Annotated in this window: 55 protein-coding genes (2 of these 55 running past the window's edge); 10 read left to right on the forward strand and 45 right to left on the reverse strand. The window is 71.8% G+C overall.

The window, feature by feature from the left end; all coding sequences use genetic code 11:
• From frr to rpsB, 4 genes are all read right to left on the reverse strand, one after another.
• Window positions 1–284: the 5' portion of a ribosome recycling factor gene (frr, locus tag ACLJPL_RS11195; RefSeq protein WP_018509617.1), read on the reverse strand. Its footprint begins 274 nt before the window's first position; the window shows 284 of its 558 coding nt (coding positions 1–284); it begins with the start codon at window positions 282–284; the stop codon falls past the left edge of the window.
• Between the two features lie 116 nt (window positions 285–400).
• Window positions 401–1,177 carry a UMP kinase gene (gene pyrH, locus ACLJPL_RS11200; RefSeq protein WP_411080629.1) on the reverse strand — a complete coding sequence of 259 codons (777 nt, stop codon included), beginning with the start codon at window positions 1,175–1,177 and terminating at the stop codon, window positions 401–403.
• A gap of 159 nt (window positions 1,178–1,336) precedes the next feature.
• Window positions 1,337–2,173, reverse strand: coding sequence for a translation elongation factor Ts (tsf, locus tag ACLJPL_RS11205; protein WP_411080630.1), 837 nt, complete (start codon window positions 2,171–2,173; stop codon window positions 1,337–1,339).
• A 99-nt stretch (window positions 2,174–2,272) separates the two neighbouring features.
• The gene (gene rpsB / locus ACLJPL_RS11210) at window positions 2,273–3,181 is read right to left on the reverse strand and encodes a 30S ribosomal protein S2 (protein ID WP_411080631.1); all 909 of its coding nucleotides are present in this window, start codon (window positions 3,179–3,181) and stop codon (window positions 2,273–2,275) included.
• 276 nt (window positions 3,182–3,457) lie between these two features.
• Between rpsB and ACLJPL_RS11215 the strand changes: the two genes are divergently transcribed.
• Window positions 3,458–4,441 carry a murein hydrolase activator EnvC family protein gene (locus tag ACLJPL_RS11215; protein ID WP_411080632.1) on the forward strand — a complete coding sequence of 328 codons (984 nt, stop codon included), beginning with the start codon at window positions 3,458–3,460 and terminating at the stop codon, window positions 4,439–4,441.
• On the opposite strand, the gene ACLJPL_RS11220 is transcribed toward ACLJPL_RS11215, so the two are convergent.
• The 17 genes from ACLJPL_RS11220 to ACLJPL_RS11300 form a co-directional block, all read right to left on the reverse strand.
• A complete protein-coding gene (locus tag ACLJPL_RS11220; RefSeq protein ID WP_411080973.1) occupies window positions 4,392–4,949 on the reverse strand; it encodes a TetR/AcrR family transcriptional regulator in 558 nt (185 codons plus the stop codon). The genes ACLJPL_RS11215 and ACLJPL_RS11220 overlap by 50 nt on opposite strands.
• Before the next feature lie 96 nt (window positions 4,950–5,045).
• Entirely contained in the window at window positions 5,046–5,882 is an 837-nt protein-coding gene (whiG, locus tag ACLJPL_RS11225; RefSeq protein WP_109163368.1) for an RNA polymerase sigma factor WhiG, read from the reverse strand.
• 254 nt (window positions 5,883–6,136) lie between these two features.
• Complete coding sequence (gene dprA / locus ACLJPL_RS11230) at window positions 6,137–7,249, reverse strand: DNA-processing protein DprA (RefSeq protein ID WP_411080974.1); 1,113 nt, start codon at window positions 7,247–7,249, stop codon at window positions 6,137–6,139.
• A gap of 98 nt (window positions 7,250–7,347) precedes the next feature.
• On the reverse strand, window positions 7,348–8,970 hold the full coding sequence (locus ACLJPL_RS11235) for a YifB family Mg chelatase-like AAA ATPase (protein WP_411080633.1): 1,623 nt from the start codon (window positions 8,968–8,970) through the stop codon (window positions 7,348–7,350).
• Window positions 8,970–9,329, reverse strand: coding sequence for a YraN family protein (locus tag ACLJPL_RS11240; protein ID WP_411080634.1), 360 nt, complete (start codon window positions 9,327–9,329; stop codon window positions 8,970–8,972). The genes ACLJPL_RS11235 and ACLJPL_RS11240 overlap by 1 nt, the downstream gene beginning before the upstream one ends.
• A 163-nt stretch (window positions 9,330–9,492) precedes the next feature.
• Window positions 9,493–9,801, reverse strand: a complete 309-nt coding sequence (locus ACLJPL_RS11245; RefSeq protein WP_003965949.1) for a DUF2469 domain-containing protein — start codon at window positions 9,799–9,801, stop codon at window positions 9,493–9,495.
• A 64-nt stretch (window positions 9,802–9,865) separates the two neighbouring features.
• Window positions 9,866–10,354 carry an NUDIX hydrolase gene (locus tag ACLJPL_RS11250; protein WP_411080635.1) on the reverse strand — a complete coding sequence of 163 codons (489 nt, stop codon included), beginning with the start codon at window positions 10,352–10,354 and terminating at the stop codon, window positions 9,866–9,868.
• Complete coding sequence (lepB, locus tag ACLJPL_RS11255; RefSeq protein ID WP_411080636.1) at window positions 10,351–11,109, reverse strand: signal peptidase I; 759 nt, start codon at window positions 11,107–11,109, stop codon at window positions 10,351–10,353. The genes ACLJPL_RS11250 and lepB (ACLJPL_RS11255) overlap by 4 nt, the downstream gene beginning before the upstream one ends.
• A 50-nt stretch (window positions 11,110–11,159) precedes the next feature.
• The gene (gene lepB, locus ACLJPL_RS11260; RefSeq protein WP_411080975.1) at window positions 11,160–12,098 is read right to left on the reverse strand and encodes a signal peptidase I; all 939 of its coding nucleotides are present in this window, start codon (window positions 12,096–12,098) and stop codon (window positions 11,160–11,162) included.
• On the reverse strand, window positions 11,980–13,077 hold the full coding sequence (lepB, locus tag ACLJPL_RS11265; RefSeq protein WP_411080637.1) for a signal peptidase I: 1,098 nt from the start codon (window positions 13,075–13,077) through the stop codon (window positions 11,980–11,982). The genes lepB (ACLJPL_RS11260) and lepB (ACLJPL_RS11265) overlap by 119 nt, the downstream gene beginning before the upstream one ends.
• The gene (gene lepB / locus ACLJPL_RS11270; RefSeq protein WP_411080638.1) at window positions 13,070–13,843 is read right to left on the reverse strand and encodes a signal peptidase I; all 774 of its coding nucleotides are present in this window, start codon (window positions 13,841–13,843) and stop codon (window positions 13,070–13,072) included. Before lepB (ACLJPL_RS11270) ends, lepB (ACLJPL_RS11265) begins: the two co-directional genes overlap by 8 nt.
• Before the next feature lie 71 nt (window positions 13,844–13,914).
• Window positions 13,915–14,265, reverse strand: a complete 351-nt coding sequence (gene rplS / locus ACLJPL_RS11275; RefSeq protein WP_411080639.1) for a 50S ribosomal protein L19 — start codon at window positions 14,263–14,265, stop codon at window positions 13,915–13,917.
• A 129-nt stretch (window positions 14,266–14,394) separates the two neighbouring features.
• Complete coding sequence (gene trmD / locus ACLJPL_RS11280; protein ID WP_411080640.1) at window positions 14,395–15,216, reverse strand: tRNA (guanosine(37)-N1)-methyltransferase TrmD; 822 nt, start codon at window positions 15,214–15,216, stop codon at window positions 14,395–14,397.
• On the reverse strand, window positions 15,216–15,839 hold the full coding sequence (gene rimM, locus ACLJPL_RS11285; RefSeq protein WP_411080641.1) for a ribosome maturation factor RimM: 624 nt from the start codon (window positions 15,837–15,839) through the stop codon (window positions 15,216–15,218). The genes trmD and rimM overlap by 1 nt, the downstream gene beginning before the upstream one ends.
• Window positions 15,840–15,958: 119 nt before the next feature.
• The gene (locus ACLJPL_RS11290; protein ID WP_003980229.1) at window positions 15,959–16,198 is read right to left on the reverse strand and encodes an RNA-binding protein; all 240 of its coding nucleotides are present in this window, start codon (window positions 16,196–16,198) and stop codon (window positions 15,959–15,961) included.
• Between the two features lie 2 nt (window positions 16,199–16,200).
• Complete coding sequence (gene rpsP / locus ACLJPL_RS11295) at window positions 16,201–16,641, reverse strand: 30S ribosomal protein S16 (protein WP_015611678.1); 441 nt, start codon at window positions 16,639–16,641, stop codon at window positions 16,201–16,203.
• 157 nt (window positions 16,642–16,798) lie between these two features.
• On the reverse strand, window positions 16,799–17,392 hold the full coding sequence (locus ACLJPL_RS11300) for a hypothetical protein (protein WP_018509633.1): 594 nt from the start codon (window positions 17,390–17,392) through the stop codon (window positions 16,799–16,801).
• A 592-nt stretch (window positions 17,393–17,984) separates the two neighbouring features.
• Here ACLJPL_RS11300 and ACLJPL_RS11305 point away from each other — a divergent pair.
• Window positions 17,985–18,851, forward strand: coding sequence for a class I SAM-dependent methyltransferase (locus ACLJPL_RS11305; protein ID WP_411080642.1), 867 nt, complete (start codon window positions 17,985–17,987; stop codon window positions 18,849–18,851).
• 160 nt (window positions 18,852–19,011) lie between these two features.
• Here the strand turns inward: ACLJPL_RS11305 and ffh are convergent, their stop codons facing one another.
• The 5 genes from ffh to ACLJPL_RS11330 all read right to left on the reverse strand — a co-directional run bounded on the left by ffh (window position 19,012) and on the right by ACLJPL_RS11330 (window position 26,992).
• Window positions 19,012–20,571 (reverse strand): signal recognition particle protein, encoded by a 1,560-nt coding sequence (ffh, locus tag ACLJPL_RS11310; RefSeq protein ID WP_411080643.1) that lies wholly within the window; start codon window positions 20,569–20,571, stop codon window positions 19,012–19,014.
• Window positions 20,572–20,863: 292 nt separating this feature from the next.
• A complete protein-coding gene (locus ACLJPL_RS11315; protein ID WP_411080644.1) occupies window positions 20,864–23,326 on the reverse strand; it encodes a [protein-PII] uridylyltransferase in 2,463 nt (820 codons plus the stop codon).
• Between the two features lie 100 nt (window positions 23,327–23,426).
• The gene (locus tag ACLJPL_RS11320) at window positions 23,427–23,765 is read right to left on the reverse strand and encodes a P-II family nitrogen regulator (RefSeq protein ID WP_003965965.1); all 339 of its coding nucleotides are present in this window, start codon (window positions 23,763–23,765) and stop codon (window positions 23,427–23,429) included.
• Window positions 23,762–25,114, reverse strand: a complete 1,353-nt coding sequence (locus ACLJPL_RS11325; RefSeq protein ID WP_411080645.1) for an ammonium transporter — start codon at window positions 25,112–25,114, stop codon at window positions 23,762–23,764. Before ACLJPL_RS11325 ends, ACLJPL_RS11320 begins: the two co-directional genes overlap by 4 nt.
• Before the next feature lie 402 nt (window positions 25,115–25,516).
• Window positions 25,517–26,992: a hypothetical protein gene (locus ACLJPL_RS11330; protein ID WP_411080646.1), complete on the reverse strand. Its 1,476-nt coding sequence runs from the start codon at window positions 26,990–26,992 to the stop codon at window positions 25,517–25,519.
• 456 nt (window positions 26,993–27,448) lie between these two features.
• Here ACLJPL_RS11330 and ACLJPL_RS11335 point away from each other — a divergent pair, with 456 nt between their 5' ends.
• Complete coding sequence (locus ACLJPL_RS11335; protein ID WP_411080647.1) at window positions 27,449–28,096, forward strand: bifunctional DNA primase/polymerase; 648 nt, start codon at window positions 27,449–27,451, stop codon at window positions 28,094–28,096.
• A gap of 121 nt (window positions 28,097–28,217) precedes the next feature.
• Here ACLJPL_RS11335 and ftsY read toward each other — a convergent pair whose 3' ends face one another.
• Window positions 28,218–29,420, reverse strand: coding sequence for a signal recognition particle-docking protein FtsY (ftsY, locus tag ACLJPL_RS11340; RefSeq protein ID WP_411080648.1), 1,203 nt, complete (start codon window positions 29,418–29,420; stop codon window positions 28,218–28,220).
• 324 nt (window positions 29,421–29,744) lie between these two features.
• Here ftsY and ACLJPL_RS11345 point away from each other — a divergent pair, with 324 nt between their 5' ends.
• Window positions 29,745–30,725 carry an LLM class flavin-dependent oxidoreductase gene (locus ACLJPL_RS11345; protein ID WP_411080649.1) on the forward strand — a complete coding sequence of 327 codons (981 nt, stop codon included), beginning with the start codon at window positions 29,745–29,747 and terminating at the stop codon, window positions 30,723–30,725.
• 52 nt (window positions 30,726–30,777) lie between these two features.
• Here ACLJPL_RS11345 and ACLJPL_RS11350 read toward each other — a convergent pair whose 3' ends face one another.
• The 4 genes from ACLJPL_RS11350 to ACLJPL_RS11365 all read right to left on the reverse strand — a co-directional run bounded on the left by ACLJPL_RS11350 (window position 30,778) and on the right by ACLJPL_RS11365 (window position 37,576).
• Entirely contained in the window at window positions 30,778–32,196 is a 1,419-nt protein-coding gene (locus tag ACLJPL_RS11350; RefSeq protein WP_411080650.1) for a sugar porter family MFS transporter, read from the reverse strand.
• Window positions 32,197–32,401: 205 nt separating this feature from the next.
• Complete coding sequence (locus tag ACLJPL_RS11355) at window positions 32,402–36,292, reverse strand: AAA family ATPase (RefSeq protein ID WP_411080651.1); 3,891 nt, start codon at window positions 36,290–36,292, stop codon at window positions 32,402–32,404.
• A gap of 351 nt (window positions 36,293–36,643) precedes the next feature.
• Complete coding sequence (locus ACLJPL_RS11360) at window positions 36,644–36,856, reverse strand: hypothetical protein (protein ID WP_003965973.1); 213 nt, start codon at window positions 36,854–36,856, stop codon at window positions 36,644–36,646.
• Between the two features lie 438 nt (window positions 36,857–37,294).
• Window positions 37,295–37,576 carry an acylphosphatase gene (locus ACLJPL_RS11365; RefSeq protein ID WP_411080652.1) on the reverse strand — a complete coding sequence of 94 codons (282 nt, stop codon included), beginning with the start codon at window positions 37,574–37,576 and terminating at the stop codon, window positions 37,295–37,297.
• 169 nt (window positions 37,577–37,745) lie between these two features.
• On the opposite strand from ACLJPL_RS11365, the gene ACLJPL_RS11370 reads away from it, so the two are divergent.
• Both ACLJPL_RS11370 and ACLJPL_RS11375 read left to right on the forward strand, forming a co-directional pair.
• Window positions 37,746–38,726, forward strand: coding sequence for a CAP domain-containing protein (locus ACLJPL_RS11370; RefSeq protein WP_411080653.1), 981 nt, complete (start codon window positions 37,746–37,748; stop codon window positions 38,724–38,726).
• A gap of 74 nt (window positions 38,727–38,800) precedes the next feature.
• Entirely contained in the window at window positions 38,801–39,187 is a 387-nt protein-coding gene (locus ACLJPL_RS11375) for a winged helix-turn-helix transcriptional regulator (protein WP_411080654.1), read from the forward strand.
• On the opposite strand, the gene mutM is transcribed toward ACLJPL_RS11375, so the two are convergent.
• The 9 genes from mutM to ACLJPL_RS11420 form a co-directional block, all read right to left on the reverse strand.
• Window positions 39,160–40,020: a bifunctional DNA-formamidopyrimidine glycosylase/DNA-(apurinic or apyrimidinic site) lyase gene (gene mutM / locus ACLJPL_RS11380; protein ID WP_411080655.1), complete on the reverse strand. Its 861-nt coding sequence runs from the start codon at window positions 40,018–40,020 to the stop codon at window positions 39,160–39,162. The two genes, ACLJPL_RS11375 and mutM, sit on opposite strands and share 28 nt — an antisense overlap.
• Before the next feature lie 110 nt (window positions 40,021–40,130).
• A complete protein-coding gene (gene rnc, locus ACLJPL_RS11385) occupies window positions 40,131–40,958 on the reverse strand; it encodes a ribonuclease III (protein WP_411080656.1) in 828 nt (275 codons plus the stop codon).
• A gap of 19 nt (window positions 40,959–40,977) precedes the next feature.
• Entirely contained in the window at window positions 40,978–41,151 is a 174-nt protein-coding gene (gene rpmF / locus ACLJPL_RS11390; RefSeq protein ID WP_003965982.1) for a 50S ribosomal protein L32, read from the reverse strand.
• A gap of 2 nt (window positions 41,152–41,153) precedes the next feature.
• The gene (locus tag ACLJPL_RS11395; protein WP_411080976.1) at window positions 41,154–41,762 is read right to left on the reverse strand and encodes a YceD family protein; all 609 of its coding nucleotides are present in this window, start codon (window positions 41,760–41,762) and stop codon (window positions 41,154–41,156) included.
• 266 nt (window positions 41,763–42,028) lie between these two features.
• Window positions 42,029–43,174 carry a cell division initiation protein gene (locus ACLJPL_RS11400; RefSeq protein ID WP_411080657.1) on the reverse strand — a complete coding sequence of 382 codons (1,146 nt, stop codon included), beginning with the start codon at window positions 43,172–43,174 and terminating at the stop codon, window positions 42,029–42,031.
• 99 nt (window positions 43,175–43,273) lie between these two features.
• Window positions 43,274–43,753, reverse strand: a complete 480-nt coding sequence (coaD, locus tag ACLJPL_RS11405; RefSeq protein WP_411080977.1) for a pantetheine-phosphate adenylyltransferase — start codon at window positions 43,751–43,753, stop codon at window positions 43,274–43,276.
• 26 nt (window positions 43,754–43,779) lie between these two features.
• On the reverse strand, window positions 43,780–44,364 hold the full coding sequence (gene rsmD, locus ACLJPL_RS11410; protein ID WP_403100369.1) for a 16S rRNA (guanine(966)-N(2))-methyltransferase RsmD: 585 nt from the start codon (window positions 44,362–44,364) through the stop codon (window positions 43,780–43,782).
• Between the two features lie 118 nt (window positions 44,365–44,482).
• Complete coding sequence (recG, locus tag ACLJPL_RS11415; protein ID WP_411080658.1) at window positions 44,483–46,750, reverse strand: ATP-dependent DNA helicase RecG; 2,268 nt, start codon at window positions 46,748–46,750, stop codon at window positions 44,483–44,485.
• Between the two features lie 60 nt (window positions 46,751–46,810).
• A complete protein-coding gene (locus ACLJPL_RS11420; protein ID WP_411080659.1) occupies window positions 46,811–48,514 on the reverse strand; it encodes a DAK2 domain-containing protein in 1,704 nt (567 codons plus the stop codon).
• A 256-nt stretch (window positions 48,515–48,770) separates the two neighbouring features.
• On the opposite strand from ACLJPL_RS11420, the gene rpmB reads away from it, so the two are divergent.
• Complete coding sequence (rpmB, locus tag ACLJPL_RS11425) at window positions 48,771–48,956, forward strand: 50S ribosomal protein L28 (RefSeq protein WP_019762972.1); 186 nt, start codon at window positions 48,771–48,773, stop codon at window positions 48,954–48,956.
• A gap of 140 nt (window positions 48,957–49,096) precedes the next feature.
• Here rpmB and thiD read toward each other — a convergent pair whose 3' ends face one another.
• Together thiD and ACLJPL_RS11435 are read right to left on the reverse strand one after the other, a co-directional pair.
• Window positions 49,097–49,906 (reverse strand): bifunctional hydroxymethylpyrimidine kinase/phosphomethylpyrimidine kinase, encoded by an 810-nt coding sequence (gene thiD, locus ACLJPL_RS11430; protein WP_411080660.1) that lies wholly within the window; start codon window positions 49,904–49,906, stop codon window positions 49,097–49,099.
• Between the two features lie 32 nt (window positions 49,907–49,938).
• Window positions 49,939–50,910, reverse strand: coding sequence for a thiamine-phosphate kinase (locus ACLJPL_RS11435; protein ID WP_411080661.1), 972 nt, complete (start codon window positions 50,908–50,910; stop codon window positions 49,939–49,941).
• A gap of 240 nt (window positions 50,911–51,150) precedes the next feature.
• Here ACLJPL_RS11435 and ACLJPL_RS11440 point away from each other — a divergent pair, with 240 nt between their 5' ends.
• On the forward strand, window positions 51,151–51,384 hold the full coding sequence (locus ACLJPL_RS11440) for an Lrp/AsnC family transcriptional regulator (RefSeq protein ID WP_411080662.1): 234 nt from the start codon (window positions 51,151–51,153) through the stop codon (window positions 51,382–51,384).
• 214 nt (window positions 51,385–51,598) lie between these two features.
• Here the strand turns inward: ACLJPL_RS11440 and ACLJPL_RS11445 are convergent, their stop codons facing one another.
• From ACLJPL_RS11445 to ACLJPL_RS11455, 3 genes are read right to left on the reverse strand one after another with little or no spacing between them, the layout of a single operon-like run.
• Complete coding sequence (locus ACLJPL_RS11445) at window positions 51,599–52,774, reverse strand: D-alanine--D-alanine ligase family protein (RefSeq protein ID WP_411080663.1); 1,176 nt, start codon at window positions 52,772–52,774, stop codon at window positions 51,599–51,601.
• A gap of 34 nt (window positions 52,775–52,808) precedes the next feature.
• Window positions 52,809–53,819 carry an NAD(P)H-dependent glycerol-3-phosphate dehydrogenase gene (locus ACLJPL_RS11450; protein WP_411080664.1) on the reverse strand — a complete coding sequence of 337 codons (1,011 nt, stop codon included), beginning with the start codon at window positions 53,817–53,819 and terminating at the stop codon, window positions 52,809–52,811.
• Window positions 53,816–54,568 carry a lysophospholipid acyltransferase family protein gene (locus ACLJPL_RS11455; RefSeq protein ID WP_411080665.1) on the reverse strand — a complete coding sequence of 251 codons (753 nt, stop codon included), beginning with the start codon at window positions 54,566–54,568 and terminating at the stop codon, window positions 53,816–53,818. Before ACLJPL_RS11455 ends, ACLJPL_RS11450 begins: the two co-directional genes overlap by 4 nt.
• A 160-nt stretch (window positions 54,569–54,728) precedes the next feature.
• On the opposite strand from ACLJPL_RS11455, the gene cofC reads away from it, so the two are divergent.
• Both cofC and ACLJPL_RS11465 read left to right on the forward strand, forming a co-directional pair.
• Window positions 54,729–55,412: a 2-phospho-L-lactate guanylyltransferase gene (gene cofC, locus ACLJPL_RS11460; protein WP_411080666.1), complete on the forward strand. Its 684-nt coding sequence runs from the start codon at window positions 54,729–54,731 to the stop codon at window positions 55,410–55,412.
• Between the two features lie 10 nt (window positions 55,413–55,422).
• Window positions 55,423–55,600 carry the 5' portion of a hypothetical protein gene (locus ACLJPL_RS11465; RefSeq protein ID WP_018509660.1) on the forward strand. 26 nt of this gene lie beyond the right edge of the window, so 178 of the gene's 204 nt are visible here — the first part of the coding sequence; it begins with the start codon at window positions 55,423–55,425; the stop codon falls past the right edge of the window.

A 55,600-nucleotide genomic window follows, 5' to 3' on the forward strand; every position in this document is an offset into this window, starting at 1 on the left:
CCGTCGTTGCTCGGGTTGACACCGAGGTCGGAGTCACGGATCGCCTGCTCGATGTTGCGCAGCGCGGTCTTGTCGAACGGCGTCACGACGGCCATCCGCGGCTCGGGAACCGAGAACGACGCCAGCTGGTTGATCGGGGTCAGCGCGCCGTAGTAGTCGGCGACGATCTTGTTGAACATCGCCGGGTGCGCACGGCCGGTACGGATCGCGGCGAAGTCTTCTTTCGCGACGACGACGGCCTTCTCCATCTTCTCCTCGGCCTCGAGGAGGATTTCTTCGATCACCACGTGCTCCTGCGTGTCTTGAGCGGGCCCGTCGTCGACGGGCCCTGCGGGTCCTGCGTCGCGTCCTCACCTGCACGGTGTCCGACCGGCAGGCCGTTGTCCATCCTGGGGGGCCGTCAGGCCCGGGTGCTCTCGTCGCTGACGAGCGTGCCGATCTTCTCACCCTTGACGGCACGGGCGATATTGCCCTCGACGGTCAGCTCGAAGACGAGGATCGGGAGCTTGTTGTCGCGGCAGAGCGTGATGGCGGTGGCGTCGGCGACCTTCAGGTCGCGCGTGATCACCTCGCCGTACTCCAGCGCGTCGAACTTCACCGCGTCGGGGTTGGCCTTCGGGTCGGAGTCGTACACCCCGTCCACGCCGTTCTTCCCCATGAGCAGCGCCTCGGCGTCGATCTCCAGGGCACGCTGGGCGGCGGTGGTGTCGGTGGAGAAGTACGGCATGCCCATGCCGGCGCCGAAGATGACCACGCGCCCCTTCTCCAGGTGCCGCACAGCACGGAGCGGGATGTACGGCTCGGCGACCTGCCCCATGGTGATGGCGGTCTGGACGCGCGAGTCGATGCCTTCCTTCTCCAGGAAGTCCTGGAGCGCCAGGCAGTTCATGACGGTGCCGAGCATGCCCATGTAGTCGGACCGGGCCCGGTCCATGCCGCGCTGCTGGAGCTCGGCGCCGCGGAAGAAGTTGCCTCCCCCGATGACCACCGCGATCTCCGCGCCGTCGCGTACGACGGCGGCGATCTCGCGGGCGATGGTGTGCACGACGTCGGGGTCGACGCCGAGGCCGCCGCCACCGGCGAATGCCTCCCCGGAGAGCTTCAGCATGAAGCGCCCGGAAAACGTGCCGTTGTCGCGCTTGTCGTCAGCCTGGATGGCGTCCGCGCCCTTGTCCATGGAAATTCTCCTCGTGCACATACGAAGAAGGCCATTGCCGGTGGGTCTGGTGTCCCTACAGCGGCAATGGCCTCCTCGTCAGATCTGCGGTCGTCCGGCAGAGTGCGGCCGTCGACTGCACCAGACCCTATCGGGTCGAGTGCTGTTCGCCGGACGGACTCAGATGCCGACCTTGATGCGCGAGAAGCGCTTCAGGGTGACACCGGCCTCGTCCAGGACCTTCTGGACGGACTTCTTGGCGTCCAGCGCGTACGGCTGGCCGAGGAGGGTGGCCTCCTTGAAGAAGCCGTTGACGCGACCCTCGACGATCTTCGGGAGAGCGGCCTCGGGCTTGCCCTCGGCGCGCGTGGTCTCCTCGGCGACGCGGCGCTCGGCCTCGACGATCTCGGCCGGGACGTCCTCGCGGGAGAGGTACTTCGGGGCGAACGCGGCGATGTGCTGCGCGATGCCCTTGGCCAGCTCGGCGTCGGCCTTGTCCAGCTCGACCAGAACACCGATCTGCGGGGGCAGGTCGGGCATGGTGCGGTGCATGTACACGGAGACGAAGTCGCCGGTGAACTGCGCGAAGCGGTCCAGGACGATCTTCTCGCCGAGGTTGGCGTTGGCCTCGTCCACGTATGCCTGGACGGTCTTGCCGGGCTCGATCTCGGAGGCGAGGAGCGCGGCGATGTCGGCCGGGGAGGTGGCGGCGACGTGCGCGGCGAGCGCGTTGGCGACGGCCTGGAACTTGTCGCCCTTGGCGACGAAGTCCGTCTCGCACTTCAGCTCGAGCAGAACGCCGGACGTCTTGTCCTCGGAGATGAGGGAGACGACGGCGCCGTTCTCGGCAGAGCGGCCCTCGCGCTTGGCGACGCCCTTCTGGCCCTTGATACGGAGCGCCTCGACGGCCTTGTCGACGCTGCCATCGGCCTCGTCGAGCGCCTTCTTGCAGTCCATCATGCCGGCGCCGGTGAGCTCGCGGAGCTTCTTGACGTCAGCGGCGGTGTAGTTCGCCATGAGTCTGTATGTCTCTTTCGAAGTCTGAAAGATCTACGGGTGAACGGCGGGGGCGACGCTTGTGGCGTCGGCCCCCGCCGTCAGCAGCCGTGACGGGTGTCAGGCCTGCTCGGCGTCCGCGTCGGCGGCCTCGGCCTCTGCGACGGCCTCGGCCGGCTTCTCGGCGTCGGCGACCTTCTCGGTCTCGGCGGAGGACTGGACCTCGGCGTCAGCCGCGGTCTCGTCCTTCTTGTCGCCCTCGAGCAGGTCGCGCTCCCACTCGGCCAGCGGCTCGCCGACAGCCTTCTCGCCCGGCTTCGAGTCACCGGTGGCAGCGCCGGAACGGGCGATGAGGCCCTCGGCGACGGCGTCGGCGATCACGCGGGTGAGCAGGGTGACGGAGCGGATCGCGTCGTCGTTGCCCGGGATCTTGTAGTCGACCTCGTCGGGGTCGCAGTTGGTGTCGAGGATCGCGACGACCGGGATGTGGAGCTTGCGCGCCTCACCGACGGCGATGTGCTCCTTCTTGGTGTCGACGATCCAGACGGCGCTGGGCACCTTCTGCATCTCGCGGATACCACCGAGGGTCTTCTCCAGCTTGGCCTTCTCGCGCGAGAGGACCAGGAGCTCCTTCTTGGTGAGGCCGGAGGCGGCCACGTCCTCGAAGTCGATGAGCTCGAGCTCCTTCAGACGCTGAAGGCGCTTGTAGACGGTGGAGAAGTTGGTGAGCATGCCACCGAGCCAACGCTGGTTGACGTACGGCATGCCGACGCGCGTCGCCTGCTCGGCGATGGCCTCCTGGGCCTGCTTCTTCGTACCCACGAACATGATGGAGCCGCCGTGGGCGACGGTCTCCTTGACGAACTCGTAGGCGCGGTCGATGTACGACAGCGACTGGAGCAGGTCGATGATGTAGATGCCGTTGCGCTCGGTGAAGATGAAGCGCTTCATCTTCGGGTTCCAGCGACGGGTCTGGTGACCGAAGTGGACGCCGCTTTCCAGCAGCTCCCGCATCGTGACGACGGCCATGGCCGTACTCCTTGAGGTACTCGGTTATCGCGATCGCAGGATTGCGTTCGCGCCTGACGCCCCGACGCGCCGTGCCACAAGGGACCGAGGAGCGCGGCCACCGTCCGGAAGAGGGAGGTGGCGGGGCGTGCGAAGTCGACCCGGTGACCCGGATCGCCACAAGAAGTGTACGGGACACGCCGGGTGCCGGGTGACGGCGATATCCACAACCGGGGAGTAGTCCACAGGCACGGTCCGCGATCCCCGGAATCCGGCCCTCCGGGGGACCGTTGTCGCATGCGAATCCTGCTCCGCACGCCCGGCCCGCGCCGCGTCCGCGTGCCGATGTCCCTGCTGACGCGTCCACGCGTTCGCCCGCTCCTGCCCGGGCGTCCGGCCCTGGCCTGCGCCGCGCTGCTGGTCGCGGCCCTGGTGGTGGCCGCGCTGCCGCCCCCGCGAACCGGTGAGGCCATCGGTGCGCGGCTGCTGCCCGCCGCACGGGCCGAAGAGCCCCCACCGCCCGGACCGGATGCGGAGGCGGCGGACCCCTCGCCGGCGCCCGGGCCGGCCGAGGACCAGAACGCGGAGGGCGCCCAGGACACCCGGGACCGGGCCACCGAGGACGCTGATGCGGCCGAGGAGTCGTTCGCGGAACGTGACGGCGGCCCGGTCTGGCCGCTGGCCGGCAGACCTGCGGTGTTACGGGGGTGGGAGCCGCCCGCCGGCCCGTACGGGCCCGGCCACCGCGGCGTCGACCTGGCGGCGCGCCCGGGCGCCGCCGTCCTGGCCGCCGCCACCGGCCGGGTCTCGTTCGCGGGGCCGGTGGCCGGGCGCGGGGTGGTGGTCGTCGAGCTGGCCGGGAGCGGGACGCCCCCGCTGCGCACGACGTACGAGCCGGTGCGGGCGCTGGTCGAGAAGGGCGACGCCGTGGTGGCGGGCGGGCCGGTCGGGCTGCTGGAAGCGGGGCCGTTCCACGGTGGTTCGGGCTGCCTGCACTGGGGGCTGCGGCGGGGCAAGGACTATCTGAACCCGCTCTCGCTGCTGCCGCGGTCCCTCCTGCGGCGCGGCCCCTCCCGGCTGCTGCCGGTGTACGGGGTGCCCGAACCGCCGGGCACGGCAAGGTTCGGGGGCGGCGGGGTCAGGGGGGTCGCGCCCGGGGGCGCGGCGACGCCAGCGGGCGCGGTGCTCAGGCGCTCAGCCCTCGGGGACCTCGCGCCGGCGAGCGCCGTGCTCAGCCGCGTACGCCGCGCAGGACCATCGCGACGGCGGCGTCCGCGATGACGTCCGGCTCCTCCGCCACGCTCAGCTCGATACGGCGCACGGCGGCGTCCACCGACCCCTGCAGAAGCATCGCGGCCAGCCTCGGCTGCGTGTGGCCGAGGTCGCCCAGCGCCTCGACGATCATGGCGATCAGGCCGCCGTGCGCGGCGCGGATCTTCTCCCGGGCGCCGGCGTCCAGCTCGCTCGCGGAGATCGCGACGACCGCCCGGTGGCGGCGGTCCCCGACCAGGTCGAGCTGCCGGCGCACATACGCCTCGATCTTCGCCTCAGGGGTGTCCGCCCGCTGCATGGCGTTCTCGACCTCGGCCGCCCAGACGGGGAAGTCGACGGCGCAGAGCTCCTCGACGACCGCGGCGCGGGAGCGGAAGTACTCGTACACGGAGGACCGGGCGAGGCCCGTGCGCTCGGCGAGTGCGGGGAAGGTCAACGCCTCCGTACCGCCCTCGGACAGCAGGGAGCGCGCGGCGTCCAGGAGGGCGCCGCGCTGCATGGTCCGGTGCTCGGCCACGGAGGCCGCTCGAATCCTGGGCACGCATCCACTCTACGGCGGCAGGCCCCCGGGGGAAGGGCTCAGTCTCTGTTCCGGTGACCGGGGCCGGGACGTTCAGCGTCCGGCATCGGCCAGTTTGGCCCGGAGCTGGAGCACGGATTTGGTGTGGATCTGGCTGACCCGGCTCTCGGTCACGCCGAGGACGTTGCCGATCTCCGCGAGGGTCAGGCCCTCGTAGTAGTAGAGGGTCACGACGGTCTTCTCCCGGTCGGGCAGCGTGTTGATGGCGCGCGCGAGCAGCCGTCTGAGCTCGCGGTCCTCGGCGACCTCCACCGGATTGTCGGCGGCGGTGTCCTCCAGGGTGTCCATCAGGCTCAGCCGGTCGCCGCCCTCGCCGCCGACGTGCAGCAGCTCCTCCAGGGCGACCACGTTGGCCAGCGACAACTGGCTGAAAACGGCGTGCAGTTCCTCCAGCGCGATGCCCATCTCCGAAGCGACTTCGGACTCGGAGGGGGTGCGTCTGAGCTGCGCCTCCAGCGTGGCGTAGGCGCGCTCCACGTTCCGCGCCTTCTGCCGGACGGAGCGGGGAATCCAGTCGAGCGCCCGCAGTTCGTCGATCATCGCGCCGCGGATCCTGGTGATCGCGTACGTCTCGAACTTGATGGCCCGCTCGATGTCGAACTTCTCGATGGCGTCGATCAGTCCGAAGACCCCGGAGGAGACGAAGTCGGCCTGCTCGACGTTGGACGGCAGCCCCACACTCACGCGGCCCGCCACGTACTTGACGAGCGGCGAGTAGTGCAGGATCAGCTGCTCCCGCAGCCGCTCGTCGCCCGAGGTCTTGTACGAGCGCCACAGCTCGTCGAGCGAGGAGGGGGCGGGAGGACGCACAGTGCCACGCGCAACGGGTGGTACTGCCGCGCGGTCAGACCCGGAGGTGTGCTGGGGCATGTGGTGCCTTGAGCCGTTCTGCCGTGAAGTGCTGAGGGACTTTTGTCTGGGGCGGAATCCTTGTGAGCGTAGCGTGACTGCATTGTCGCAGTCCGCGCAGGAGCGGAGATCCGTGCTGCGTGATTGCGTTCTGCCGTTCACGCTGTCCGGGCCTGCCGTGGAGCGACGCCGTCACCCCCGGCACCGGCCCCGGACAGGTCACCGACCGATCGTGCGAGGTCATCGGCCTTACCTTTTCACCCGAATGCTCCAGGTCAAGGACCGCCTCGCCGCGCGTGGCCGCCGCGGGGGGTCGGACTCGTCAACCTCCAGGCGTCGCCCTCGCGTTCGACGAACCCCAGCGAGTGCAGTTCGTACAGTCGCCCGAGCGTTTCGTCGGTGGACGTCCCCGCGCTGCGGGCGAGGTCACGGGGGTGGGCGAGGCCGTGGTAGGGGAGGGCATCGAGGACCCTCGCCGCGGCCGCGTCCAGCCGGTCGCGGGGCAGCACCGGGCCGCGCCGGAGCGGAGCGAGGTCGCCGATGTCCCCGATCAGCTCGGCGACTTCGGACGCGTCGGTGACCAGCACCCCCTCACCGCGGAGCAACTCGTGCACACCGGCCGACAGTCCGCTGGTCGCGGGGCCGGGCACCCCCATCGCGAACCGGCCGAGCCGCTGCGCCTGACGGGCGGTGACCAGGGAACCGCTGCGGTACTCGGCCTCCACGACGACCGTGCCCCTGGTCAGGGCGGCGATGACCCGGTTGCGCAGGACGAATCTGCTGCGGGTCGGGTGGGATCCCGGCGGCAACTCCGCGACCAGGAGGCCCTGTTGCGCCAGGCGTCCGATCAACTCCGTGTGGCCCCGCGGGTAGGGGACGTCGACGCCGCAGGCCAGCACCGCCGTCGTCGCGCCTCCCACGGCCAGGACGCCGCGATGGGCGGCTCCGTCGACCCCGAACGCGGCGCCCGACACCACCACCCAGCCGCGCTCCGCGAGCCCCGCACCGAGGGTCGCCGCCATATGCGCCCCGTACGGCGTGCAGGCCCGCGCGCCGACCACCGCGACCGAGCGCAGGGACCACAGCCGCAGGTCCGGCCGGCCCCGCACCCAGAGCCCGACAGGCCGTGCGTCCCCCAGGTCGTCGAGCTGGCTGGGCCACTCCCCCTCCCCCGGGCAGACGAAGCGCCCGCCCACCGCCTCGACCGCCGCGAGGTCCCGCCCGGGTTCGGCCGCCGCAGCGCGGAGCCGGTAGCCGTCGAGGCGTACGGCGGTCATCCCCGGCAGCTTCTCCGCGGAGCCGTCCGCGACCCGCAGCATCCGGGACAGCTCGACGGCGCCGACCTGCCGCAGCCACCTGCCGGCCTTCTCGTCCCCCGGCTCCAGCACCCGGGTCAACGCGGCCCGCGCCGTCCGCTCGGGGCCATCCCCTCGTCCTGCCCGCTCCCGGCGCGGGCCGAGCTCCCGGCTTCCCGCCTCCACCCCGCTCACCGCGCCCCCGCCCCCATCGGCGCCCCGCGCTGGATGCCGGTCCGCAACTCCAGGGCCACCGCGACGTCCTGGGCCTCCGGCCGCCCCGCGCCCCGCAGGTCCGCCACCGTCCAGGCGACCCGCAGCACCCGGTCCAGGCCCCGGGCCGTGAGGATCCCGCGCTCCAGGTCCCGCTCCGCCGAGGCCAGCGCCCCGGGGGCCGCGAGCAGCCGGGTCCGCAGCTCATGGCCGGGGACCTCGCTGTTGGTGGTCCAGGGGGTGCCGGTCAGCCGCGCGGCCGCCCGCTCCCTGGCCTCCCGCACCCGCCCGGCGACCACGGCCGTGGACTCGCCCCGCTCGCCCTGCCCCAGCAGATCCGCGCGGTCGACCGGCTCCACCTCGACCCGCAGGTCCACCCGGTCGAGCAGCGGGCCCGAGAGCCGCGCCTGATAGCGGCGGACGGTCGAGGGCGGGCACTCGCAGCCCGCGCCGGAGAGGGTGTGCCGTCCGCAGGGACAGGGATTGGCGGCCAGCACCATCAGGAACCGGGCGGGCAGCCGCACCACTCCGGCCGCCCGGGCGACCACCACGTGGCCGGACTCCAGGGGCTGGCGCAGCGCGTCGAGGGCCTTGCCCGAGAATTCGGGGGCCTCGTCCAGAAAGAGCACCCCCCGATGGGCGAGCGAGACGGCTCCGGGCCTGGGCATCCCGTTGCCCCCGCCGACCAGCGACTGCATCGTCGCCGAGTGGTGCGGGGCGCAGTAGGGCGCCCGGGAGACGAGTGGTTCACCCGGGGGGAGGATGCCCGCCACGGAGTGGACCGCCGTCACTTCGAGGGATTCCTGTCGGGTCAGCGGCGGCAGGACCGCCGACAGCCGCTCGGCCAGCATGGTCTTGCCCGCACCCGGCGGGCCCGAGAACAGCAGATGGTGTCCCCCGGCCGCCGCCACCTCCAGGGCCTTGCGCGGACGCGGTTGTCCCGCGACGTCCGCCAGGTCCGGGCGGTGCCCGTCGCCGCGTGAAGAGGCAGGGGCGAGCCCCGCGCCGAGGCCGGTGCCCGGGACCATGAGTCCGGCGAGCATGGCGTCGGGGCGTCCCCGGTCGGCGACGGCTTCGTCAGGGACCGGTTCGTCGCACAGGACGGCGATGAGCTGGCGCAGGCTGCGGACGCCGAGGACCGAGACGCCCGGCACCAGGGCGGCCTCCCCCGCCGTCTGTTCGGGGACGACGACGTGCTCGTATCCGGCTTCGGCCGCGGCGAGGACGGCGGGGAGCACGCCCCGTACGGGACGCACCCGGCCGTCCAGGCCCAGTTCGCCGATCATCACCACGTCGGCGATGGAGGCGGGGTCGATCCGCTCCGCGGCGCCGAGGACGGCGCACGCGACGGCGAGGTCGAAACCGGAGCCGCCCTTGGGGACGGAGGCCGGGGACAGTCCGACCGTGAGCTTCTTCTGCGGCCACTCGGCCCCGGAATTGACCACTGCGGCCCGCACCCGGTCCCGGCTCTCGACCAGGCTCTTGTCCGGCAGCCCCACCAGCGTGAAGGCCGCGACGCCGGGCTCCAGGTCCGCCTGGACCTCCACCACCACGCCCTCGACGCCGACCAGCGCCACAGAACACGCCCGTGCGTACGCCATCAGGACACCCCCCGCGCGTGCTCGGTGAGCGGGGCCCCGTACCAAGGCACGATCACCCCGACCAGATCGATCCGGACCCCGCCGGCCGGTGGTCCGCCGTGCTGGTCGAGCCAGATCTCGGCCAGCCGCCGCAGCCGGTCCGCCTTGGCCGGGGTGACCGCGGCCATCGGGTGTTCGAACGCGTCCGACCTGCGGGTCTTCACCTCGCAGAAGACCAGTGCGTCACCGTCCCACGCGACGATGTCGACCTCTCCGGCGCGACAGCGCCAGTTGCGCTCGATCACGGCCATTCCGGCGTCGGTCAGCAGCCGCGCCGCCAGATCCTCGCCGTACCGCCCGAGTGCCCCCCGTGCGTTCATTTCGGCACCACCTCCGGAACCGACTCTGACCCGGCCGGACCGAAGTTGTGGATCTTGGTGGATAACCTTCCCGATGTGGAAAACCCGGCCACCCACACGGGTGACCGGGTCTGTACCGCATCTCGCACGAATCGGCGGCCCCGGGCCTGCGGGCCGCGCGGGGTCAGCCTCCCGGAAGTTCCAGATCGCTCTTGTTGAGCTCTTCGATGTTGACGTCCTTGAAGGTCAGCACACGGACCTGCTTGACGAATCTCGCGGGCCGGTACATGTCCCAGACCCAGGCGTCCGCCATGGACACCTCGAAGAAAACCTCACCCTGGACGGAGTGCACCTGCATCTCGTAGTCGTTGGTGAGGTAGAAGCGCCGTTCGGTCTCGATCACATATTTGAACAGACCGACGACATCGCGGTACTCCCGGTAGAGCTTCAGCTCCATCTCGGTCTCGTACTTCTCGAGGTCCTCGGCGCTCATGGCATGTTTCCCCTTCAGCCGTGCGTTCCCCCATTGTGCGTCAGCCTCCGGCGCCCCCGAACGATCAGACGATTTCGGGGGCCAGGACCAGCGGATCACGTGGGGAACCCTCGTCGAGGAGCGTGCGCAGCAGCTCGGCGAGTCTGGTCGGGTACACCGTCTCACGGGCCGCGAGAAGTTCGGCGGAGGTCCACCACCTCAGACCGGAGACGCTGCGCAGCTCCAGTTCGGTCAGGCCCCGCGGGTCGGTGGCGGTCTGTGCCGTACGGGCCAGGAAGTACCACTCGTCCTGGTCCCAGCGCCGCCCGTCGAACGGGAAGGAGCAGATCCGCTTCCAGATCACCGGCCCCAGCTCGACGTCGGTGATCCCGGTCTCCTCGGCCAGCTCGCGGCGGGCCGCCTCCTGGCGGGTCTCGTCGCCCTCCAGACCGCCGCCGGGCGTGAACCACCAGGAGTCCCGCGGGTCGCCCGGCTCATGGCCGTGCAGCAGGAGTACGCGGTCGTCGGGGTCCAGGAGGACCACCCGGGCGACCCTGCGCGTCGCACCGGTCACCCAGCGCCTCCGGCGGCCCGTTCACGGCGGCGGGCGGAGCGGGCGGCGACGGGACCGTAGGCCGCGCCGCCCAGGATGAGCACCAGGCCCACCAGCGCCGCGCCCACCTGGAGCGGGAGCGGGCCGGGTGCGGAGACCCCGCCGGGCAGCGCGGCGAACGACTCGGGGCGGCCGATCATGCCGTTCAGCGGCCAGGCCACCGCGTCGACCCGGGCCTGGACGGCGCTCAGGGGTACGGAGCCCTGGCCGGCGTCCTCCAGGTGGACCCGGGAGTCCAGGGAGGTGGACCGCTCGTCGCCGAGCAGGAAGATCTGGCCCTCGGGCACCTCGGCGGAGAACTTCTGCGGCGAGGCGGGCGCCCGGGCACCCTCGGCGGCGAGGCCGGGGCTCAGATAGGGCTCCTCGACGGGGGTTCCGTCGACGGTGAGCCGGCCGCCCTCGTCGCAGCAGGCCACCGTGTCCCCGCCGACGCCGACCACGCGCTTCACCATGGGGGTGTCGCCCCAGACGCTGTCGGTGAACACCACCACGTCACCGCGCCGGACGTCAGCGCCGTCCATCCGCTCCGCGAGCACCCGGTCCCCGGCGTTCACCGTGGGGGACATCGACGCGGTGGGAACCGTATAGGGCTTGTACACCACCGCGCCCCAGAGGAACCCGCCGAGGAAGAGCACACAGCCGACGGCCACGGCCAGGCCCGACACCATGGCGCCGAGCCGGCCGCGGCCGTCGTCCTTGCGTTGCGTACCGCTCATCCCAGCGCTCCCCCATCGGAGATCGACAATCGCTGATCCGAGTCGGCACCCTACCCGGCGGTACGCCCGGCGGTCAGCCTCCTGCGCCGCCACAGCACGAGGGGCAACGCACCGGCTACGCCCAGTGCGGCCGGGACCGTGGCGGCGGCCGCGTTCAGACCCGGCTGGTCGAAGGTGCCGGGGACCGGAAGGGTCGCCCAGCGGCCCACGGGCCAGGCGACGACGATCGCGCGGCCGACGACCTCGTCCTCGGAGACCGTGCCCTGGCCGGGAAGCTCCTGGTGGTAGCGGGAGTCCAGGGAGTTCTGCCGGTGGTCGCCCATGACGAAGATCCGGCCCTCCTCCACCTTGATCGGGCCGAACGGCTTGTCGTTGCACGGGGTGTTCCCCGGGAAGATGAACGACTTCTCGTCCAGGGCCTTCCCGTTGACCGTGACCGGCCCGTTCTCCTTGCACTCGACGGTGTCGCCGCCGATCGCGATGACCCGCTTGATCAGGTCCTTCTCCTCGGAGGAGGGCATCAGGCCGATGAAGCTCAGGAACTTCTGCGCCACGTTGGGCTCCGGGGTGGCGGCGTCCTCCAGCCAGCCGCCCGGGTCGTGGAAGACCACGACCTCGCCGCGCTTCGGCTCGCCGCCGAACCAGGGGGTCAGCTTGTCGACCAGCACCCGGTCGCCCCGCTGCAGGGTGTTCTGCATGGAGTCCGAGGGGATCGAGAACGCCTGGACCAGGAAGGTCTTGATCAACAACGCCAGAACGAGCGCGATACCGACGAGGAGCGGCAGCTCCACCCAGAAGGAACGCTGCCTCCTGGGCGGCCTGCCGCCGTTGCCGTCCGGGGTGCCACCGCCGTCGCCGGGAGTGCCCCCGTCACCGCCTGGAGCACCGCTGTCGCCGTCCGGCGGGGGCGTCGCCCCGCTCGCGGGAGACCCGTCGCGCTCCGGCCGGTCCTCGGGTTCGTCGCGTCCGGATCGTGCGCCGACCGCCAAATCCCCCACATCCACTCCTCAATACGTGCCACTGCCCGCGCCCGATCCGGTGCAGGCCCACCACTCCCATAACGAGCGGGAGTTCCGCAGGGGTCGGGAGCCGGACCATTCCGTATCGATCCAGGGTGGCAACCCTATGCGACGGCCCCGGATCAACGGCCTCCGCTCCGCTCGCCCGGGGCACCGCGGCGAAGGCCCCGCGCTGTTCCAGGGTGCTCCAGTTGCCGAGGGGCCAGGCGATCACCACGGCCCGTCCGACGACCCGGTCCTCGGAGACCGTGCCCTTGCCGGGCTCGTCGAGGTGGAAGCGGGAGTCGGCGGAGTTGGACCGGTGGTCGCCCAGCATGAAGAGGCGCCCCGGGGGGACCTCCACCTCGAACTGGACGGTGGAGGGCCTGTCGTCGGGGTGGAGGTAGGGCTCGGTCAGCGGTACGCCGTTGACCGTGACCCGGCCGTCCTCGCCGCAGCACTTCACGGTGTCGCCGCCGACCGCCACCACGCGTTTGATCAGGTCCTGTTCGCCGTCGGACGGCAGCAGACCGATGAAGCTCAACGCCTCGGTGACCTGCTTGACGCCGATCGGCGGGTCCTTCTTCTCGCCCGCGTTCTCGTGCTGGAGCCAGCCGCCGGGGTCCTTGAAGACGACGACGTCGCCGCGCTGCGGCTTCGACCCGAACCTCGATGTCAGCTTGTCCACCAGGACCCGGTCGCCGATCTTGATGGTCTGCTCCATCGATCCGGACGGGATGACGAACGCCTGGACCAGGAAGGTCTTCAGGACGAGCGCGATCAGCAGCGCCAGGACGATGAGGACCGGTATCTCCTTCACCGCGGATCTGCGGCGCTTGCGTCTGACCTTCTTGGCGAGCTTGCGGCGCTCGGCCCGGGTCGGCAGCGAGCGGGGCGCGGTGGGACGGCTTCCGGTCGGCAGGGACGCGTCGGGGTCCGGGGCGCCGCGCGGGCGCCCTCGGTTACCCATGAGCCCTGCCGGGATCCCGTACGCCGTCGAAGGCGCCGGTCCCCTCCAGCTCACCGACCCGGGCGGGCGGCCAGCCCAGCCAGTCCACCCGGCCGGTCACGCGCTCGACGGGGACCATGCCGCCGCCGGGCGATCCGAGGCGGTCGCGGGAGTCGCTGGAGCGGCTGCGGTGGTCGCCCATCATCCACAGCGTGCCCCGCGGCACGACGATGTCGAAGGGCGCCCGGGAGGCGGCGTCCCCGGCGTGGAGGTACGTCTCGTCCACCGGCGACCCGTTCACCTGGAGCCTCCCCCGCGCGTCGCAGCAGACGACGCGGTCGCCGCCCACGCCCACCACGCGCTTCACGAAGTCGGTGTCGGCGGGCTCCGCGAGGCCCAGGGAGGCCGCGGCACCGCGCACCAGCGCGGCCACCGGGTTCTCGTCCGGGTCCTCACCGACGAAGGAACCGGTCCCGTCGAAGACCACGACGTCGCCCCGCTCGGGCACGGCGCCGAAGCGGTACGCCAGCTTGTTGACGAGCACCCGGTCCCCGACCCGCAGCGTGGGCTCCATCGAGCCGCTGGGGATCAGGAAGGGCTGGACCACGAAGGCGCTGAACAGCAGCACCGTGACCGCGCCCGCCACCCCCGCGACGAGGATGCGTCGCCGCCGGCGGCGTACCAGGGCGAAAACGCTCCGGACACGCGAGAAGCGCGACCCCTCCCCGGACCCGGTACGGGTTTCCGAGGAGCGATCGCGCTCCGAGTGCTCTGCTTGCGTGTCCATCGCGGCCGAATCCTATCCGGCCGCCCTGTGGACGCCAGGGGGCGCCGTGCCGGTCACCCCGTGGACGCGGCTCAGTTGTCGCGCTTCTCCTTGATCTTCGCGGCCTTGCCGCGGAGCTCACGGAGGAAGTACAGCTTGGCACGGCGGACGTCACCGCGGCTGACCAGCTCGATCTTCTCGAAGATCGGGCTGTGGACCGGGAAGGTGCGCTCGACGCCGACGCTGAAGGAGACCTTGCGGACCGTGAAGGTCTCGCTGACGCCCGAGCCCTGGCGGCGGATGACGATGCCCTTGAACTGCTGGATACGGGAGCGGTTGCCCTCGATCACGCGCACGTGGACGTTGACGGTGTCACCGGGGCGGAACGCCGGGAGGTCCGTGCGGAGGGAGGCGGAGTTGACGCCATCGAGCAGGGAGGTCATGAGTTCTGCTTTCTTCGCCGATGCCACAGGTCATCGACGGGATATCGAGAGGAGTTCGGAGTGCTGATCGCGTCGGGCGGGCGTCTTTCCCCCTGTGGCAGGGGCGCACACCGGACGTACAGCAGCGGCCTATTCTTCCACGGCGGACGGCCTGCGCCAAAATCGGCCGCCGGGCTCCGGGGCGAAGCCGAGGATGGAGAGGATCTCGCGGTCCTTCTTGTCGAAGGCGCTCGCCTCGCACCGCTCGATCAGGTCGGGCCGGTTGAGGGCGGTACGGGCGAACGCCTGGTCGCGCCGCCAGCGCGCGATCTTCCCGTGGTGGCCGCTGAGCAGGACGTCCGGGATGCCCCGGCCGCGCCACTCGGGCGGCTTGGTGTAGACGGGGCCCTCCAGCAGATCGGCCATCGCGCCGGGGGCGAAGGAGTCGTCGCGGTGCGATTCGGCGTTGCCGAGGACGCCGGGCAGCAGCCGGGCCACGGCCTCCGTGATCACCAGGACGGCGGCTTCCCCGCCGGCCAGCACATAGTCGCCGATGGAGACCTCGACGACCGGGAGGCGGGTGGCGTACTCGTCGACCACCCGGCGGTCGATGCCCTCGTACCGCGCCGGGGTGAAGACCAGCCAGGGCTTGGCGGAGAGCTCGACGGCCAGCTCCTGTGTGAACGGGCGGCCGCTGGGCGTGGGCACGACCAGGACCGGGGTGTGCGCGCCGGACTCGTACCCGTCCGCCAGCGCCTCGTCCAGCGCGTCCCCCCAGGGCTCGGTCTTCATGACCATGCCGGGACCGCCGCCGTAGGGGGTGTCGTCGACCGTGTTGTGCCGGTCGTACGTCCACTCCCGCAGGTCGTGGACGTGGACGTCGAGCACGCCGCGGGCGCGGGCCTTGCCGACCAGGGAGACGTTCAGCGGGTCCAGGTACTCGGGGAAGATCGTGACGACGTCGAGCCGCATCAGGCGTCGCCCTTCGGCGCCTCGTCCTCGCCCGCGTCCCCGGAGGCAGCGTCCGCGGAGCCCGCGCCCCCGGAGGCCGCCTCCTCGTCGCGGGAGGAGGCCACCACGGCCTCGCTCTCGTCGATCAGGCCGGGCGGCGGGGTGATGACCGCGCGCTGCTCCTCCAGGTCGATCCCGGTGACGATCTCCTCCACGAAGGGGATCATCACCTCGCTGCCGTCCGGGCGCTCCACGATGAACAGGTCCTGCGAGGGCAGGTGGGAGATCTCGGTGATCCGGCCGATCTCGGTGCCGTCCGCGAGGACGACGTCCAGGTCGATGAGCTGATGGTCGTAGAACTCCTCGGGGTCCTCCGGAAGTTCCTCCGGGTCCACCTCGGCGATCAGCAGGGTGTTGCGCAGGGCCTCCGCGCCCGTGCGGTCACGCACGCCCTCGAAGCGCAGCAGCAGCCTGCCGCTGTGCACCCGGCCCGTCTCGATCGTCAGCGGGCCGGTGGCCGCCGGGTCGGTGGCCAGGACGGCGCCGGGTCCGAGCCGCAGCTCCGGCTCGTCCGTTCGTACCTCGACGGTGACCTCGCCCTTGATGCCGTGGGCGCGGCCGATCCGCGCAACTACCAACTGCACGCTGTCTCTCCGATGGATGGGTTACGGACGTGGACCGGGGGAACGTCCGGGGTGGCCGACGACAAAGGCCGGGGACGGCTCGAAAGCCCTCCCCGGCCCTGGCCGGTGTTCAACTGCGGTCAGCGGACCTGGTCCACGTCGACGAGGTCGACCCGGATGCCACGGCCGCCGATGGCGCCCACGACGGTCCGCAGAGCGCGAGCGGTGCGGCCGTTGCGGCCGATCACCTTGCCGAGGTCGTCGGGGTGGACCCGGACCTCCAGCACGCGCCCGCGGCGCAGGGTGCGCGAGGCCACCTGCACGTCGTCGGGGTTGTCGACGATGCCCTTCACGAGGTGCTCGAGAGCCTCCTCGAGCATGCTCAGGCCTCGGTCGACTCGGTGGACGCGGCAGCGTCAGCCGCCTCGTCCGCCTTCTTGTCGGACTTCTTGGCCTTGGGAGTGATGGCCTCACCCTTGGCCTCGTCACCGTCCGAGGACAGCGCCTCGAACAGGGCACGCTTGTCAGCCTTGGGCTCCGGCTGCAGCAGCGGCGCGGGGGCCGGGAGGCCCTTGTGGGCCTGCCAGTCACCGGTGAGCTTCAGGATCGCGAGGACCGGCTCGGTCGGCTGGGCGCCGACGGACAGCCAGTACTGCGCGCGCTCTGCGTTGACCTCGATGCGCGAGGGATTCTGCACCGGGTGGTACAGGCCGATCTCCTCGATGGCCCGGCCGTCACGGCGGGTACGGGAGTCGGCGACGACGATGCGGTAGTGAGGCGAACGGATCTTGCCCAGACGCTTCAGCTTGATCTTGACTGCCACGGGAGTGGTGTCTCCTGGTCTATGACGTGGTTGGGCACAACTAGATGCCACGTGGGGTTGCGGTACTCGGAGTGCCCGATGGACGCGTCAGCCGGAGGAGAGAGGGGTCCTGTGCGACTGTCGAGTACAGCTAGCCATTGTGCCACACCACAGCTGCTCACCCCACCGCGACCGCCGCTTCCGGGATCTGGAACGGCTTGCCGCAGCCACCGCAGACGATCGGCGCCTGGGCCAGGACCGAGGGGACGACGCGGACGTTGCGTCCGCAGTCGCAGACGGCCTTGACCCGGACCCCGCCCCCGGAGGAACCGTGCCGGGCGGCAGGTCCGCGGAAGGAGCGCTTGGTGTCGGCGGCGGTGGCGACCGTGTGCGCCTTGAGGGCGCGCTGCAGCCGTTCAGTGGTCGGACGGTACCGGCGCTTGGCTTCCGGATTCAGCGTGACCAGGGAGAATCCGCTGCTGGGGTGGGGTTCCTCGGCATGATCGAGGCCCAGCTCCTCGGCGATCGCGAGGAAGCGTCGGTTGTGGTAGCGGCCGGCGCGGGAGGTGTCGCGGACTCCTCTCGCGGCGGCGATGCCGTGGACTGCCTCATGGAGCAGTCGCTCGAAGGAGAGCTCGGCGCCACAGGCGGACGAGGACTCTCCGATCAGGGACTCGGGCGCGGCTAGATCGGGCAGCTCGGGGTGGTACCGCTGAATGTCGGCCCACGCCTGCGCCAGCTCTGCGGCAAGTACAGGTGGTGTCGTGCTCACGTCGTGACAACGAGTCCGAGTGCCCTGGTGTTCCTATTCCGGGGCATCCCAAATAATTTGCACGTACCAGTCAGTTGCTCGTGATGTGTCCTCGATGCGTCCGGACGCGGGCGGGTGCGCCGAACTGCGGAGAAGACGCACAGCTCACACCAAGGTGGTGCACAGCGTTCGGTGCGCCCGGCGCGCGGGATGTGCGGTGCGCCGGCGCTCGGCGCCTCTTACGGGCCCCTGCGGCGAGGGTACCCGCCGGGCCGCTCGACGTGCCTGGCGGGCGGTGTCGGGTAAGACTGGTCCGAGGAGCAGACGCGGTACGAGGGCGTGTGCGGCCGAGTGCGCGTGCCGGGTGTCATCCGGCGGGCGACGGGGTCGACGGCAGGCCCTCGGTCCGGACCGGGCTCACGACGACGTGAAATGGCCTGGCGCGGTGGTCCGCCGGACGGGGCGCACGACCGGGGCACGCAAGCATTGCCCCACAACCCCTGGACGGAACGGCGGATGCGCAGTTCCCTGGCATACGGGGGGTGCGGACGTACGCACGCGGGGGCCGTCCACTCGGGCAAGACCGACCTCTTGGCGGATTGGGGCGCTTTCCATGACACGAACGCTCGTCCGGAACCACCGGGACGCGGATCCGTCCGCGCCGGCGGACGCCGGTACCCGTGCCCGCGACTGGGCCGAGATCCAGGAACGCATGCTGGCACCGCTCTACGAGGCGGTGTACGACCGGCTCGAGGTCGGACCCGCCACCCGGATGCTGTCGCTCGGCTGTGGCTCCGGGCTCGCCATGCTCGTCGCGGCGGCCCGGGGGGCGCACGTCACGGGCGTGGACTCCGACCGGGAGCGCCTCGCGCTGGCCCGCGAGCGGCTGCTGCCCGACGCGGACGGGGAGGGTGCGCCCGCGCATCCGGCGGGCGGCCGGGCCCGGCTGCACGACAGCGATCCCGCCACGGGCGGCGCGGAGGGTGCTCCGTACAACCTGATCACGGTGTTCGAGCCGATCGGCTGCGCGGCCGGCGACTCCGAGGGGCTGGCGCCCGCGCTGCGGTCGGCGGTGCCGCTGGCGGCCCGGGGCGCCACCGTGGTGCTGACCGGCTGGGGTCCGCCGGAGCGGTGCGCCACGGCGCCGGTGCTGCGGGTCGCGGCCCGGCTGGCGGAGTCCGCGCGACCGCCGCGCCCGGGAGGGTGGCGGCCGACGCTCCGGGACGATCTGGAGGAGGTGGCCGCGCGGGCGGGTCTGAAGCCGGACGGTTCGGGGCGGGTGTCCTGCCCGTTCGGGTACGCGGATCCGGACAGCGCGGTGCGGGGGCTGCTGTCCACCGGGCTCTTCGACGCGGCCGTACGGGCCACCGACCGGTCCCAGGTGGAGAAGGAGGTGGCGGAGGCGCTGCATCCGTACCGGCGGCCGGACGGCACGGTGTGGATGCCGAACGTCTTCCGCTATCTGGTCTGCACGACCTGACGGGCGACCGTTCGCGGCATGCGTAAGGGGCGCCCTTGAGAGAGGGCGCCCCTTACGCGTGGTTCCGGCGGGCCGGTCGATCCGGGAACGGGCCGGACAGCCCGGGAGACGGGCCGGTCAGCGAAACGGGCCGGTCAGCCCATGAACTGCTCGAAGCCGGTCAGCCCATGAACTTCTTGAACTCGTCCGGCAGCTCGAAGTTCTTGTCCTCCTGGGCCGGGAGCCCGAACGCCCCGCCCTGCGCGGCCGCGGCGGCCTGCTCGCGGCGCTCGGCGGCGGCGGCCTCCTCGGCCTTGCGCTTCATCGGGTTGCCGCTCTTGCGCTTGCCCTTGGCCTGCTTGATCTGCTTCTTCTGACGGCCGGGGCCGCCGCCCATGCCGGGCATCCCCGGCATTCCGGGCATGCCGCCGCCCTGGGCCATCTTCGACATCATCTTGCGGGCCTCGAAGAAGCGCTCCACCAGGCTCTTGACGGCGGAGACCTCGACGCCCGAGCCCTTGGCGATACGGGCCCGGCGCGAGCCGTTGATGATCGTCGGCTCGGCGCGCTCCTTGGGAGTCATCGACTTGATGATCGCGGCGGTGCGGTCGATGTCGCGCTCGTCGATGTTGTTGATCTGGTCCTTGATCTGCCCCATGCCGGGCAGCATCCCGAGCAGCTTGGAGATGGAGCCCATCTTGCGGACCTGCTCCATCTGGGCCAGGAAGTCGTCGAGGGTGAAGTCCTTGCCACCCTTGCTCGACTGGAGCTTCGAGGCCATTTTGGCGGCCTCTTCCTGGCTGAACGTCTTCTCCGCCTGCTCGATCAGGGTGAGCAGGTCACCCATGTCGAGGATGCGGGAGGCCATCCGGTCCGGGTGGAACGCGTCGAAGTCCTCCAGCTTCTCGCCGTTCGACGCGAACATGACCTGCTTGCCCGTGACATGGGCGATCGACAGGGCCGCACCGCCGCGGGCGTCGCCGTCGAGCTTGGAGAGCACCACGCCGTCGAAGCCGACGCCGTCGCGGAACGCCTCGGCGGTGTTGACCGCGTCCTGGCCGATCATCGCGTCGACGACGAAGAGGATCTCGTCGGGGCTGACGGCGTCGCGGATGTCCGCGGCCTGCCGCATCAGCTCCTGGTCGATGCCGAGGCGGCCGGCGGTGTCGACGATGACGATGTCGTGGACCTTGGCCTTGGCGAACTCGATGGAGTCCCTGGCCACCTGGACCGGGTCGCCGACGCCGTTGCCCGGCTCGGGGGCGTACACCGCGACGCCGGCGCGCTCGGCGACGACGCTCAGCTGGTTGACGGCGTTGGGGCGCTGGAGGTCGCAGGCGACGAGCAGCGGGGAGTGGCCCTGGCCCTTGAGCCAGAGGCCGAGCTTTCCGGCCAGCGTCGTCTTGCCGGCGCCCTGGAGGCCGGCGAGCATGATCACGGTGGGCGCGGTCTTGGCGAACCGCAGCCGCCGGGTCTCGCCGCCGAGGATGGAGACGAGCTCCTCGTTGACGATCTTGACGACCTGCTGGGCGGGGTTCAGCGCTTGGGAGACCTCGGCGCCGCGCGCCCGCTCCTTCACATTGGCGATGAAGGCCCGGACCACGGGCAGGGCGACGTCGGCTTCCAGCAGGGCGATACGGATCTCGCGTGCCGTGGCGTCGATGTCCGCCTCGGACAAGCGGCCCTTGCCCCTGAGGTTCTTGAAAGTCGCGCTAAGGCGGTCGGAGAGAGTATCGAACACGGCGCTCGTCGGTCCTCAGGGTCGGGGGCGGGGCAGGTCAATCGCCCTCCAGGGTATCCGTCCCCCGGAGAACACCAAGCCCTCGCCCGGATACGGAGCCGGGCGAGGGCCGTGCGGAGCTGTCGTGGGGGTGTCCTGCCGGCCCGGCCGGATCGGGGAGCGGGGTCCTCCGCCGTACGTCGCAAGGCGGAGGAGGGAGTCATGGCGGAGCCGCGCCGAGCGGCGACAACGCCGCGAGGCGGGGCGCCAGGGCACCGCGGAGCCCGGCGTGACCGGCAAGACCCCCCACGGGTCAGCCGAGGGCCTTCTCGACCTCCCGGGCGACCTCGGCGGCCCGGATCTCGGGCAGCGGTTCGCCATCGGTCCCGGTGACGTAGAAGGCGTCCACGGCGTTGGCGCCGAGGGTGGAGACATGGGCGCTGCGCACCCGTACGGCACTCTGCTCCAGGGCGTTGCCGATCCGGTGCAGCAGCCCCGGGGCGTCCTGGGCGCGGACCTCGATGACGGTGGCGAGCCGGGAACCCGCGGCGGCGACGGTCACCCGGGGCGGCGGGGCCTTCACGCCCCTGCGGCGCGGGTAGGCGGCCTCCCGCTCCGCGAGCCGGGCCCGGATGTCCAGGGAGCCGTCCAGGGCGCGTACGAGGTCGGCGCGGAGCCGGGCGGCCTGCGGGAGCGACCCGTACTCGGCTGCCACCCGCCAGCTGAGCAGCAGCAGGTCCACCGACCCGCCCACCTCGTCGGGGAGCTCCACCGCGCGCAGGTCGGCGGCGCGCACGGTGAGGCGGTGCAGGGCGAGGACTCCGGCGGCGGCGGGCAGCACGCCGGGGCGGTCGGGCAGGGCGATGAGCAGCTCGACGCCCACCGGTTCCACCTCGCCCTCCCCGGCGGGCTCTTCGGGCTGGGTGTGCAGGGTGAGGGCGGGCTCGCCGGTGCGCAGGGCCTCGATCGCGAGGCGTTCGTGCTCGGCGCTGGGCGCGGCCTCCTCCGGTTCCTCGGGGCTCTCCCCCGCGAGGACGGCGGCGACGCGTTTGACCAGGTCGGTGACGAGGGAGGCCCGCCAGGCGGACCAGGCGGCGGGTCCGGTGGCGAGCGCGTCGGCCTCGGTGAGGGCGTGCAGCAGCTCCAAAGTGGAGGCGGAGGAGACGGCTTCGGCGACCGACTGGACGGTGGCGGGGTCGTCCAGGTCGCGCCGGGTGGCGGTCTCGACGAGCAGGAGATGGTGGCGTACGAGGGTGGCGATGACGCCCACGTCGTGCTTGTCGAAGCCGATCCGGGTGGCCATGTCGCGGGCGATGACCTCGCCGGCCACCGAGTGGTCGCCGGGCCAGCCCTTGCCGATGTCGTGGAGGAGGGCGGCGACCAGGAGGAGGTCGGGTCGGTGGACGCGGCGGGTGAGGGAGGCGGCGCGGACGGCGGTCTCCACCAGGTGCCGGTCGACGGTCCAGGTGTGGACGGGGTTGCGCTGGGGGCGGCAGTGGACGCGTTCCCAGTCGGGCAGCAGCCGGGTGATGATCCCTTCCGCTTCGAGCGCCTCCCAGACGCCGATGGCGGCCTCCCCCGCGCCGAGCAGGGTGACGAGCTCCTCGCGGGCCTCGGGCGGCCACGGCACCGGCAGCGGCCGGACGGTGGTGGCGAGGTGGCGTACGAGGTGCCGGGAGAGCGGCAGCCCGGCCTCGGCCGCCGCCGCGGCGGCGCGCAGGGTGAGGACGGGGTCGCGGTCGGGGCGGGCGGCGCGGGCGAGGACGACCTCGCCGTCCGCCTCCACCACGCCGTCCGCGAGCGGGGCGCGCTCGGGGGCGGGCTTGGCCGAGACGCGGCCGCCGCCGAGCATGGCGCGGAGCCGGGGGCGGACCGAGCGGGCGCGCAGCACCCGGTTGACCTCGCGCCAGGTGACGTCGGTGGCGTACGAGACCGTCCGCGCGGCCTCGTACACCTGGCGCAGCAGCGCGTCGGCGTCGAGCAGCCCGAGCGCGTCCGCGACCTGGTCCTGTTCCTGGAGGGCGAGGCGGTCGGTGGCGCGCCCGGTCGTGAGGTGGAGGGCGTCGCGGGCGTCCAGGAGGGTGCGGCGGGCCTGGTCGAGCCCTTCGCGGGGGGCGTCCGCGACCCAGGAGGCGGCGACGGCGCGCAGGGCGGTGGCGTCGCGGAGGCCGCCGCGGGCCTCCTTGAGGTCGGGTTCCAGCAGGAACTGGAGCTCGCCCATCCGCTCGGCGCGCTCCTGGCAGAGCTCGTGGAGGGCGGGGAGGCGTTTGGGGGCCTGGTTGCGCCAGTCCGCGAGGATCGCGGTGCGCAGGGAGGCGACCAGGCCGAGGTCCCCGGCGACGGGGCGGGCGTCCAGCAGGCCGAGCTGGACCTTGAGGTCCTCCCCGGCCGTCCTGCGGGCCTCGCCGGGGGTGCGTACGGAGTGGTCGAGGGCCAGGCCCAGGTCCCAGACCGGGTACCAGACGCCGTCCGCGAGGGCGGCGAGCGCCGCGGCGTCGGCGCTGCCGTCGTGCAGGAGGAGCAGGTCGAGGTCGCTGCGCGGGGAGAGTTCGCCGCGGCCGTAGCCGCCGACCGCGACGAGGGCCGCGCCGCGGACCCCGGCGCGCTCCGCCGCCGCCGTGAACAGGCCGCTGAGCCAGTCGTCGGTGAGCTTGGCCAGGGCCGCACGGCGCGGCGGCCCGGACCGCACCTCCTGCTGGAGGAGGTGCAGCCGGGCCGCCGCGTAGCCGCTGGGTCCCGAGTCCTGGCTTTCGGTGCTCGCTTCGGTGCTCGTCACCCAGGTGCCTTCCGTTTGGCGGGCCGTCGGTCAGAGGGCTTCCGGCCGTTCGGCGGGGCCCTTCGGTCGAAGGGCGTCCGACCGTTCGGCGGTGCGTCCGTCAGAGGGCGTCCGGGCCGCGTTCGCCGGTCCGGACGCGGACGGCGGTCTCGACCGGGACGCTCCAGACCTTTCCGTCACCGATCTTGCCGGTACGGGCGGCCTTGACGACGACCTCGATGAGCTGTTCGGCGTCCTCGTCCTCGACGAGGACCTCGATGCGGATCTTGGGGACGAGGTCGACGGTGTACTCGGCGCCCCGGTAGACCTCGGTGTGGCCGCGCTGACGCCCGTAACCGCTGGCTTCGGTGACGGTGAGCCCCTGGACGCCGAATGCCTGGAGGGCCTCCTTGATCTCGTCCAGCCGGTGGGGCTTCACGACCGCGGTGATGAGCTTCATGCGTCCACCTTCTTCGCCTTCGGTGCTGCCGTCGTGTCCGTCGCGGGGGCGGTGGTGCGGGAGACCGTGCCGCCGCCGGCGCCGCTGAAGTCGTATGCGGTCTCGGCGTGCTCGACCTGGTCGATGCCGGAGACCTCGTCGTCCTCGGAGACCCGCATCCCGATGGTCTTGTGGAGGACCAGGGCGATGAGGCCGGAGACGACCAGAGAGTACGCGAGGACCGCGACGACCCCGACGACCTGCTTGCCGAGCTGGTCGACGCCGCCGCCGTAGAAGAGGCCCTTGGCGTCGGACTGGACACCGCCGGTGGCGAAGAAGCCGACCAGGATGGAGCCGATGACGCCGCCGACGAGGTGGACGCCGATGACGTCCAGGGAGTCGTCGTAGCCGAACTTGTACTTCAGGCCGACCGCCATGGCGCACAGGACACCGGCGATCGCGCCGACCGCGATGGCGCCGAGGGGGCTGACCGAACCGCCCGCGGGGGTGATGGCGACCAGACCCGAGACCGCGCCGGAGGCGGCGCCGAGGGTGGTGAAGGAGCCGTGGCGCAGCTTCTCGTAGACGAGCCAGCCGAGGACGGCGGCGGCGGTGGCGACCTGGGTGTTGAGGAACATGACCGCGCCGACGCCGTCGTCGTTGCCGAGCCAGGAACCGGCGTTGAAGCCGAACCAGCCGAACCACAGGAGGGCCGCGCCGAGCATGACGAGCGGCAGGCTGTGCGGCCGCATCGGGTCCTTCTTGAAGCCGATGCGCTTGCCGATGACGAGGATCACGCCGAGGGCCGCGGCGCCCGCGTTGATGTGGACCGCCGTACCGCCGGCGAAGTCGATGACGCCCATCTCGAACAGCCAGCCGCCCGAGCCCCAGACCCAGTGGGCGACGGGGAAGTAGACGATCGTGACCCACAGGACGATGAACAGCGCCCACGCGGTGAACTTCACGCGGTCGGCGAGCGCACCGCTGATCAGGGCCGGGGTGAGGATGGCGAACATCAGCTGGAAGGCGGCGAAGACGTACACCGGGATGGTGGTGCCGTCCCAGAGTTCGGTGATGCCGATGCCGCTGAGGCCGACGTAGTCGGAGCTCCAGCCGATGACGGAGCCGATGTCGGAGCCGAAGGCGAGGCTGAATCCGTAGAGCACCCACAGGATCGTGACGATCCCGAGGCTGATGAAGCTCATCATCAGCATGTTGAGGGTGCTCTTGACGCGGACCATGCCTCCGTAGAAGAAGGCCAGGCCGGGGGTCATGAGCATCACCAGGGCCGAGCAGATGAGCATGAACCCGGTGTTGGCGGCAGACAGCTCTGGGGCGTCTGCGGCAAGCGTCGTGATGCCTGGGGGCATCGGCGTCTCCTCGTCGTCGGAGCGGCCGCGGCGTGCGGGGGGAAGCTGCGGGACCACTGGGAAGGTGCGGGCCGGTCAGAGGGTGTCCGGCGGATCATGGCCGGAGACCGCCTGTGCGCCATGAGATTGGCGGAGCGCCGTTTCCGGGGATGCCGCACGATGTTTCGCGAGCGTGACGAAGAGGTGGTGCGTGTTACGTCGGAATGAATCCCGGGTGGCGGGTCCGGTGCCCTGCCTACCATGCAGCCCACGCCGCATACGGTGCGGTTGAAACGCCGCCGGATCCCTCCGGGGGCCCTACGACGCGAACCGGCCACGGCGCTCCTCCGGGTGACCAGGCGATGGGGGAGCCGAGTCGGGCTGTACGGAGGGCGCGCCGCGGCCGGGGCCGGTGGGGCCGGGTCAGACCGCTTCGGCGGTCTCCGGCAGTTGTTCGCTGAGCAGGTCGGTGAGCCGGGCGACGTCGGCGACGTCCCCGAAGTCCCTGGCGGCGGTGTCGACGGTCTTGCGCAGCCGGGTGTTGACTCGCTCGGAGCGGACCTTCTTGGCGATCTTCAGGGCCTGTCCCGCGAGCACGGTGGACTGTTCGGGCTCGCGCTGGAGGAGGTGGACGGTGGCCATGCCGATCAGGTTGAGCGCGTAACTGCGCTGGTGCTCCTCGTCGTCGCCGAACAGCTCGACGGCCTTGCCCATGACGGGTTCGGCGAGCGAGGCGTAGGTGGGGCTGCGGCCGGCGACGTAGGCCAGGTCGCGGTAGGAGTGGGCGTTCTCCCCGTTGAGCTCGGCCTCGGAGAAGAAGCGGATCCAGTCGGGCTCGGGCTCGCCGTCCAGTCCCGCGTCGCCGAAGGTGTCCTCGGCCATCCGGACGGCCCGCTTGCACTTGCTGGGCTGGCCCATGTTGGCGTAGGCGCGGGCCTCCATCGCATACAGCATGGCCTGGGTGCGGGAGGTGGCGCAGTCGCGGCTGCCGTACTGGGCGAGGTGGATCAGCTCCAGGGCGTCGTCGGGGCGGCCCAGGTGGATCATCTGGCGGCTCATGCTGGAGAGGATGTAGCTGCCGAGCGGCTTGTCCCCGGCTTCCTTGGCGGCGTGCAGGGCGAGGACGAAGTACTTCTGCGCGGTGGGCTGGAGGCCGACGTCGTAGCTCATCCAGCCCGCCAGCTCGGCCAGTTCGGCGGCGCAGCGGAAGAGCCGCTTGGCGGTGGGGCCGGGCTGCGGTTCCTGCAACAGGTCGGTGACCTCGTGGAGTTGCCCGACGACGGCCTTGCGGCGCAGTCCGCCGCCGCACTGGGCGTCCCACTTCCGGAACATCTCGGTGGTGGACTCCAGCAGGTCCAGCTCCGGGCCGGAGAGCCGGGAGGGCCTGCGGGCGGCGGCCTCCGACTCCGGTTCGCCCGGGCCCTTGGGCGGCACGGGCACCAGCCAGCGCTGCATCGGCTCGATCAGGGCGGGCCCGGCGGCCAGCGCGAGCGAGCTGCCGAGGAAGCCCCGCCGGGCCAGCATCAGGTCGCTGCGGGAGAACTCGCTGAGCAGGGCGACGGTCTGCGGCCCGGCCCAGGGGAGGTCGACGCCGGACACGGAGGGCGACTGGTGGGCGGTGCGCAGCCCGAGGTCCTCGACGGCGACCACCGCGCCGAAGCGCTCGGAGAACAGCTCGGAGAGGATGCGCGGGATCGGCTCGCGCGGCTGCTCCCCGTCGAGCCAGCGCCGCACCCGGGAGGTGTCGGTGCTGATGTGGTGCGCGCCCATCTGTCGCGCCCGCCGGTTCACCTGGCGTGCCAGCTCGCCCTTGGACCAGCCACTGCGCACGAACCAGGAGCCCAACTGCGCGTTGGGGCGCTTCCCGGTGTCCGTCTCGCCTGCGCCGCTGCCACTCACTGGAACGCCCCCATCCCGCTGAAATCCTCCATCGCGCGAACCACTCGAACCACCATCGGAACGTCGTGCACCGGTGTCGTACGCACGGGAGTCGCCCACCATCGAACGCCGCCCGCCGTCGAACAGGAAATCGGGTTGCCCGCGGCATACCCGTGGCCGCACATCCTTCCAGGGTTCGTGTACCGACGGTAATCCTACGATCACCCCTCCCGCGAGGGGAATTGAGGAAACGCCACCATTCGCCACCCCTTCGAATGAACCCGACTGCCGCCCGGCGCGCTTGACTTGGGCGAGTACGACCGATGACGAGCGTACGGAAGCACTCAAGGGCGCACACGCCGTTCCGCACCACCTCGCGCACCACGGCGCACGCCACTCGATCGAGTGGCGGCGACGGAGGGTTACCCGAGCGCTCCCGGTCGTAACCACCGATGAGTCGGACCCGTTGGAGGGGGCATGGGCTTCACGATCGGCGGCATCCGTGAGAAACGTTCCGGCACACGGCGGCGCGGCCGCAGCGCCGAGAGCACCGCGGTGGCCGAGTACACAGGACTCTGGGGCTGGGCCGTCGCGCCCGGCGCCCGGGCCGAGGCCGGCGTCTGCTCCTGCGGGCAGCGGGCCTGCCCCTCGCCCGGCGCCCACCCGCTGGGCTTCGCCCGGGAGGTTCCGGCCGGCACCGGTCTCGACGGGGCCGCGGACGCCTGGGCCGAGACGCCGGGCGCTTCGATGCTGCTGCCGGTGGGCCGCGCCTTCGACGTCCTGGACGTCGCGGAGCAGGCCGGGCGGCGCGCTCTGGTGCGGCTGGAGCGGATGGGGGTGCCGCTGGGCCCGGTGGCGGTGACGCCGACCGCGCGGGCGCAGTTCTTCGTGGCCCCGGGAGCCGCCGCCGAGCTGCCGGAGCTGCTCTACCGCATGGGCTGGGACGACGCGGACCTGGATCTGCGGGCGCTGGGCGCGGGCGCGCACATCACCGCCCCGCCGTCCGACCTCGGCGGCCTCGGTCCGGTCCGCTGGCTGCGGCCCCCGGCGCTGGACACCGCCGCCGCTCCCCCGCAGGCACGGCTGCTGCTGGGGACGCTGGCGTACGTCTGCCACCGCTCCTAGGCCGGCCTGTCGTCAAGCCGCCGCGCGACGCCCGGCGGCTTGACGACAGGCCCGTACGGCGGACGGGCGGCAGGCTCCTCGCAGGAGCCGCCGCCCGTCCGCCGTACGGGACGATGACGCGTCAGTCCCCGATCAGCGCGTCCACGAAGGCCCCCGGCTCGAACGGAGCCAGGTCGTCCGCGCCCTCGCCCAGCCCGATCAGCTTCACCGGCACGCCCAGCTCGCGCTGGACCGCGATGACGATGCCGCCCTTGGCGGTGCCGTCGAGCTTGGTGAGGACGATGCCGGTGATGTCCACGACCTCCGCGAACACCCGGGCCTGCACCAGGCCGTTCTGTCCGGTGGTGGCGTCCAGGACGAGCAGGATCTCGTCCAGCGGGCCGTGCTTCTCCACCACCCGCTTGACCTTGCCCAGCTCGTCCATGAGACCGGTCTTGGTGTGCAGCCGGCCGGCGGTGTCGATGAGGACCACGTCGGCCCCCTCCGCGATGCCTTCCTTCACCGCGTCGTACGCGATCGACGCCGGGTCGCCGCCCTCGGGCCCGCGGACCGTACGGGCTCCGACGCGCTCGCCCCAGGTCTGGAGCTGGTCGGCGGCGGCGGCGCGGAAGGTGTCGGCCGCGCCGAGCACCACGCTGCGGCCGTCCGCGACGAGCACCCGGGCCAGCTTGCCGGTGGTGGTGGTCTTGCCGGTGCCGTTGACGCCGACGACCATCACGACGCCGGGCGTCTCGGCGCCGCCCTCGGTCTTGACCTCGCGGTCGAAGTCCGGGCCGAGCAGGGTGATCAGCTCTTCGCGCAGCAGGGCGCGCAGGTCCTCGGGCGTGCGGGTGCCGAGCACCCGGACACGCTCGCGGAGCCGCTCGACCAGTTCCTGGGTGGGGGCGACGCCGACGTCGGCGGTGAGGAGGGTGTCCTCGATCTCCTCCCAGGTGTCCTCGTCCAGGTTGTCCCGGGACAGCAGCGTGAGCAGCCCCTTGCCCAGCGAGTTCTGCGAGCGGGCGAGCCGGGCCCGCAGCCGGACGAGCCGGCCTTCGGTGGGCTCGGGGATCTCCAGCGCGGGTGGCGCGGGAGCCTCGACGACCGGGGCCTCCTCGACGGGCGCGGTGGCGTCCGGGAGGCCGACTTCGTCGATGGTGCGCCGCGCTTCGTCGCGCGGTGTCTCGGCCTCCTCGCCGACCTGCGGCTCGGCGGGAGGGGTGATGGTCGGCGTGCTCGGCGGCGGGGGCGGCAGCTTCCGCTTCTTGCGGCTGCCGACCACGAGGCCGCCGATCAGGCCGACAGCGACCAGGGCGATGACTACAGCGAGGATGACGATTTCCATAACCCGACCAGTATCGGCCACGAAGGGGGGAGAACCGCAGAAGCGGGAGGCTGTAACGGTACGCGTACGGCTCGTCGCAGCCCGCCCGCGCGCCGGTCCGCGCGCCCGCCCCCTGGCCCCGGCGGCCGCACGGGCGGCCCCGGGCCACGCCCGGGCCGGCTCCTCGGCCGCCACGCCAGAGGGCCCCGGCCGAGCGGACCGGCACGACAGAGGCCCTCACCCCGCTCCCCGCGACCCCTACCCTTCTGACGGAGCGTCAGCTACTGTGCGCCCCGCCCGCCCCTCAGGCGAGCCCTGCCCACCCGGCGAAAGGGGACGCCCGTCATGGCCTTCACCGTGGTCCGGTTCAATCTCGTCGATCCCGAAGCCACCCCCGTAACCCTCTCGGCCCGCTACCGCGCCGCCCTGGAGATGTCCGCGTACGCCGACGAGCACTCCGTCGACACGGTGCAGACCGAGGAGCACCACGGGGTGGCGAACTCCTGGCTGCCCTCGCCCTTCACCTTCGCCGGGGCCGTCTTCGGAGCCACCCGGCGCATCGCGGTGACCGTCTCGGCGGTCATCGGGCCGCTGCACGACCCGCTGCGGCTCGCGGAGGACGTCGCGGTGCTCGACCTGCTGAGCGCGGGCCGGCTGGTGACGGTCGCGGGGATCGGCTACCGCCCGGAGGAGTACGAGCGGGCGGGCGTGGAGTGGGGGCGGCGCGGCAGGCTCCAGGACGAGCTGCTGGAGACGCTGCTGACGGCGTGGACCGGGGAGCCGTTCCCGTACCGGGGGCGTACGGTACGCGTCACCCCGCGCCCGTACACGCGGCCGCATCCGCTCCTCCTGGTCGGCGGCAGCTCGCGGGCGGCGGCGCGGCGGGCGGCCCGGCTGGGGCTGCCGCTGTTCCCGAGCGCGCATCTGCCGGAGCTGGAGGCGTACTACCACCGGCAGCGGGAGGAGTACGGGACGGAGGGGTTCTGCATGATGCCGGCGGCCCGGACGCCGCTGCTCCATGTCTCCGAGGACCCGGAGCGGACATGGGCGCTGTACGGGGAGCACCTGCTGCACGAGGCGCGGACGTACGCCTCCTGGCAGTCGAAGGACATCCGCTCGGCGGTGCGCTCGGCGGCCACGACGGTGGCGGAGCTGCGCGCGGAGGGGGTGTACCGGATCGTCACGCCCGGCGAACTGGCGGCCCTGGACGCGGACTCCCTGGTGCTGCATCCGCTGTGCGGCGGGATGCCGGTGGAGGAGGGGTGGCGCAGCCTGCGGCTGTTCTGCGGGGCCCTGGAGACGCCGACCGCCCCGGCTCGGGGGTGAGCCGGGGCGGTGCGTGGGCATGAAGGGCGGTGCGTGAGCCTGAAGGAGGCGGCTAGCCCATCTCCTCCAGCGTCTTGCCCTTGGTCTCCTTGACGAACTTGAGCACGAAGGGGATGGAGAGCACGGCGAAGCAGGCGTAGATGATGTACGTCCCCGAGAGGTTCCAGTCGGCCAGGCTGGGGAAGCTCGCGGTGATCGCCCAGTTGGCGATCCACTGCGCGAACACGGCGACGCCGAGGGCGGCGGCGCGCAGGCGGTTCGGGAACATCTCGCCCAGGAAGACCCAGACGACGACGCCCCACGACAGGGCGAAGAAGAGCACGAACGTGTGGGCGGCGATCAGGGCCACCACGCCCTGGGTCTCGGGCAGCTTGCCGTCGACCAGGTCGGCGGAGAAGGCCCACGCCTCGACGGCGAGCGCGATGGCCATGCCGACGGAGCCGACGAGGGCGAGCGGTTTGCGGCCCACCCGGTCCACCAGCGTCATCGCGATCACGGTGCCGATGATGTTGATGATCGATGTGGTGAACGAGTAGAAGAACGAGTCGGTCGGGTCGACGCCCACGGACTGCCACAGCGTCGCCGAGTAGTAGAAGGCCACGTTGATGCCGACGAGCTGCTGGAACATCGACAGGCCGATGCCGACCCAGACGATGGGCAGGAAGAAGAAGCGGTTGCCGAGCAGGTCCTTGAAGGAGGACTTGTGCTCCCGGTGCATGGCGGTCTCGATCTCGGCCACGCGGGCGTCGAGGTCGACGTTCTTGCCCTCGACCTCTTCGAGGATCTTTCGTGCCTGCTGCTTCTTGCCGACCGAGATGAGGAAGCGCGGGGACTCGGGGATCACGAAGGAGAGCAGCCCGTACAGGATGGCCGGGACGACCATCACGCCGAGCATCCACTGCCATGCCTCCAGGCCCAGGATGTCGCCCCGCTGGTCGCCGTCCGCGATCTGCAGGACGGCGTAGTTGACCAGCTGGGAGACGGCGATGCCGATGACGATCGCGGCCTGCTGGAAGGAGCCGAGCCGGCCGCGGTAGGCGGGCGGGGAGACCTCGGCGATGTAGGCCGGGCCGATGACCGAGGCCATGCCGATGGCGAAGCCGCCGATGATGCGCCACATCGCCAGGTCCCAGAGCGCGAACGGCAGCGCGGAGCCGATGGCGCTGGCCGTGAAGAGCACCGAGGCGATCTGCATGCAGCGGATACGGCCGATCCGGTCCGCGATGCGTCCCGCGGTGGCGGCGCCGATCGCACAGCCGATCAGCGCGATGGCGATGACCTGGGCGAGCGTCCCGGAGCCGATGTCGTACCGGTCGCGGATCGCCTCCACGGCCCCGTTGATGACGGAACTGTCGTAGCCGAAGAGGAAGCCGCCCATCGCTGCGGCCGCCGTGATGAAGATGACATGGCCGAGGTGGTCCGGATGGGCCGCTCGGGCTCCGGACTCGGGTCCGTTCGCTGTGCTGGTCACGTGAACTCCTGATGCCTGGCCGCACGTCAGACGTGGTGGTGAGCCTTCTCAGTGGGGCACAACATCCGGCCCGCCACCACTTGAAGGTGAAATCAACTTTGCAGAGGTTATGCGTTCAAGTAACGAAGTCAAACAGCGGGTCGGAGCGACGTGTACCCCGGGGCGCCCAGAAGGTGCGTCGAAACGTTGATGATCGGGTAAAACTTCAGCGAAGCCGCTGACTGATGACCTTCGACACGCCGTCACCCTGCATGGAGACCCCGTACAGCGCGTCGGCGACCTCCATCGTCCGCTTCTGATGGGTGATCACGATCAGCTGGGAGCTCTCCTGGAGCTCCTCCATGATCCGGATCAGCCGCTGGAGGTTGGTGTCGTCGAGCGCCGCCTCCACCTCGTCCATCACATAGAACGGACTCGGCCGGGCCTTGAAGATGGAGACCAGCAGCGCCACCGCCGTCAGGGACCGCTCACCGCCCGAGAGCAGGGAGAGCCGCTTCACCTTCTTGCCCGGAGGGCGCGCCTCCACATCCACCCCGGTGGCGAGCATGTTGTCCGGATCGGTCAGGATCAGCCGCCCCTCACCGCCGGGGAAGAGCCGGGCGAAGACGCCCTCGAACTGGCGCGCGGTGTCCCGGTACGCCTCCGTGAACACCTGCTCGACCCGCTCGTCGACGTCCTTGATCACCTGGAGCAGGTCGGCCCGGGTCTTCTTCAGGTCTTCAAGCTGCTCGGAGAGGAACTTGTGCCGTTCCTCCAGCGCCGAGAACTCCTCCAGGGCGAGCGGATTCACCTTCCCGAGTTGCTGGTACGCCCGTTCGGCCGACCGCAGCCGCTTCTCCTGTTCGGACCGGACGAACGCCTTCGGCCGGTTACGCGGATGCTCCGGGTCCTCCGGCAGCTCCTCGCCCTCCGCCGCGGGCGACGGCGGCACCAGCTGGTCGGGGCCGTACTCGGCGGTCAGTCCCGCGGGCTCCACCCCGAGCTCCTCCAGGGCCTTCGTCTCCAGCTGCTCGACGCGCAGCCGCTTCTCCGCGCCCAGCACCTCGCCCCGGTGGACGGAGTCGGTGAGCTTGTCCAGCTCGCCCTTGAGATCGCGGCCCCGGCCCCGCTCGGCGGCCAGTTCGCGCTCCCGCTCGCCCTTGGCGGCCTCCGCCGAGGTGCGCTCCCGGTCGGCCCGTACGAGGGACACCTCGACGTGCGCCAGCAGCTGCCGGGCCCCCGAGGCGACGGCGGAGGCCACGGCCGCCTCGTGCCGCAGCCGGGCCCGGCGCTGCTCGGCGCGGGCGCGGGCCTCGCGTTCGGTCCTGGCCGCCCGGTCGAGCCCGTCCGCGCGCCCGGCCAGCGCCTTCACCCGCTCCTCGTGGGTACGGGCCTGGAGCCGGGCCTCCATCTCGGTCTGCCGGGCGTTGGCCCCGTCGGCGGCGAGCCGGTCCCGTACGGAGGTGTCGGGCTCCTCCTCGACCGGGGCCTCCTCGGCGACGAGCAGCCGCTCGGCCAGCTCCTCGGCCTCCTCCACCGCCCGCTCCAGGGCCTCCTGGGCCCGGGCGGCGGACGCGGTCATCCGCTCGGCCTCGCCCGCCGCCGCCCGGGCCTGCCCGGAGAGCCGGCCGAGCTGCTGGGCGACGCCCGACTTCTCCCGCTCGGCCGCCCGCCGCCGCTCCCCCAGCTCCTCGACGAGCGCGGCCCCCTGCCCGCGCCGCTCCCCCGCCAGCCGCTGGGCCCGCGCCAACTCCTCGCACCGCACCGCGAGGTCGGCCAGCTCGGCGGCGGCCTCGTCCACGGACGCCTGCACCTCCAGGAGACTGGGCGCGCCCGCGGACCCGCCGTGCGCGAAGTGGGCGGAGAGCACGTCCCCTTCACCGGTCACCGCGGTCAGCCCCGGCTGCGCGGCCACGAGCGCCTCGGCGTCCTCCAGGGTGGCGACGACGACCATGCCGTGGACGAGGCGGTGTACGGCTGCCAGCAGGGCGGCGGGGCCGGTCACCAGGTCGGCCACGGCGGGGGCGGCGTCCCTCTGCGGAGGGGCCGCGACGGTGCGGGCGGGGGCGTTCTCGGCTCCACCCTGCGGAGGGGCCGCGACGGCCACCTGCTCCGCACCGTCCGGCGCGGGCGGCGGAGTCACCGCACCGTGCGCCGCCTCCCGGACCTCCTGCCGTACGGGCTCGCCGGACTGCTCCGGTACGTGAGGGGGCTCCGGGTCCGCGCCGCCGGACTGGCCTGGTACGTGAAGGGGCTCCGGGTCCGCGCCACCCGTCTGACCCGGTACGAGGGTGGGCTCCGGGTCCGCGCCGCCCGACTGCTCCGGTACGTGAGGGGGCCGGACGCCCTCCCTCGCGTCGTCCTCTGCCGCCCCGCCCCGCGCCGCGTCGTCCTCCGCCCCGCCCCCCAGCAGCATCGCCGCGCGCCCCGCGTCCTGTGCGCGCAGCAGCCGGATCGCCTCGGCCGCCGTGGCCGGGTCCCTGACCGCCACCGCGTCCGCCGCGGCGCCGAGGGCGGCGGCGACCGGGACCTCGTAGCCGGACCGGACGGTGAGCAGTTCGGCGGCGGGCCCGAGGAGGCCCGTCAGCCGGTCCCGGGCGTCGAGCAGCGCTCCCGTACCGTCCTTGCGGCGCAGCCCCAGGGCCAGCGCCTCGTGCCTCGCCGCGACCGCCGCCCGCCTGCGTTCGGCGGACGTCGCCTCGTCGCGGGCGGTGCTGTGGGCGGCCTGGGCCCCGGCCAGGGCTCGCTTGGCCTCCTCGTGGCGGGCGGTCAGCTCCTCGTCGTCGGCGTCCAGCCCTTCGACCTCGGCCTTGAGCTGCTCGTACTCCTCCTGGGCGGTGACCGCGCGCTCCTGGGCCTCGTCGCGCGATGCGGCCAGCCGGTCGATCTCGGCCTGCGCCGAACCGGCCCGGCTGCGGGCCGCGTTGACCTGGCCGTTGAGCCGGGCGAGCCCCTCGCGGCGGTCGGCGATGGCGCGGGCGGCGTCCTTGAGCCGGCGCTCCTCGGCGACGAGCTCGCGCTCCAGGTCGGCGCGGTGGGCGGCGGTGTCCTCCAGGGCGTGTTCGGCCGCCTCCAGGGCCGCCGCCAACTCCGCCTCCTGCTCGCGGATGCGGGCGGCCTCGCGCTCCAGGTCCTCGGGGTCGCGGCCCCGGCGCTCCTCGGCGGGAGCTTCGGTGGCGCTCCTGACCCGGGCGTCGGCCAGCGAGATCGTGCCGCGTACCCGTTCGGCCAGCTGCGACAGCTCGTACCAGGTCTGCTGGGCCCGCTGGAGCCGGGGCGCGAGGCGGCGCACCTCGCCCTCCAACTCCGTCTCCCGGGCCTGGGCCGCCTTGAGCTCGGCCTCGGCCGCGTCCTTGCGCTTCTTGAGCTCGGCCTCGTCGGCGATCTCGTCGCGGAGCGCGTCGCGCAGGGTCACCAGGTCGTGGGCGAGGAGCCGGAGCCGGGCGTCGCGCAGGTCGGCCTGGATGACGGCGGCCCGGCGGGCCACGGCGGCCTGCCGGCCGAGCGGCTTGAGCTGGCGGCGCAGCTCGTCGGTGAGGTCCTGGACGCGGGCCAGGTTGGCGCCCATGGCGTCCAGCTTCCGCAGCGCCTTCTCTTTCCGCTTGCGGTGCTTGAGGACGCCGGCGGCCTCCTCGATGAAGGCCCGGCGGCCCATCGGGTCGGCGTGCAGGACGGAGTCCAACTGGCCCTGGCCGACGATGACGTGCATCTCGCGGCCGATGCCGGAGTCGGACAGGAGTTCCTGAATGTCCAGCAGCCGGCAGGTGTCGCCATTGATCTGGTATTCGCTGCCGCCATTGCGGAACATGATCCGGGTGATCGTCACCTCGGCGTACTCGATGGGCAATGCGCCATCGGAATTATCGATGGTCAGCGATACTTCCGCGCGGCCGAGCGGAGGCCGCCCGGTCGTCCCGGCGAAGATCACGTCTTCCATCTTGCCGCCGCGCAGGGATTTGGCTCCCTGTTCTCCCATGACCCAGGAGAGCGCGTCCACCACATTGGACTTTCCGGATCCATTGGGGCCGACGACGCAGGTGATCCCCGGTTCGAACCGCAGGGTGGTGGCGGACGCGAACGATTTGAAACCACGCAGGGTCAGGGCCTTGAGGTGCACGCCGCCGGACTCTACCTTTCACGCTCGGTTTCGGTGATGAAGGTGCAGGGCACATCAGACGGTAAGCGAAGGGCGGTAGGCCCGGGGCAGGGGGCGGCGCGGCGGGGGAAGGCAAAGAAAAAAGGGACGCCGAAGCGTCCCTGTAGATCTTGGTGCGGTCCTGCACGATCACGTATCGCCACGGCAACCGGATAGCGCGTTGCCGGTGGAACCGGACACAGGGCGGCCCCGTCGATCAGGGACCCGGTCTTCCGGTACGGCGATCCGTGACGCAGGACGGATCAGAGATGAAGAGATGTTTCGAGGCTGCTGAGCTCGTCCAGCCCGACCGGCCCGTTGCGGGCCCACCGGTCAGGTCAGTGCGGGCTCGCCCTGGGGTACGTCGATGTCGATGCTGTCGAGCAACGACTCCTGGTGCTGAGCGGCGGCGTTGAGCGCGTCGTTCTCGTCCTGGATCCGGTTGAGCTCGGATTCCAGGTCCTGGACGCGCTGCTGGAGCCGTCGCATCTCGGCGAGGAGTCGCGGGTCGGAACCGCCGACGTAACCGAGAAGCGCCTTTGCCATGATGGATGGTCCTCCACAATGAGTGACCGACCGATGCGGTGTGGGTCGTCAGGGGATCGCACCCGCGGTGTCCGGCAGGGCTCTGTCACCACTGCGGTTCTGCTGCATATCAGCTCTACCGAACAGCTAAGGTGCGCGGGGTTTTCAGCGTCTCACCAAAAAGTTTGACGGTCAACACGATCACACCCCGTAGAGCCAGGCGTCCCGGGGGCGCGCGGCTGGACGATCATGCGGCGCGGCTCTCCTGCGGGACCCCGACAGGTGTGGAGATCTTCGTCAATGCCGCAGCCTTGCACGACATTCCGCATCTGGCAACCATCGGCCCCCGCGGGGTCCTTCCGCAGGTCATTTCGGGTGCGGGGGTCCGAAGGGCCGCTCCGCGTCCGTTCGTCCCGCCGTGCTCACCGCGCCGGTCCGGGGCGTCGGCGCGAGCCCGTGTCAGCGGATGGCGAATCCCTCGTAACCGCCGCGCGGGGTGTCCCAGATCTCAGTGACTCCGTCCACGCGCCCGGGTGTGTCGGCGGAGCGCAGCCAATCCAGCAGACGGTGGCAATTGTCACGTGACCCCTCGGCGACGACCTGCACCCGGCCGTCGTCGAGATTGAGTGCAAAGCCCACGAGTCCGCCGATCTCCAATGCATTGGCCCTGGTGAACCAGCGGAAGCCCACTTGCTGTACTCGGCCGCGCACCCAGACGACCAGTCGTGCGTCTTCGTTCATGCCCGAACGCTAACGGGCCGAATGCTCCAGAAGCACGCCGCCCCCTTTGGCCCATGGCGTACAGTCCGGTCGCAATAGCCTCACCCGATCGGGTGAGTATCGAGATGAAGATCAACTGGTTATCGGGTGACGTCGCTGCGACGTCCGGAGTATCAGGAAGGCACAGCGCATGGGACGCCACCGACGATCCGCCGCAGGCCCCGCCGCTGAAGAGCCCGCGGCCGGCGCCGCTTCGCGACACCGCGGCACGCGCCGGAAGAAGAAGTCCGCGGTACCCGTGCGCACCGGGCTGCTCGGCGCCTCGGCCGCGATAGCGGTCGGCGCGGTCGCCGTGGCCTCAGGTCTGATCCCCGGTGGCGACACTGCCTACACCTCGGGCGGCCCCGCCGCCGACCAGGTGCGCTCCGGCGGCGGCGCCCCGGACCTGCTGACGCAGGGCGGCAGCTCCACCGAACCGGCCGACCGCTCCACCTCTCCCGCCGACCGGGGCAGCGGGCGCTCCCAGGCCCCGTCCGAGGCGGCCGCCGGCGCCCCGTCGCCGTCCACGACCCCGTCGAAGTCGCCCTCCACCCGCGCGTCGAAGACCCCGTCGAAGTCGGCCTCGTCCTCCGCCCCCGCCGAGAAGCCGGCCGCCGCGCCGTCCAAGGAGTCGAAGGCGCCCACCACGGCCCCGAAGAAGAGCACCGCCCCGCCGGCCAGGACCCCGGCCCCGCCGAAGACCTCCGCCGCCCCGCCGCCGCCGCCCAGCAAGAAGCCCTCCCCCTCGCCCTCCGACACCTCGGCCCGCGCCGAGGTGCTGGCCCTGGTGAACCAGGAGCGCGCGAAGGTCGGCTGCTCCCCGCTGACCACCAGCACCGCGCTGACCTCGCTCGCCCAGAACTTCAGCGAGGACATGGCGGCCCGCGGCTTCTTCGACCACACCGACCCGGACGGCGACACCCCCTGGGACCGCGCCGCGCAGGCCGGCGTGCAGGGACTCGCCGCGGAGAACATCGCCCGGGGCCAGGCCGACGCCCAGGCCGTGATGGACGGCTGGATGAACAGCGACGGCCACCGCGCGAACATCCTCAACTGCGACTACACGACCATCGGCATCGGCGTCCACGAGGGCGCCGGCGGCCCCTGGTGGACCCAGAACTTCGGCTTCTGACCCACGGCAGGACCCTGCTTGCGCCCGCACCGCGCCCCCTCCGGGTGAGCGCTGTGCGGGCGTAAGCTGCTGATATGGCCAGCGACACGGACGATCTCGCCTTCGACGTCTTCTCCCGGCAGTGCCCCTCGCGCACCACCCTGGAGCACGTCACCGGGCGCTGGGGCGGGCTGACGCTGGGCGCGCTGTACGAGGAGAGCCTCCGGTTCAACGAGCTGCGCCGCCGGGTCGACGGCGTCAGCGAGAAGATGCTCTCCCAGACGCTGCACGCCCTGGAGCGCGACGGGCTCGTCCTGCGGGAGGCGCAGCCGGTCAACCCGCCCCGGGTGGACTACGAGCTCACCCCGTTCGGCCGCGAGGTCGCGGGCAGGCTCATCGGGCTCATCGAGCTCGTCGAGGGGCGGATGGACGACGTACTGGCCGCCCGGACGCGTTACGACGAGACGCGCGGCGGGCGCTGACAGCGCGGGCAGAAGTAGCTGGACCGGTTCATCCAGGCGCGGCGGCGCATCGGCGTCCCGCAGCGGCGGCACGGCTCGCCCTCCCTGCCGTACGCGTCGAGCGAGCGGTCGAAGTAGCCGGACTCGCCGTTCACGTTGACGTACAGGCTGTCGAAGCTGGTGCCGCCCTGGGCGAGGGCCGCGTTCATCACGTCCCGGGCGTGGCCGAGCAGCTCGGCCGACCTGGGGCGGGTGAGGGTCGCGGTCGGCCGGTCGTAGTGCAGCCTGGAGCGCCAGAGGGCCTCGTCCGCGTAGATGTTGCCGACGCCGCTGATCAGCGACTGGTCCAGGAGCGCGCGCTTGACCGTCGTACGGCGCAGGCGCAGGGCCGTGTGGAAGGCGGCGTCGTCGAAGAGCGGGTCGAGCGGGTCCCGGGCGATGTGCGCGATGGTGTCGGGCAGGCCGTCCGGGGTGGTGTCGTGGAGCGAGAGCCCGCCGAAGGTGCGCTGGTCGACGAAGCGCAGCTCGGTGCCCAGCGCGTCGTCGAACCGCAGCCGGATCCGGAGGTGCTTCTCGTCGGGCGCGTCCGTGGGCCGCACCAGCAGCTGTCCGCTCATGCCGAGGTGGCCGAGAAGGGACGAGGCGGCCTCGTCGATCGGCACCCACAGGTACTTGCCGCGCCGCATCGCCGTGCCGAAGCGGACCCCGCGCAGCCGGGCGGCGAAGTCCACGCCGCCCGCCAGGTGCCGGCGGACCGAGCGCGGGTGCAGGACCTCGACGTCGGTGACGGTACGGCCGCTGACCCAGCGCTCCAGGCCCCGGCGTACGACTTCGACCTCGGGCAGCTCGGGCACGGTGGACCACTCCAGACACGACGACGGCAGTACGGGAGCACGGGACGGGCTCCCCGGGACAGGGAGAACCCCTCGGCGCGCGTACGCACCGAGGGGTTCGGGGTTCTGCTTCAGGCCGGAGCGGCGTCCGTGTCCGGCGACGGTTCGGCAGGGGTGTCGGCGGCCCCTCCGTCGACCGCGGCGGACTTCTCCGCGGCCTGCCGTGCCTCTGCGGCGGCGCTGATCTCGCGCCAGGCGGACTCGGCCGCCTGCTGCTCCGCTTCCTTCTTGCTACGGCCGGTGCCGGTGCCGTACGAGACACCACCGACGCGAGCGGCAGCGGTGAAGGTCTTCTCGTGGTCGGGGCCGGTCTCCGTGACGAGGTACTCGGGGACTCCGAGGCTCTCGCTCGCGGTGAGCTCCTGAAGGCTGGTCTTCCAGTCCAGGCCGGCGCCGAGGTTGGAGGACCTGTCGATCAGCGGGTCGAAGAGCCGGTGGACCAGCTCCGAGGCCGCGCTGAGGCCCTGGTCGAGATAGACCGCGCCGATCACTGCTTCCAGTGTGTCGGCGAGGATGGAAGCCTTGTCCCGGCCACCCGTGCCCTCTTCACCGCGGCCGAGCCGGATGAAGGAGCCGAGTTCGAGGCCGCGGCCCACTTCCGCAAGCGCACGCGAGTTGACCACCGCGGCCCGCAACTTGGCCAGCTGGCCTTCGGGCAGGTCGGGGTGGGTGCGGTACAGCGTGTCCGTGACCACCAGGCCGAGCACCGAATCCCCGAGGAATTCGAGCCGCTCGTTGGTGGGCAGACCGCCGTTCTCGTATGCGTACGAGCGATGGGTCAGCGCACGCACCAGAAGGGCGGACTCGAGGTGATACCCGAGCCGCCCTTCCAGAAGCGTGTGGGACGAGGCTGTGTTGACGTTGTCTGCCTGCTTCTTGGCGCTGGACAACTCAGACATCGGGCCTCTCACCAGCCGCTCAGACCTCGAGGACCTGGCGCTTGTTGTAGGTGCCGCAGCTCGGGCACGCAATGTGCTGGAGCTTCGGCTCCTGGCAACGCTCGCACGAAACCAGGGTGGGGACCGCAGCCTTCCACTGCGACCGGCGGTGGCGCGTGTTGCTGCGCGACATCTTCCGCTTCGGAACAGCCACGGCTACTTCTCCTGCTTCTCGTCGACGCCCGGTTCGGCGCCGCCCATGTTGTCCTTCTCGCCGTCCTGAACGGTCTCGGCGAGTCCTTGCAGTGCCGCCCAACGGATGTCGACGGCGTCGTGGTGGTGGCCCGGGTTCTCGTCCAGCCTGATTCCGCATTCGGAACACAGACCGGCGCAGGTCTCCTTGCACACCGGCTGCATGGGCAGTGCGAGCACTACCGCGTCACGCAGCACTGACTCGAGATCGAACAAGCCGTCCTCGAGGAAGAACCTGTCCTCGTCGTCCTCGGCGTCGTCGGCCGGGTCCGCAGGGCGGCCCCGGTCATCGGCGTCAGGGTACGAGAACATCTCCTGGAAATCCGCGTCGACCTCGATGGTCAGCGGCTCCAGACACCTTACGCACTCCCCTTCGGCGGTCGCACGGGCGGTGCCTGTGACAAGCACCCCTTCCATGACCGATTCGAGCCGGAGGTCCAGCTCCAGCGGCGCGCCTTCCGGCACTCCGATGACGCCGTCGATACCGAGAACCGGTGAACCGGGTGCGTCCACCGAGCGGGTCAGCCGCTTCAGGGCACCTGGACGCCGACCCAGCTCGCGCGTATCGAACACGAGAGGGTTGCGGTGGTCGAGGTGGCCGTTCAGGGCGTTTCCTGCTTTCGAATCATGGGTGTCGTGCTTGCCGCGAGGGGAGGGGTCGTCCACCGGTTCGTGGACGGACTGTTCTGTTCCGTGGACGAAACGGGCAGCCGAGATCACGGACCTGTGCGCGACCGAGGATTCAGGATACTGGACGGACCGCTCAGCACCCAATCGGACCAGCGCCCCGCGCCCGGACCGCCTCGCGGGGCCCGGCCGAGGTCAGCGGCCCCCTCCGGTCAGCGGCCCTGTTCGTAGCGGCGCAGCTGCTCCAGGTCGATCATGCTGGTGTCGAAGAGGCTGGTCTCGTCCAGCGCGCCCTCGTTCTGCTGGGCGGGCGCCTGGGGCTGCTGTTGCTGCTGCCAGCCGTAGTCCGGCTGGGCCTGCGGCTGCGGCGGGTACTGGTTCGGGTCGTAGGCGGACTGCTGGTACGCCGCGTACGGGTCCGGCACCTGCTGGTAGCCGTAGGGGTCCTGGGCGGACTGCTGGAGCGGCTGCTGCTCCTGGTAGCCGTACGACGTCTGCGCGTACTCGCCCTGGCCGTACTCCGCCTGCGCGTAGCTCGGCTCGGACTGCGGCGGCTGGGCCGGGTAGTCCGGCTGCCGCTCCTGGTAGAGCGGCTGCTGGGCCTCCTGCCGCGGCTGGGGGGTGGCGAGCTCGGCGAGGCCGGCCAGGTAGTCGGCGTCGCTGGTGTGGCCCTGGGCCCCGGCCGCGTCCTGGGCGGCCATGTGGGCCCCGAGGTCGTCGGAGGCGACCCGGCCGTGGAGCTTCTGCCGGCCGCGGCCGACCGCCTCCAGGGTCTTGGCGAGCACCGCCTCGAACGCGCCGAACTTGGCGTCCACATACGCGTCGGCCCGCTGCCGCAGCGTCTCCGGGTCGGCGCTGCGCTCGGGGGCCTCGGCGAAGTCGGGGTCCTGGTAGCCCTGCTCGTCCAGGCCCTGGCCCCGGCCGAGCAGCTTCTCGCGGCCGCGGTCCACCGAGCCGATGGTCTTGGTGAGGACGACCTCGAAGTTGGCGAGCTTGCTGTCGACGTAGTCGTCGGCCTCGGCCCTGACCTCCTCGGCCTCGCGGCGGGCCTCGGTCAGGATCCGGTCGGCCTCGCTCTGCGACTGGCGGGCGATCTCGGTCTCGGCGATCAGCGACGAGCGCTGGGCGTGGGCGGACTGGATGACCCGCTCGGCCTCCTGCCGGGCCTGCTCGGCGAACTGCTCCTGGCCGCCGATCAGCTCCTGGGCATGGGCGAGCGAGCCGGGCAGGGCCTCGCGCACCTCTTCGAGCATGGCGAGCAGCTCGGCGCGGTTGACCACGCACGAGGCCGACATGGGCATGGCGCGGGCGTTCCCGACCGCTTCGACGATCTCGTCGAGCTTCTTCTGCACGTCCACCGTGTGCTCGCCACTTCCTGCTGCTCTGTTGGAGACGGACGGGACGACTGTAAGGCCAGTCGGCTGCCGCCCGACACCTGGTGACGACCCGTCAGCGCTTCAGTGCTTGTCCAGGCGTTCCATGAGCGCTCCGTGGACGGTGGGCGGCAGCAGGTGGGAGACGTCGCCGCCCCAGGTCGCGACCTCCTTGACCAGCGAGGACGACAGGAAGCTGTACGTGGGGTTGGTCGGCACGAAGAGCGTCTCGACGCCCGAGAGGCCGTTGTTCATCTGGGCCATCTGGAGCTCGTAGTCGAAGTCGCTGACGGCTCGCAGGCCCTTCACGATCGCCGGGATCTCCCGCTGCTTGCAGAAGTCGACCAGCAGGCCGTGGAAGGACTCCACCTCGACGTTGCCGAAGCCGGCGGTGACCTCGCGGATCAGCTCGATCCGCTCGTCCACGGTGAACAGCCCCTGCTTGGACTGGTTGATCATCACCGCCACGTGCACCACGTCGTACAGCTTCGAGGCTCGGCCAATGATGTCGAGATGTCCGTTGGTGATGGGGTCGAAAGACCCCGGACAGACGGCGCGGCGCACTGTGATTCCCTCGCTCTCCGGTCCGGTCATCGTGCGTCTTCGCACGTAGCGGCGGCGCGACCGTACCAAAGCGTTCCCTCGCCGTAGCGACGGGCCCGCAGTGGCTCGAATCCGGCGGGCCAGCCGAATTCTCCGCCCCGGGTGCTGCGTTCCACCGTGACGAGCGCATCGGCTGTGAGCCACCCCTGAGCACGGAGTGTGAGCAGGATCTCGCGAAGATCGTCATCGGTGACGGCGTACGGCGGGTCCAGGAAGACGATGTCGTACGGGTGGGAGGGCGCCGGTCCTGTCACGATCTGCTCGGCTTTGCCGGTACGGACTTCGGCGCCGGGGAGGCCGAGCGTGCGGACGTTGTCCCGGACCGTGCGCACGGCCTTCTGGTCCGCCTCGACGAGCAGGGCGTGGACCGCGCCGCGCGAGAGCGCTTCGAGGCCGACCGCGCCGGATCCGGCGTACAGATCGGCGACGCGGACGCCTTCGAGGGTGCCGAGCAGCGCTTCCCAGGTGGAGAACAGGCCCTCCCGCGCGCGGTCGGAGGTGGGGCGGGTGCCGGTGCCGGGCGGTACGGCCAGGCGGCGTCCGCCGGCCGATCCGGCGATCACGCGGGTCATGGGTGTCCGGCTCCTCGGGGTCGTGGGCGCATCCAGGGGCTCGCGGTGGGCGCGTGCCGTGCGTCCGTCCACGATATGGCGTGCGCCCCGCACCGGCCCGTCCGCCTCTCCCCCGCCCTCACCCCTTGTCGAGGTACTCCTCCCGGTCCTTGTCGAGCAGCGCGGCCAGCACCGTGCGCAGCTCCGGCAGGTGCTCCAGCTCCGGGTCGGCGGCGACGACCGCGACGGCCTCCTCGCGGGCGGCGGCGATGACCTCCTCGTCGTCGATGACGGTGAGCATCCGCAGGGAGGAGCGCACCCCGGACTGGGCCTGGCCGAGCACATCGCCCTCGCGGCGCTGCTCCAGGTCGATGCGGGAGAGCTCGAAGCCGTCCAGGGTGGCGGCGACGGCGGAGAGGCGGGCGCGGGCGGGGCTCGCCTCGTGGGCCTCGCTGACCAGCAGGCAGAGCCCGGGGGCCGATCCCCGGCCGACGCGGCCGCGGAGCTGGTGGAGCTGGGAGACGCCGAACCGGTCGGCGTCCATGATCACCATGGCGGTGGCGTTGGGGACGTTGACCCCGACCTCGATGACGGTGGTGGCGACCAGGACGTCGACGTCCCCGGCGGCGAACCGGCGCATCACGTCGTCCTTCTCGTCGGGGTGCATCCGCCCGTGCAGCACCTCGACGCTCAACCCGGCCAGCGCGCCCTTGCGCAGCTCGTCCGCGATCTCCAGCACGGCGAGCGGCGGCCGCTTCTCCGGGTCCTCCTCGGCGGCCTTCTTCTTGCCCTTCCCCTTCTTCCCCTCGGCCTCCTCCACGTCGTCCCCGATGCGCGGGCAGACCACGTACGCCTGGTGGCCGTTCTCCACCTCCTCGGCGACGCGCTCCCAGGCGCGGGCGAGGAAGTGCGGCTTGTCCTTGGCGGGGACGACATGGCTGGCGATCGGGGAGCGGCCGGCCGGAAGCTGGTCCAGGACGGAGGTCTCCAGGTCTCCGAAGACCGTCATCGCGACCGTACGGGGAATGGGGGTGGCGGTCATGACGAGGAGGTGGGGCGGTTGCCTGCCCTTGGAGCGCAGGGCGTCGCGCTGCTCCACGCCGAAGCGGTGCTGTTCGTCGACGACGACCAGGCCCAGGTCGTGGAACTGCACCTTGTCCTCGATGAGGGCGTGGGTGCCGATGACGATCCCGGCCTCGCCGGTGACCAGGTCGAGGAGCGCCTGCCGGCGGGCCGCCATGCCCATGGAGCCGGTGAGCAGGACGACCTTGGTCCCCCGGCCCGATCCTCCGAGCGCCCGCCCGTCAGCCGACCGCCGCCCCTCATCGAGAGGCGCTTCGCGCCACAGCCCCCAGTTCTCGGCCAGCTCGCCCATCATCTCGGTGATGGAGCGGTGGTGCTGCTGGGCCAGGACCTCGGTGGGGGCGAGCATCGCGGCCTGGCCGCCCGCGTCGACCACGGTGAGCATGGCGCGCAGGGCCACCATCGTCTTCCCTGAACCCACCTCCCCCTGGAGGAGGCGGTGCATCGGGTGCTCGGTGGCCAGGTCGTCGAAGATCTCCTTGCTGACCTTCTCCTGGCCCTCGGTGAGGGTGAACGGCAGTTTGGCGTCGAAGGCGTCCAGCAGGCCGTCCGCGACGGGGCGGCGGGCGACGGCGGGGAGCTGGGCGTCCGCGTACCGGCGGCGGGCCAGGGCGACCTGGAGGACGAACGCCTCGTCCCACTTGAGCCGGGCCCTGGCGTCCTCCACGTCCGCCTTCGTCTGCGGGCGGTGCACCTTGAGCAGGGCCTCGGGCAGCGGGGTGAAGCCGCGCCCCTCGCGCAGGGAGGCGGGCAGCGGGTCGACGGCGTCCTGCGCGCTGGGCAGTACGGCGTCGACGGCCTTGGCGATCCGCCAGGAGTCGAGCTGCTTGCAGGCGGGGTAGATCGGCAGCAGCCGTCCGGCGAAGGCGTCGACGGCCTCGGTCGCCTCGTCGGCGTCGGAGGCGTCGAGCAGTTGGTACGTGGGGTGGGCCAGCTGCATCTTGCGGTTGAAGACGGAGACCTTGCCCGCGAACATCGCCTGGCGGCCCGGCAGCAGCTCCTTGTGCGGCTTGTGGACGCCGTGGCCGAAGAAGACCAGCTGGAGGCGGCCGCTGCCGTCGGTGAGGGTGACCTCCAGGCGCTTGCCCCGGCCGTTGTTGAACATCAGGATGCGGGCGTCGGCGACCTGGGCGAGCACCGTGACGTGCTCGTCCAGCGGGAGGTCGGCCAGCGCGGTCAGCTTGCCGCGCTCCTCGTACCGCCGCGGGTAGTGGTGCAGCAGATCACCGACCGTGTGCAGGTCGAGGTGTTCGGCCATCACCTTCGCGGTGGCTCCGCCGAGCAGCTTCTTGAGGGGTTCATCGAACGAGGACACGCGATCCATTGCACACCACGGCACTGACAACTGTCCGCCGGGCACGACGGGGCGGCAGGACCCGGCCGGCTACTCGACGCCGATCAGCAGCGGAGCCCGCTGGTGTCCACCCCGGTAGACGACCGTGTCCACGGCGAGATGGCCCTCGCGCACGTGTTCCTCCAGCGCGTCCGCGACCGCGTCGGGCACGTCCTCGCCCAGGACGAGGGTGACCAGTTCGCCGCCCGCCGCCAGCATCCGGTCCAGGACGGTGCGGGCGGTCGCCGCGACCTCCGCGCCGATCACGGCCACGTCCCCGTCGATCAGGCCGAGGATGTCACCGGCCTGGCAGACGCCGGCCATGGTCCACGACTGGCGCTCCGCGACGGCCAGTTCGGCGTAGCGGGTGGCGCCGGCGGCGGCGGTCATGGCGACGACGTCCTCGTCGAAGCCCCGGTCGGGTTCGTGGACGGCGAGGGCGGCGATGCCCTGGACGGCGGCGCGGGTGGGGACGAGGGCGACCCGCACCCCCTCGGTCCTGGCCTGTTCGGCGGCCGCGGCGGCGGTGTGGCGCAAGGCCGCGTCGTTGGGCAGCAGCACCACCTCACGGGCGTGGGCGCGGCGGATGGCGTCGACCAGTTCGCCGCTGGCGGGCGGTTCGCCGGGGCGGGCGATGAGGGTGGTGGCGCCGGCCTCGGTGCAGAGCCCGGCCAGTCCGTCGCCGGGGACCACGACGACGACGGCGCGCTGGGCGGGTTCGGCCTGGACGCGGACGTCGTGGCCGCTCTCGGTGGCGAAGTGGGTGATCCGGATCCGGTACGGCCGCCCGGCCTCGACGCCCGCCTCCACCGCCGCCCCCGCGTCGTCGACGTGGACGTGGACGTGCCAGAGCCCGTCGCCGCCGACCACGACCAGGGAGTCGCCGAGCACGTCGAGCCGGGCGCGCAGCCGGTCCACCTGTTCGTCGCGGGCCTCCAGGAGGTAGATCACCTCGAACGCGGGCCCGCCTCCCCCGCCCTCGGGGCAGTCGAGCGGACCCTCGGCCACGGGCCCGCCTCCCTCGGCCACCGGTACGCCCCCCACCGGCAGCCCCACCACCGACCCCCCGTCCACCGGCGCGGGAGCCCTCCCGGCCCCGGCGCGAGGCCCTCGTACGGGAGCCTGCCCGGTCACCGCCTCCACCAGCGCCCCCAGGACCGCGACCAGCCCCCGCCCCCCGGCGTCCACGACCCCGGCCCGGCCGAGCACGGCGAGCTGCTCCGGGGTCTTGGCCAGGGCGGCGCGCGCCCCCTCGTACGCGGCGCTCACCACGGCGCGCAGCTGCGGGTCCTCGCCCCGCGCGGCCTCGGCGGCGGCGGTGGCGACGGTGAGCACGGTGCCCTCGACGGGGTGGGCGACGGCCTGCCGGGCGGCGGCGGCGGCCCGGGCGAGGGCGAGGCGCAGATGGGCCGCGTCGCCCCCATCGGCGAGCACTCCGGCCATGCCGCGCAGCAACTGGGCCAGGATGGTGCCGGAGTTCCCGCGCGCTCCGATCAGGGCGCCGTGCGCCATGGCGCGTACGGCGTCGGCGGTGGCGGGCGCGGTGGCACCGGTCTCATGGGCGGCGAACACCGCTTCGACGGCGGCGGCGGCCGACTCCAGCGTCAGATAGAGGTTGGTGCCGGTGTCCCCGTCCGCGATGGGGTAGACGTTGATCGCGTCGATCTCCGCGCGCTCCCGGCCCAGGGCCTCCAGGGCCAGTGAGCACCACCTGCGTACCGCGACGGCGTCCAGATCGTCGGGGAGCTGCGGCACCGGTGGTCCTCCTTGAAGCGGCCGTGACGACGGGCTGCACCGCAGGTTAGCCCGGGTGTCGGGGCCCCGGTCCGGACAGGGGGGCGGGAGGCCGGTGGGTCAACCCGTGGTAGTTTCGTATCTCCGAAGCAGGCGTTGTATGCTGCTTCGGTTGCCCGATGAGAGTCGGGCCATTCCTCCGGTACCGCCACTTCATTCAATGATTCCGGCGCACCGGAATTCACTGTAAGTGCATCTGAAGTCTTTGGAGTGACCCGTGGCTGCCAACTGCGACGTCTGCGGCAAGGGGCCGGGCTTCGGCAACAGCATTTCGCACTCGCACCGCCGTACGTCCCGTCGCTGGAATCCCAACATCCAGCGCGTGCGTGCCGTGGTCGGTCGAACGCCGAAGCGGCTCAACGTCTGCACCTCGTGCATCAAGGCCGGTAAGGTCGCGCGCTGACGTTTGTCGTCGTTGCGCAGCCTTCCGGTTGCCCAAGAAGCCGGTCCACCCAGGTGGACCGGCTTTTTGCTGTGCCCGGCCGAGTGCGTTCAGCCGACCGCGTTCAGCCGACTGTGTCCAGCCGACTGCGCGGGGGCTGATCAGCCCGTGGTCCGGATCCGCCAGCCGTGGTCGACCGGGCCGATGCCGCCGCCGAGCGGGAATCCGGCCCGGATGGCCCCGGTGACGTACGCCTTCGCGCTCTCCACCGCCGTGGGCACGTCCCGGCCGAGCGCGAGTTCGGCGGCGACGGCGGAGGCGAGGGTGCAGCCGGTGCCGTGGGTGTGCCGGTTGTCGTAGCGGGGGGCGCGCAGCCACAGCTCCGTACCCCCGTCCGTGAGCAGGTCGACCGCTTCGCCGGGCAGGTGCCCGCCCTTGATGAGCGCCCAGCGCGGTCCGAACGCGAGGATCGCTTCGGCGGCCCGGCGCATTCCGTCCTCGTCGGTGACCGTGACGCCGGTGAGCTGGGCCACTTCGTCGAGGTTCGGGGTGGCTACGGTGGCGACGGGCAGCAGCTTCGTCCGTACGGAGTCGAGGGCTTCGGCGGCGAGCAGCGCGTCCCCGTGCTTGGAGACCCCGACCGGGTCGACGACGACGGGGGCGTCCGTGGCCGCGAGGAGTTCGGCGACGGTCTCGACGAGCGCGGCCGAGGCGAGCATCCCGGTCTTCACCGCCTGGACGCCGATGTCGTCGACGACGCTGCGGTACTGGGCGCGTACGGCGTCCACCGGAAGCTCCCACGCGCCCTGGACGCCGAGGGAGTTCTGTGCGGTGACGGCGGTGAGCACGCTCATGCCGTGCACGCCGAGGGCGAGCATCGTCTTGAGGTCGGCCTGGATTCCCGCACCGCCGCCGGAGTCGGATCCGGCGACGGTGAGCACGCGGGGCGGTACAGCGGTGCGTATGGGCATACGCAGCAATCTAGCCGCAGCCCCGCGGAGAACTAGTAGGCGTCCTCGATCGCGCCGAAGTGGTCCCAGCCGCCCTTGCGGGTCCAGGGCGCCCCGTCCACGGTGACCTGGGGAAGGGCGGAGGGGTTGAGGACCTCGCCGATCACCTTCCAGCGGGCGGGCAGTTTCACGTCGGCCGGGAAGGTCGCCACGATCGCGTGGTCCTCTCCGCCGGTCAGCACCCACTGGAGCGGGTCGACGCCCACGGCCTGGCCGATGTCGGACATCTGCGAGGGGATGTCGATGAGGCCGGAGCGCAGGTCGATGCGGACCTTGCTGGCCTCCGCGATGTGCCCGAGGTCCGCGACCAGCCCGTCGCTGACGTCGGTCATGGCGGTCGCGCCGAGTCCGGCGGCGGCCGGGCCCGCGTGGTACGGCGGTTCGGGGCGGCGGTGGGCCTCGACGAAGGCGCGGGGCGAGCGGAAGCCCCGGGAGAGCACGGCGTATCCGGCGGCGGACCAGCCGAGCCAGCCGGTGACGGCGACGACGTCGCCGGGGCGGGCGCCGGCGCGGGTGACCGGTTCGTGGTTGCGCAGGTCGCCCAGGGCGGTGATGGCGACGGTGATGGTGTCGCCGCCGACCACATCGCCGCCGACGACGGCCGCCCCCGCCACCTGGCACTCGTCGCGCAGCCCGTCCATCAGCTCGGCGGCCCAGGTGACCGGGAGGTCGGCGGGGACGACGAGGCCGAGGAGCAGCGCGGTGGGCACCGCGCCCATGGCGGCGATGTCGGCGAGGTTCTGCGCCGCCGCCTTGCGGCCGACGTCGTACGCCGTCGACCAGTCGCGGCGGAAGTGCCGCCCCTCCAGCAGGATGTCCGTACTGGCCACGACCCTGCGGTCGGGAGCGGCCACGACCGCGGCGTCGTCGCCGGGCCCCAGCCGTACCGCCGGAGTGGTGGTGAGCCGGGACGTGAGCTCTCTGATGAGCCCGAACTCCCCCAACTCGCCCACGGTTCCCTTCACCGAGTCTCACCTCTCATTTATCGCCCCGGACACCCGTCCGGGCCCCCGGTCGCGAGCCGTCACTGCTGTCGGTACGGTCAGGAGAGCTGCCCGTACCGTCAAGAGACACGTCAACTTCTGCGCCCTGTACGCCACGCTGTGGACGTCATCCGGCCCGTAGGTCTCCCCGTCGCCCTCGGCAACGCGATAACGTGGCGTCCCTTTCCCCCACATGATCCTCGTGGCCGCCCTGGAGGTTCCGTGGTACAGGCGTACATCCTCATTCAGACCGAGGTGGGCAAGGCGTCGATCGTCGCCGAGACCATTTCCAAGATTCCGGGAGTCATCCAGGCAGAGGACGTCACCGGTCCGTACGACGTGATCGTGCGGGCCCAGGCCGAAACGGTCGATGCACTCGGCCGCATGGTGGTCGCCAAAGTGCAGCAGGTGGACGGCATCACGAGAACTCTGACCTGCCCGGTCGTCCACCTCTGACCCCCGTCCGGGCCGGGCCGGTGACGTGTTCCCGCCGCCGGTCCCCGCGCTCGACATCTCTTCTCGGTCCGTCCGCTGCCGTGCTCGTGCCGGCCGCGGCGGGCCCTCGCGCCTGCGGCGCGCGGCCTTCGGTCCACGGTCCCCGCCCCGGCACCGTGCGCCTGTGCGCGCTGACGGGGCGATCGTACTGTGCCGGGGCGGTCGTCCGGGTGGTTCAGCGCAGTCCGGTGGAGCGGGTCAACGCGGCCTGGATCAGCCGGTCGACCAGTTCCGGGTAGCTGACGCCGCTCTCCTGCCACATGCGCGGGTACATGGAGATCGGGGTGAACCCCGGCAGGGTGTTGATCTCGTTGATGACGAAGGAGCCGTCCTCGGTGAGGAAGAAGTCGGCGCGCACCAGGCCCTCGCAGGAGGTGGCGTCGAAGGCGGCCACGGCGAGCCGCTGGACCTCGGCGGTCTGCTCCTCGGTGAGCGGGGCGGGCACCAGACCGGCGGCCGAGTCGATGTACTTCGCCTCGAAGTCGTAGAAGTCGTGCGCGGTGACCGGCGGGATCTCGGCCGGCACGCTGGCGCGCGGCCCGTCCTCGAACTCCAGCACCCCGCACTCGATCTCACGGCCGCGCAGCAGCGACTCCACGAGGAACTTGGGGTCGTGGCGGCGGGCCTCCTCGATCGCCGCGTCGAGGCCGGAGAGCTCGTCGACCTTGGTGATGCCCATGGAGGAGCCGCCGCGGGCGGGCTTGATGAACAGCGGCCAGCCGTGCTCGCCGGCGAAGTCCACGATCCGCTTGCGCACGGCGGAGGGGTCGTGGTCCCACTCGCGGGGGCGGACCACCTCGTACGGTCCGACCGGCAGCCCGAAGGAGATGAAGACCCGCTTCATGTACTCCTTGTCCTGGCCCACGGCCGAGGCGAGGACGCCCGCGCCGACGTAGGGGACGCCGGAGAGCTCGAGCAGTCCCTGCAGGGTGCCGTCCTCCCCGTACGGGCCGTGCAGCACGGGGAAGACGACGTCGACCTCGCCGAGCGCCTTGGGCACCGAGCCGGGTTCGCTGTAGACGACCTCGCGGCTGCCCGGGTCCACGGACAGGACGACGCTGCCCTCGGTGGACTCGGCGAGCCCGTCCACGTCGGGGACCTTGCGGTCGGTGATGGCCATGCGTTCGGGCTCGTCCGCGGTGAGCGCCCAGCGGCCGTCCGTCGTGATGCCGATCGGCAGGACGTCGTACTTCGTCCGGTCGATGGCCTTCATGACGGCGCCGGCCGTGACGACCGAGATGCCGTGTTCGGAGCTGCGGCCGCCGAACACGACGGCCACACGCGGCTTACGGCGCTGCTGCACAGGGCTCTCGGCGCGCTCAGGGCTCTGGGGGAGGTTCTCGCTGCTCATATCGCGATGAGCGTACCTGCTGGTAAGGGAGACGTCAGCGTCGCTCGGCCTTGGCGCTCCGCGACATCAGCTCCTTCACCGCGACGACCGGCGACTTGCCCTCGTGGACGATGGAGACGACGGTCTCCGTGATGGGCATGTCGACGCCGTGCCGGCGCGCCAGGTCCAGGACCGATTCGCAGGACTTGACGCCCTCGGCGGTCTGCTTGGTGACGGCGATCGTCTCCTGGAGCGTCATGCCCCGGCCGAGGTTGGTGCCGAAGGTGTGGTTGCGTGAGAGCGGCGAGGAGCAGGTGGCCACCAGGTCGCCCAGGCCCGCGAGTCCGGAGAACGTCAACGGGTCGGCGCCCATGGCCACGCCCAGGCGGGTGGTCTCCGCGAGGCCCCGGGTGATGAGGGAGCCCTTGGTGTTGTCGCCGAGGCCCATGCCGTCCGCGATGCCGACGGCGAGGCCGATGACGTTCTTCACGGCGCCGCCGAGCTCGCAGCCGACGACGTCGGTGTTGGTGTAGGGCCGGAAGTACGGGGTGTGGCAGGCGGCCTGGAGGCGCTGGGCCACGGACTCGTCGGCGCAGGCGACGACGGACGCGGCGGGGCGGCGCTCGGCGATCTCCTTGGCGAGGTTGGGCCCGGAGACGACGGCGACGCGGTCGGCGGAGACCTTGGTGACGTCCGCGATGACCTCGCTCATCAGCTTGGCGGTGCCGAGCTCCACGCCCTTCATCAGGGAGACCAGGACGGTGTCCGGCTCCAGGTGCGGGGCCCAGTCGGCGAGGTTGGCGCGCAGCGTCTGGGAGGGCACGACGAGGAAGGCGAACTCGGCTCCGCGCAGGGCCTCGGCGGCGTCGGTGGTGGCGCGGATCGTGTCGGGGAGCGCGATGCCCGGCAGGTAGTCCGGGTTGGTGCGGGTGGTGTTGACGGCCTCGGCGACCTCGGCGCGGCGTCCCCAGAGGGTGACCTCGCAGCCCGCGTCGGCGAGGATCACGGCGAACGCCGTACCCCATGAGCCGGTTCCGAAGACGGCTGCTTTTACGGGGTGCGTCACGTAGTTCCCTTTCCCTGCGCCCTGCGTCGTTGTTCGGCACGGGCTTTGCGGTGATCGTAGAGCTCGGCGGGGGCCTTCTCCCCGCGGACCTCCTCCAGCTGGCGGGTGATCGCGGCCATGATGACCTCGGTCGCCTCGCGCAGGACGTCGGGCGTCGGATCGAGACCGTGGAAGCGGCTGAGATCGACGGGCGGACCGGCCTGCACCTGGAGGGTCTTGCGGGGGAACAGCCGGAACTTGTTCTCCTTGGCGTACGGCGGCATCGCGAGGTTGGCGCCCCACTGGGCGACGGGGATGACCGGCGCCCGGGTCAGCAGCGCGACCCGGGCGGCGCCGGTCTTGCCGGCCATCGGCCACATGTCGGGGTCGCGGGTGAGGGTGCCCTCGGGGTAGAAGGCGACGCACTCGCCGCGCTCGATGGCGTCGACGGCGGCCCGGAAAGCGTCCAGCGCGTTGGTCGTCTCGCGGTAGACGGGGATCTGTCCGGTGCCGCGCAGCATCATCCCGACGAAGGGGGTGCGGAAGAGCCCGGCCTTGGCCAGGAGCCGCGGCACGCGTCCGGTGTTGTACTGGAAGTGGCCGTAGGAGAGCGGGTCCAGATAGGAGTTGTGATTGACGGCGGTGATGAATCCGCCATCGGCCGGAATGTGTTCCATTCCCCGCCAGTCGCGCTTGAACAGAATCACCAACGGCGGCTTGGCGATGACCGCCGCCAGGCGGTACCAGAAGCCGATTCTGCGGCGGGACACGGAAACACCCTTCTCTAAGAACCTCTGAAGACTTTGACCTGCTGCCGGCTACAGACGGTCAAGTCTCGCCCCAGGCCCCTGCTCTGTCGAGAACACCGTACGCCTCGCCTTCGCCACCGGTCCCCCTGGTTGTCGAACCGGCAGGTGAGAATAGGCCCCGATGCGTACGGAGGGGGAGATCGCCACGAACACCGATCCGGCGGGGACCTGGTCCCTGGTCGTTCCGCTGAAGCCGCTCGCACGGGCCAAGAGCCGCCTGGGGCGGGCGGCCGGCGAGCGGTCCCGGCCTCGGCTGGCCCTAGCCTTCGCGCAGGACACGGTGGCCGCGGCGCTGTCCTGCGACCGGGTGCGGGATGTGGTGGTCGTCACGGACGACGCGGTGGCCGGGGCGGCCCTTTCGGCACTGGGAGCGCGGATCGTGCCGGACGCGCCGGCGGCCGGGCTCAACGCCGCGCTGGCGTACGGCGCCCACGCGGTGCGGACGCCGGCGCCCGGTTCCCCGGTGGCGGCGCTCAACGCGGATCTGCCGGCCCTGCGCCCCCTGGAATTGGCGCGGGTGCTCGATTTTGCCTCCGCTTTTCCCCGCGCATTTCTCCGGGACGCGGCGGGAATCGGAACGACATTTCTGGCCTGCGCCGAGGGAACGGAATTGCGCCCCGCTTTCGGGGGCCGGTCCGCCGCCCGCCATCTGGCGTCGGGCGCGGTGGAAATAGCCCTGCCGGGCGTCGACTCGGTGCGCCGGGACGTGGATACGGGCGAGGATCTGCGGGTGGCCCTGGCCCTGGGAGTGGGCCCGCACACCGCGCGTCTCGAGGCCGCGCTGCCGCTCACGCCGGACCGATAGGCTGCCGCTCATGCAGGCGACCTCGTACACGTACGACCCCGAGACCCGTACCGGCAGTGTGCTGCTGGACGACGGCACCCCGGTGGAGTTCGACGCCCCGGCCTTCGACGCGGGCGGCCTGCTGCTGCTGCGTCCGGGGCAGCGGGTGCGGATCGAGGGCGAGGGCGAGGGCGCCGCTCTGCGGATCA

The sequence above is a fragment of the Streptomyces sp. cmx-18-6 genome, assembly GCF_046548915.1.
Taxonomy (GTDB): domain Bacteria; phylum Actinomycetota; class Actinomycetes; order Streptomycetales; family Streptomycetaceae; genus Streptomyces.

What these genes read in the sequence shown, in the direction of transcription:
- pyrH (WP_411080629.1), bottom strand. Translation starts at nt 1,177, where the DNA reads ATGGACAAGGGCGCGGACGCCATCCAGGCTGACGACAAGCGCGACAAC.
- tsf (WP_411080630.1), bottom strand. Translation starts at nt 2,173, where the DNA reads ATGGCGAACTACACCGCCGCTGACGTCAAGAAGCTCCGCGAGCTCACC.
- rpsB (WP_411080631.1), bottom strand. Translation starts at nt 3,181, where the DNA reads ATGGCCGTCGTCACGATGCGGGAGCTGCTGGAAAGCGGCGTCCACTTC.
- ACLJPL_RS11215 (WP_411080632.1), top strand. Translation starts at nt 3,458, where the DNA reads ATGCGAATCCTGCTCCGCACGCCCGGCCCGCGCCGCGTCCGCGTGCCG.
- whiG (WP_109163368.1), bottom strand. Translation starts at nt 5,882, where the DNA reads ATGCCCCAGCACACCTCCGGGTCTGACCGCGCGGCAGTACCACCCGTT.
- ACLJPL_RS11235 (WP_411080633.1), bottom strand. Translation starts at nt 8,970, where the DNA reads ATGGCGTACGCACGGGCGTGTTCTGTGGCGCTGGTCGGCGTCGAGGGC.
- ACLJPL_RS11240 (WP_411080634.1), bottom strand. Translation starts at nt 9,329, where the DNA reads ATGAACGCACGGGGGGCACTCGGGCGGTACGGCGAGGATCTGGCGGCG.
- ACLJPL_RS11245 (WP_003965949.1), bottom strand. Translation starts at nt 9,801, where the DNA reads ATGAGCGCCGAGGACCTCGAGAAGTACGAGACCGAGATGGAGCTGAAG.
- lepB (WP_411080636.1), bottom strand. Translation starts at nt 11,109, where the DNA reads ATGAGCGGTACGCAACGCAAGGACGACGGCCGCGGCCGGCTCGGCGCC.
- lepB (WP_411080637.1), bottom strand. Translation starts at nt 13,077, where the DNA reads ATGGGTAACCGAGGGCGCCCGCGCGGCGCCCCGGACCCCGACGCGTCC.
- lepB (WP_411080638.1), bottom strand. Translation starts at nt 13,843, where the DNA reads ATGGACACGCAAGCAGAGCACTCGGAGCGCGATCGCTCCTCGGAAACC.
- rplS (WP_411080639.1), bottom strand. Translation starts at nt 14,265, where the DNA reads ATGACCTCCCTGCTCGATGGCGTCAACTCCGCCTCCCTCCGCACGGAC.
- trmD (WP_411080640.1), bottom strand. Translation starts at nt 15,216, where the DNA reads ATGCGGCTCGACGTCGTCACGATCTTCCCCGAGTACCTGGACCCGCTG.
- ACLJPL_RS11290 (WP_003980229.1), bottom strand. Translation starts at nt 16,198, where the DNA reads ATGCTCGAGGAGGCTCTCGAGCACCTCGTGAAGGGCATCGTCGACAAC.
- ACLJPL_RS11305 (WP_411080642.1), top strand. Translation starts at nt 17,985, where the DNA reads ATGACACGAACGCTCGTCCGGAACCACCGGGACGCGGATCCGTCCGCG.
- ACLJPL_RS11320 (WP_003965965.1), bottom strand. Translation starts at nt 23,765, where the DNA reads ATGAAGCTCATCACCGCGGTCGTGAAGCCCCACCGGCTGGACGAGATC.
- ACLJPL_RS11325 (WP_411080645.1), bottom strand. Translation starts at nt 25,114, where the DNA reads ATGCCCCCAGGCATCACGACGCTTGCCGCAGACGCCCCAGAGCTGTCT.
- ACLJPL_RS11335 (WP_411080647.1), top strand. Translation starts at nt 27,449, where the DNA reads ATGGGCTTCACGATCGGCGGCATCCGTGAGAAACGTTCCGGCACACGG.
- ftsY (WP_411080648.1), bottom strand. Translation starts at nt 29,420, where the DNA reads ATGGAAATCGTCATCCTCGCTGTAGTCATCGCCCTGGTCGCTGTCGGC.
- ACLJPL_RS11345 (WP_411080649.1), top strand. Translation starts at nt 29,745, where the DNA reads ATGGCCTTCACCGTGGTCCGGTTCAATCTCGTCGATCCCGAAGCCACC.
- ACLJPL_RS11360 (WP_003965973.1), bottom strand. Translation starts at nt 36,856, where the DNA reads ATGGCAAAGGCGCTTCTCGGTTACGTCGGCGGTTCCGACCCGCGACTC.
- ACLJPL_RS11365 (WP_411080652.1), bottom strand. Translation starts at nt 37,576, where the DNA reads ATGAACGAAGACGCACGACTGGTCGTCTGGGTGCGCGGCCGAGTACAG.
- ACLJPL_RS11370 (WP_411080653.1), top strand. Translation starts at nt 37,746, where the DNA reads ATGGGACGCCACCGACGATCCGCCGCAGGCCCCGCCGCTGAAGAGCCC.
- ACLJPL_RS11375 (WP_411080654.1), top strand. Translation starts at nt 38,801, where the DNA reads ATGGCCAGCGACACGGACGATCTCGCCTTCGACGTCTTCTCCCGGCAG.
- rnc (WP_411080656.1), bottom strand. Translation starts at nt 40,958, where the DNA reads ATGTCTGAGTTGTCCAGCGCCAAGAAGCAGGCAGACAACGTCAACACA.
- rsmD (WP_403100369.1), bottom strand. Translation starts at nt 44,364, where the DNA reads ATGACCCGCGTGATCGCCGGATCGGCCGGCGGACGCCGCCTGGCCGTA.
- recG (WP_411080658.1), bottom strand. Translation starts at nt 46,750, where the DNA reads ATGGATCGCGTGTCCTCGTTCGATGAACCCCTCAAGAAGCTGCTCGGC.
- thiD (WP_411080660.1), bottom strand. Translation starts at nt 49,906, where the DNA reads ATGCCCATACGCACCGCTGTACCGCCCCGCGTGCTCACCGTCGCCGGA.
- ACLJPL_RS11445 (WP_411080663.1), bottom strand. Translation starts at nt 52,774, where the DNA reads ATGAGCAGCGAGAACCTCCCCCAGAGCCCTGAGCGCGCCGAGAGCCCT.
- cofC (WP_411080666.1), top strand. Translation starts at nt 54,729, where the DNA reads ATGCGTACGGAGGGGGAGATCGCCACGAACACCGATCCGGCGGGGACC.